The sequence below is a fragment of the Aeromonas australiensis genome, assembly GCF_000819725.1.
Classification (GTDB): Bacteria; Pseudomonadota; Gammaproteobacteria; order Enterobacterales; family Aeromonadaceae; genus Aeromonas; species Aeromonas australiensis.
Map to the genome: position 1 here is coordinate 1 of NZ_CDDH01000112.1, position 56,247 is coordinate 56,247.

The window sequence follows — 56,247 nt, forward strand, 5'->3', positions numbered from 1 at the left end:
CCGCCGAATTCCCCGGCAGATGGTCTTGTTAGGGCGATAGCATGGTCTTTGATGCCTTTTTCATGGCGAAGATGGCCGATAGGCCGACTTGTCAGCCAGTGAGCAGCCCCATGGAGCCGAGCGAAAAAAGAACCCCCCTCTTTGAAAAAGTGGGGGGTTCTTCAGCAATCTGAGGCGGGTTACCCCGCCTTTGTGTTCTTTATAATTGCTAACCTTGCAGCATGCTATCAAGCGTCAGCTTCATCCGGCTGCGGCTGCTCTTTGAGCGCTGCGTTGGCACGACGGGCAATCGGCTTCTCGGTATGACGGTTGAGTTGGCGCTCCAGTTTTTGCCCCAGTTCGTTGATGGCGGCGTAGAGATCCTCATGCTCTGCCTGGGCAAACAGTTTGCCGTTGGGGATGCCAGCACTGGCTTCGACGGTGAACATCAGACGCTCTTTGGAAACAATCACATGGGGTGTGATGAGAGGCACCTGAAGACGTTCGAGCTTTTCAAAACGGGATTCGATGCGCTCGCGGATAGCCGGGGTGATGTCGATGATTTTGCTGGTAATTTCGATTTTCATATTGGCCCCCTTCGGGTCGTCTTGCTTGTGTCTTCACCCTCAGATTACCCATTGGTAAAGATTGGAATGTGATCTGTGTCACATATGTGCTCCTTGGCTATTCAGCAGTTTATAAATTGTGATCTTTTACGGTTTCGTGCCAAAAACAGCTTGAGCTCCATGAAACTGGCAGGCAGTATGACGGGAATAGGATCGTTTCTGTCCCTTCTTGGCAGCACTTCGTGTCGACCTCATGTCCGGTTTCCACTGCTTGATATCGCATGTTTGTACTCTTACCTCGCAATCTCTGATCTCATGAGCGGATGCTGGGGCCTTGCTATACCCGAAGGGACATCAAACGTGGTCGGTTGTTGTGTTGGAGTGGTAAATGAAGCAGCAAGCCACGCAAGTCATGTGGTTTTTCGATCGGCAACAGGGTCAGTGGAGCCTCTCTGATCAGGGGGCTTACCAGCAGTGGCAAGGAGAGGGCAATCACCCCTGGGCCGCTCGCCTGTTACCGGAAGATGAGGCAGGCTTTGCCGATTTTCTTGTCCGGCTTCATGAATCACAGCTGCCAGAGCAGTTCATCGGTCATCTGAGAGATGATCAGGGGCAGCTCAACCATGTGCTCTGGAGCGGCCAGTTTGTGCCCACCCAGCGGATCTGCTGTGGCTGGCTGGCACCTCTCGATAGCGCCAATAGTGCGCTCTCCTCCCTCAATATCTCGTTGCCCTTGTTGCAAACCACCCTGCTCACCCAGCTGGCACAGGCGCTCTCTGCCCGCACCGGGCTCGATTTCTTCAATACCCTGGTCAGCCAGCTGGCTCATATCCTCAAGGTGGATGCGGTCTGGGTGGGTGAGTTGTGCGGTGTAGATCGGGTCAGAGTGCTGGCCGCCGACGGGCTGGCGCAGAAGGATTACCCGCTGGCAGGCACCCCCTGTCAGGAGCTCTACAAGCAAGGGGCCATCTGTTTCGAGGTGATCGACGAGTCGCAGGAGTATCAATCCTGGCTGGCGGCCGGGCAGACTTATTATGGTCAGCCGCTGTTTGATGCCAGAGGTCAGTTGCTCGGCCATCTGGCGCTGCTCTATTCGGCCCCGGCAGATACCAGCAACCTCACCTCGGTGTTCAATACCTTCTCGGTAAGGATGGTGGCCGAGCTGGAGCGGCTGCAATCCGATGCCCAGATGCGCCTCTCTGCCGTTGCATTCGAGACCCACGAAGGGATCATCATCACCGATCCGGGGTTCAAGATCCTGCGGGTCAATAATGCCTTTAGCCAGATCACCGGTTTTGACAGCCAGTCGGTACTGGGCCTGCATCTGGAAGAGGGTCTCTGGCCCAATCACGGGGGGTTGGGTTACGAGCTCAACACCCTCAGCCGCTGGCAGGGGGAGACCCTGCGTCGTCACGCCGATGGCCGCACCTATCCCCAGTGGGAGATAGTGACGCCGGTACAGGATGAAACCGGGGTGATCAGCCACTTTGTCATCTGTTTTGAGGATATCTCCGAGCGCAAGGCTGCCGAGCGACGCATTCAGGCGCTTGCCTATTACGACGAGCTGACCGGCTTGCCCAATCGCCGCCAGCTCCACGAGACCCTGGCTCTGAGCTTCAACGAGGCGACCCGCGACGGCCTGATTGGCGCGCTGCTCTTTATCGATCTTGATCACTTCAAGACCATCAACGACTCCCTCGGCCACGCCACCGGTGACTGGCTGCTCAAAGAGGTTGCCACCCGTCTCAAACGGCTGGTGCGGCAAGGGGATTGTCTGGCGCGCCTCGGAGGCGACGAGTTTGTGTTGCTGCTGCCATCGCTCTCGGCCAGCCCGCCCCAGGCGGAGATGCAGGCCGACATCATTGCCGAGCGTCTTATCACCGAGATTGCCGCTCCTTATTCTTATGGAGGACAGGTGCTGCACATCGGTGCCAGCGTCGGCATCACCCTGTTTCCGGATCGGGAGCAGGGGGTTGATGATCTGCTCAAGCAGGCGGATACAGCCATGTATCAGGCCAAATCCGCTGGCCGCAAGACCCGCCGCTTCTTCGACGCCTCGATGCAGCAGCAGGCGGATCGTCGTCTGCTCATTCACAACGAACTGCGCAATGCCCTCAGTCAGCAAGAGTTGACCCTCTATTATCAGCCTCAACATATGGTTGATGGTGGCGATATCATTGGTGTCGAAGCGCTGATCCGCTGGCAGCCTGCGGGTCGCTTGCTGGTCTCACCGGCGGAGTTTATTCCCATCGCCGAGGAGACGGATCTGATTGTCGACATCGGTAACTGGGTGCTGCACGAGGCGTGTGCCCAGTATGTACTGTGGGAGGAGAACGGCATCCACATTCCGCAGATCTCGGTCAACGTCAGCGCCAAGCAGTTTCATGCCACCGATTTTGTCGAACGGATCCACGATGTGCTGGCGCAAACCGGCATGGATCCAGCCTGTCTCAATCTGGAGATCACCGAGTCCGTGGTGCTGGGTCATGCCGAGGATACCATTAGCAAGATGACCGAGCTCAAGGCGCTCGGCATCAGCTTTGCCATCGACGATTTTGGCGCCGGTTACTCCTCCTTGAGCTACCTCAAGCGACTGCCTGCCGATGAACTCAAGATCGACCGCTCCTTCATTCAGGACATTCCGAAAGATGGCGACAACATGGCCATCGTTGAGGCGGTGATCGCCATGGCCCGCCATATGGGCTTCAATGTCACGGCGGAGGGGGTGGAGTCCCGCCAGCAACTGGAGTTTCTCAAGGCGCAGGGGTGCAGTTTCTATCAGGGCTATCTTGCCTCCAAACCGCTGCCGGTGCCCTATCTGGAGAAATATGTACAACGGCTGAGCAGACCGGAACAAGTGCGCGAAGTGCAACTGAGCGAGGTAGAAAAATAGTCTCTTCTCCCCACTGTCGCGCTGCCCGGCAACGGGTAGAATGAGAAGCAGTAGACCTACCGCTAGTGGGCGGTGTATTGCCCTCAATGGAGATGTTCAGTGAAAACTGTATGGGGAATTGTTTTGTCGGCGCTATTCGTGCCGACCCTGATGGCGCAGACTGCGGATCAGACGCTTTACCGTCAGGCACATGAGGCAGTACGGGCCAATGATCAGGCCCGTTTCCAGCAAATTCGTGCCCGGTTGACCCATTACCCCCTGCTCCCTTACCTCGATTACTATCAGCTCGCCTTTCGTCCGGGGGCGGCGGATTACAACGATGTGACCCGCTTTATCCGCCAGCATGGAGATACCCCCCAATCCAACCGGCTGGAGCGCAGCTATCTGACTTATCTGGCCCAGAGCCAGCAGTGGTCACAGTTTTTGCGCTTCTATCCGGCCAAGCCGAGCTCTACCGATCTGCTCTGCATGCACTATCAGGCGCTCTATTACACCGGCAAGCCAAAAGAGGCGTTGCAGGGGGCTGATGAGCTCTGGATGAGTGGCCAATCACGACCAGATGCCTGCTCCCCGCTGTTTCAGCTGTGGCAGGCATCCGGTCAGCGTACCCAGGAGAAGATCTGGCAGCGCATGACGCTGGCCTTCGAGGCGGAAAACCCCAATTTGATCCGCCATCTTGGCGCGACCCTCGGCAGCGGCTTGCAGCGTTATGGTGATCAGATGGTGACCCTGTTCGAGCAACCGGCGAGGGCGATGAATCCAGCCTACTTCAGCAGCACCCCCTATTCCCGCAAACTGCTCTCCTTGGGCTTAACCCGCTACGCCAATCAGCAGCCTGAGTCGGTGCTGCGTCAGTTGGCCACGTTTCGCAGCCGCTTTGGTTTGACCGAGGCCGATGTCAAGCCGGTTGAGCGGGCGATAGCTCGCCGTCTGCTGCTGGATCGCTCGGTTGCCCAGCGCAACTGGGTCGACAGCACGGTGAAAAAGCTGGCGGACCCGGATATCACCGAGCTGCGGGCACGACTGGCCATCTGGGAGCAGGATTGGCCTGGCCTCTCCGGCTGGGTAAAAATGATGCCGATGGCCCGTCAGAAAGAGGATCGTTGGCGCTACTGGATGGCGCGTGCTCTTGAGGTGCAGGGGCAGCAAAAACCGGCTCACGATCTCTATCTGGAGACCGCCAACTTGCGTGGCTTCTACGGGTTTATGGCGGCCCAGCGTACCGGTGTGCCTTATCGTATTAAAGCGCAGCCAGTCAAGCATGTGCCGGACTGGCGAACTGCCAGCCAGCGCTGGCCTTTCCTGCTGCGGGTGCGCGAGTTGCTGTCGATGAACGAGATGGCGGCGGCCCGTGCGGAGTGGATCCACAACATGGATCGCAACCCGGTGGAGCAACGCATCGAGTTTGGTCATATTGCGCTGAATCAGGGGTGGCATGAACTGGCGATCCTTGCCAGCATTCGCGCCGAAGCGTGGGATGCCATCGAGTTGCGCTTTCCCAAACCCTACCGACAGACGTTCAGCCAGATGGCGCAAGAGCGAGCAGTCAATATGAGCCTGCTCTATGCCATCTCCCGCCAGGAGAGCGCCTTCTCTGCACGAGCCCAGTCGCCAGTGGGGGCGCGCGGCTTGATGCAACTGATGCCGGCTACCGCCAAAGAGACCGCTGGCAAGCTTGGAGTTCCTTATCGGAACGAGCAGCAACTCTTTGATCCGACGATGAATGTTCGCCTTGGAAGCGCCTATCTCAAGCGCTTGCTGGATGTCTATGACGGTAACCGGATCCTGGCGGCAGCGGCCTATAATGCCGGGCCGGGCAGAGTCAAACGGTGGCGCGAGCAGAGTATCAACAAGCCGATGGATGTGTGGGTTGAAAGTATCCCTTACCGGGAGACACGCAACTACGTACAGAACGTGTTGTCGTTCGATCTCATCTATCAGCACAAACTGCAGCAGCCGCTGCGCTTCATGTCAGAGCGGGAACTCAATCACGCCTATTGAGTCGGGGGCCGCCAGTCGGCCCCTGTTTTCACATCTCCCTGCCACCGGGTATCATCTGGTAAGGTTTTGTTACCAATGGAAACATGACCGGTGACCTGGCTCCGGGAATTACATCAGGGGGCAGGATATACTCGGGCGTCGGCACCGACAGGTTTCCCCACAATAAAGGAATGGATAGTGGCAACGATTAAAGACGTTTCTCAGCTGGCAAATGTGTCTATCTCCACCGTGTCGCGGGTTATCAACAACACGGCACAGGTAGCACCGGAAAAGCGTGAGGCCGTACTGGCGGCCATGAAGGAACTGAATTTTCGACCCAACAGTTTTGCCCAGGCTCTGGTCAGCAAGCGTTCCAACTGCATTGGCGTGCTGGTTGGCGACCTCTGCGGCGGCCCCTTCTTTGCCCAGATGATGCGTGGCATCGAGACCATGGTCGATCAGGCCAACAAGTTCACCATCGTCATGTCTGGCAACCACGATATCGCCCGCGAGCGTCATGCCATTCAGGCGCTGCTGCAGCGTCAGTGCGATGCGCTGATCCTCCATAGCAAGGCGCTCCCGGATGAGGAGCTGAGCGAGCTGGCGGCAGGCTCTACCCCCATCGTTTTCATCAACCGTCAGGTGCCGGGTGCCGAAGATCGCTGCGTCTGGCTCGATAACCAGGCGGGGATCACCACCGCGTGCCAGCACTTGCTGGATGCCGGTCATCGCAACATCGCCTTTATCACCTCCGATGATGAGGAGTTTGTCGATGGTCAGCAGCGGATGGCCGGTTACACCCAGACCCTGGCCAGAGCCGGGATCGCCTTTGATCCTGCTCTCGTCAGCCGCGCCTTTGCCGACGAAAATGGCGGCTATGTGGCGATGAGTGAACTGCTGGCCCGTGGCGTCGAGTTCACTGCCGTGCTCGGTTTCAACGACGGCATGGTGGCGGGGGCGATTTCGTGCCTGCTGGAGCGGGGGTACAAGATCCCGCAGCAGGTGTCGGTGGTGGGGTTTGACGATATCCCCTACGCCCGCTACATCTATCCCAAGCTCACCACAGTGCGCTACCCCATCGAAGAGATGGGCAGTCGTGCTGCCGAGCTGGCGCTGCGTCTGCTCGATCACAAGCCGGTGGATGGCCTGGCGCTCAAGTTTGAAGCCCAGCTGGTGGAGCGTGAGTCAGTCGCCTGACGTGCGTCAAACCGTGAACAACAAGGTGGCCCCATCGGGGCCACACTGTTTTCTGCGTGATCTGACGAGTCTTCCATTTACCCCGCCAGGGCGATCCGCTGTTGGCGGCGCGCCTCTACCCCTTCTGCCACCATATCGAGCAGCACCCTTGTCTGTTCCCAGCCGATGCAACTATCGGTGATCGACTGGCCGTAGCGCAGCGGTTTGCGGCTTATCTCCTGACGCCCTTCACAGATAAAACTTTCCACCATGATGGCGGCGATGGCGTGGCTACCAGCACCCAGCTGGTCGGCAATGTCACGGGCAACCAGCAGCTGGCGGGCATGTTGTTTCTGGCTGTTGCCGTGGCTGCAATCGATCATCAGCCGGGGTGACAGGTGATGCTGACGCAGCAATTCGCCCGCTGCGGCAACTGCACTGTTCTGGTAATTGGGTTGGCGGCCACCGCGCAGGATCAGGTGGCAGTCGGGGTTGCCATGACTGCGCACCAGTGCCAGCTGACCATCCCCGGAAGGCTGGGTATAGAGGTGAGCCGCTCGGCTGGCGAGGATCGCCTCCACTGCGATCCGGACGTTGCCGTCGGTACCGTTTTTAAAACCGATGGGGCAGGGGAGGGCGGAGGCCAGCTGGCGGTGGAGCTGGGATTCGGTGGTGCGGGCGCCGATGGCACCCCAGCTGATGAGATCCCCCAGATAGAGCATGCTGGTGAGATCGAGAAATTCGGTGGCACAGGCGAGCCCTTCCTGTCCAAGGGCCAGCAGTAACTCCCGGGCTTGGGATAGTCCCTTTTCCAGTTGATCGCTGCCGTCCAGACCCGGGTCGAAGATAAATCCTTTCCAGCCGAGCGTCGTGCGCGGCTTTTCGAAGTAGGTGCGCATCACCAGTTGCAGCTGCTCCCCGTATTGGCCCTGCAGTTCAGCCAGTCGGCCACCATAGTCGCGGGCGGCTGCCGGATCGTGAATGGAGCAGGGGCCGATCACCAGCAGCAGGCGATCATCCTCGCCCTGCAGAATATGGCGGGCTTGCTGTCGGCTGCGTGCGATCTGGCGAGTGAGCCGTGCCGGACAGGGTCTGTCCTTTAACATCTCGTCAGGGGTGGGCAGGGTGGCAAGGGGTGAAGCATTCAGAAGTGAGGTGAACATGAGCGATCCTGATGACAAATGGAAATCTGCATGCTCTTTGCTGTCCAGTGGGGATCTTCCCCTTATTCTCTTGGTTAACAGAGCGCGGGCATGGGCCCGCACTCTGTTATATCGGTCTTGGCTACCTTAGAAGCGGGCTGAGCCGCTGACGTAGTAGCTGCGACCCGGTTCGACGTTCTGGAAGAGGGTATCTTTCTCTTGCAGGCGCACGTCGGTCAGGTTGTTGATCCCCAGTCGCAGGTCGAAATTCTCGGTGACCTTGAAGCCGGTGCCGAGATCGAAGGTCTGATAGCTGGGCAGCTTGTGCTGCACGACAACCTTGTTGACGGTCTGCTCGGCAAATTGAGTGCCGGTGTAGGTGGTGCCGACAAAGGCATTGACCCGCTCGGTGGCCTGCCAGGTGAGCTTGGCGTTGGCCTTGTGCTCCGGTCGCTCGGGCAGGGCCTGACCCTGATCGCCTTCGGCCTTGAGGTAGGTGTAGTTGGCGCCGAGGTTGATATCGTCGGTCAGATCAAGCTTGCCAGTCAGTTCCAACCCTTTGGTGGTGGCCTTCTCCAGGTTGTACCAGGTGCGGTCAGTGGAGTTAGGCAGCGGCTTGAAGGTGAGCATGTCATCGATATCTGAGTAGAACAGGGTGGCGCTGGTTTCCCAGATCCCTTCGCCTGCGATGACACCCAGCTCGTAGTTGGTGCTGGTCTCGGGTTTGACCTTGTCGCTGCCATAGATGCGGCAGCTGCCGCCGCAGCTCTCGATGCTGTAGCCGTTGGAGTACTGGTGTGGTGCCGGCGCCTTGAAGGCCTGGCTGACACCGCCCTTGACAGTTACTACCTCGCTGAGCTCATAGACCAGATAGCCGCGCGGGGTGAAGTGGCTGCCGTAGATCTCGTGGTGATCGTAACGGCCGCCCAGAGTCAGGGTCAGGCTGTCGGTCAGGCCAATTTCATCCTGAGCGAACAGCGCCTCCTGAGAGTGACTCTCCTTACCGCCGATATCCTTGTAGCTCACCGCATCCACCAGCTCCCGATCCAGATATTCACCACCCAGGGTCAGATAGTGGTTGGCCAGCGCCAGGTTGGTATAGCCCTTGAGAGTCAAGGTGTTCTCTTCCAGCTCCCGCTGCTGCGGGGCTGAGTAGCTGGTGTTGAAGTCGTCGATCTGGGAGGTCTCGTAGTTGGCCATGACGGTGGTGTCACCCCAGCTCCAGTTCCCCTTGTGGGTCAGACCAAACAGGTTGCGATCGTTTTGCTGCTGGCGACTGTACACCTTGTTGCCGGTTTTGCGGAAGATATCGAGGGGTCGCTCATCCTGGTTGTAGAGGTAATCCAGCTCGAAGCGCTGCTGCTCATCCACCAGCCAGCTCAGGGTCGAGGCGAAGTTGCGGGTCTGCTTGGCTTCAATAAGGGGGATGCCGTTGGCTGCTTCGGTGGGGGTCCAGGCTTGACGGTCATACACCTCGCCGTTCATCCGGATCAGCAGGTTGTCGGTCAGCGGACCGGTAAAGCCCAGATTGGTTCTGTGCTGATCGCCGCCATCCTTGCCCTCGATGGCCTTGAAGTCGGCATCGGCCGCCCCTTGCCAGGTTTTGCCCGGCTGCTTGGTGATGATGTTGATGACACCCCCGATGGCATCGGAGCCGTAAAGTGCCGACATGGGGCCACGGATCACTTCGACCCGCTGGATCATGCCAAGGGGCACCGGGGTGTTGTCGAAGTTGCCGCCGCGCCACAGGGCATTGGAGGAGGAGAGGCGTTTGCCATCCACCAGCACTAGTGTGTACTTGCCGGACATGCCGCGAATACCGATTTCGCTGCGACCATTGGTGTTAGCTTCTGCCTGAATGCCTACTTCGTGGCGCAGCAGATCGGCAAGATCATTGACCGGTGCGGCGGCGATCTGTTCTGCGGTGATGACAGAGATGGAGGCCGGTGCCGAGCGGGTATTGTGCGCCGTGGTGGTGACGGTGATCACCTCATCGGCTTGAGGTGCATTGTTGGCGGCGATCGCTTGCTGGCTCAGCAGGGTGACGATGGTGGTGGCCAGCAGGCTGGGAGCAATAAAACGGGAGGTTGAGGATTTCATTATTTACATCTTCCATAACATTCAAATGATAAGCATTATCATTATCAAGTTGAATCCGCTTCGATCGCAACTCTTTTTTATCGACAATGCCAGTTTCGTTCGTCACCCTCTTTTGACTAAAAAGAAGTTAATGAAATTAATTCTCATTTGCATTGATCGGTTTTTTACTCCTTGTTAGGATGCCGCTCACCCTGATATCTGGTGAGTCAAATGACTCACCTTAAGTCGTGTCAGGCAGTGATTCATTCCAAGGAGTAGCACCGTCATGTGTGACCATGCACTGGAAGGAGAGTGGCCCGCCACAGCGGTCGGGTTGGATAACGTGTGCTGTTTTGCCAGCGGTGACAGGGTACTGGTCGCTTCCGGCATCCACGACAGTTTTACCGGCATCCCAGCGGAGAAGCTGCTCGCCCATCTGCGTCAGTTGCGCCAGCAGGGGATGGTCAATCCCATTGCCATCGGCGCCATCCCGTTTGATACCCAATCTCCCTGGCATCTGGTGATCCCGGCGCAATCGCAGTGGATCGCAAGGGATGCGCTGTTGCCCGCCCGCTGTTGCCAGCTCCATGGCGAGGTGAGCGAAGTGACCAGCGTCGCCCAGTATCAGGGGGCAGTGCGGGCAGCGCTGCAGCAGTTCAGCGAGGGTCAGCTTGAGAAGGTGGTGCTGTCGCGCGCCATCGATGTGCAGAGTGCTGAGCAGACCTCCCCTGCACACGCCTATGGCTCTCTGCTGGCCCAGAATCCGGGGGCCTATGTGTTCCAGATCCCGCTGCCGGAGGGGGAGACCCTGCTTGGTGCGAGCCCCGAGCTGCTGGTATCGCGCAGCGAGATGGCGGTGGTGAGCAATCCGCTGGCGGGCTCCCGTCCGCGCCACGCTTTTCCTGATCAAGCTGCGGCCAGTGCCGAACTGTTGGGGGCCCAGAAGGACCGTTATGAACATGCGCTGGTGGCCGATGCGGTCGCTGAGGCCCTCGCTCCCTTCTGCCGCGAGCTGGATGTCCCTCTGGAGCCGCAGGTGATCGCGACCCCTACCATGTGGCACCTCTCGAGCCGCATCGCCGGGCGGCTCCATGAGCCCTCTCCCGTACTGGCTCTGGCGCTGGCGTTGCACCCGACGCCAGCGGTGTGCGGCACACCGCTCTCGGCTGCGCGTCAGGCCATCGCCCGGCTTGAGGGGTACGATCGCCGCTTCTACTGCGGCGCCGTCGGCTGGATGGATGCCGATGGCAATGGCGAGTGGGTGGTCACCATCCGCTGTGGTGTGCTGGCTGGCAAGCAGCTGCGGCTCTATGCCGGCGCCGGGGTGGTGATGGGCTCTTCGCCGGAAGCGGAGTGGCAGGAGACCGCCGCCAAGCTCGGCACCATGCTGCGGGCGTTTGGCCTCGAGAGCCGTGAGCCGGAGGTAACCGCATGAAGCCGCTGGTGCCCTTTACCCCCTGGCCTGCCGAGCTGGCGACCCACTACCGGGCGCAAGGGTGGTGGCGCGGGCAACCGCTCACCGCCCTGCTCGATGACTCCGCCGAACGATATCCCGAGCGCACGGCCCTGATCTGCGGCGAGCGCACCCTCAGTTATGGCCAGTTAAAGCGTGAGGTCGATGCGTTGGCGGCGCGGCTGGCCGCGCGCGGGCTGGGCCATGGTGATACCGCGCTGGTGCAGTTGCCCAATTGTGCCGAGTTCTATATCTGCTGGTTTGCCCTGATCCGCTGCGGCGTGGTGGCGGTGCATGCCCTCTACAACCATCAGCGGCGCGAGCTGGTGGCCTTTGCCCGCCAGATTGAGCCCGCCTTGCTGGTACTCAGCCCCTCCCATCCCGGCTTTGCCGGTGAAGCGGGGAGCCTCGTGGCCCTTGATGAGCTGATATCTCCCTCCTGCCAGACATTGCTGTTCGAGCAGGTAGAAGGCTCCGATCTTCAGTCAGGATTTGCATGGTGTCAGCCTGACCCCATAGCCCGTGCTGATGGTTCGCCGCTGGCGGCCACTGCGCCAACCCCTACACCGACTCCAGCCGATCAGGTGGCCTTTTTCCAGCTCTCCGGCGGCAGCACCGGCACCCCCAAACTGATCCCCCGTACCCACGACGACTATGGCTACAGCGTGCGTCAGAGCGTGGCGGTGTGCGGTTGGGATGAGCGAGTGATCTATCTCTGCGCCCTGCCGGCGCCCCACAACTTTCCCCTGAGCTCCCCCGGCGCACTCGGAGTGTTTTATGCCGGTGGCTGCGTGGTGCTGGCAAAGGATCCCTCTGCAGCAACCTGTCTGCCGCTGGTGCAGCGCCATCAGATCAACTGGGCGGCGCTGGTGCCACCGGCCCTGGCGCTCTGGCTGGAGGCGGCCAGCCACTATCCACAGACCTCTCTGGAGTGTGTGCAGGTGGGCGGTGCGCGCCTCAGCCCGGCTCATGCCGAGTCGGTAGCGAGCCGCCTTGGTTGCCGCTTGCAGCAGGTGTTTGGCATGGCCGAGGGGCTGGTCAACTACACCCGCACCGAGGATGACCAGTGGCACATCGTCAATACCCAGGGCCGCCCGATGAGCCCGGGCGACGAGGTCGAGGTGCGGGATAGCGACGGACGCCCCTTGCCAGATGGCGAGTGCGGCGAGCTCTGGACGCGTGGCCCCTACACCTTTCGCGGCTACTTCAAGGCCGATGCCCACAATCAGCGCGCCTTCGACCGGGACGGTTTCTACTGCACCGGCGATCTGGTCTGCCGCTTGCCCGGCGGCCATCTGATGGTGGTGGGACGCAACAAGGATCAGATCAACCGGGGCGGGGAGAAGATCGACGCCCTCGAAATTGAAGAGCTGTTGCTGACCCACCCGGAGGTACGGCAGGCGGCGCTGGTCGCCATGCCCGATCCCATGCTCGGGGAGCGCAGCTGCGCCTTTTTGATGTGCCGCGAGCCCCTCAATCTGCCCCGTTTGCGCCGTTTCCTGCGCGAGCAGGGGGTAGCAGATTACAAACTGCCCGATCGCCTGGTGCTGGTGGAGCAACTGCCCCACACCCCGGTCGGCAAGATAGACAAACAGACGCTGCGCGAGAAGCTCGCCAAGGAGTGTGCATGACCATTCAATCCCTCGCTGCCTACCCGCTGCCCACCGCTGAGGAGCTGCCCAGCGGGCGGGTGAACTGGCCCTTCGAACCGGGCCGCGCCGCCTTGCTGGTCCACGATATGCAGCACTATTTCGTCGACTTCTATGGGCCGGACAATCCGCTGATCAATCGGGTCATCGACCATATCGCCACCCTGATCCGTCAGGCGCGAGCTCTTGGCATGCCGGTGGTCTATACCGCCCAGCCCGCCGAGCAGAGCCAGGCCGATCGGGCGCTGCTCAACGACATGTGGGGGCCCGGATTGACCCGGGCGCCGGAGCGTCAACCAATCGTTCCGGCGCTGGCCCCCGAGCCGCAGGATACGGTGCTGACCAAGTGGCGCTACAGCGCTTTTTGCCGTTCACCACTGGCCGAGCTGATGGCCCAATGGGGGCGGGATCAGCTGGTGATCTGCGGCATCTACGGCCATATCGGGGTGATGCAGACGGCGGTCGATGCCTTTATGCGCGATATTCGCCCCTTCCTGGTGGCTGATGCCATCGCCGACTTCTCCCGCGAAGATCATCTGCTGGCGCTCTCCTACGTCAGCCGCAATGCCGGTCGGGTGATTACCGTGGCCGAGGTGATGGCGGCCAGCAAACGCCCCCTGACTCGAGAGTCACTGCGTGATCTGGTGTTGGCGCGGCTGCCCGCCGAGATGCAGCAGGAGCAGCCCACCGAGGATGACAACCTGCTCGACTACGGTCTCGATTCGCTGGCGGTGATGGGGCTGGTGGAGGAGTGGCGTCAGCAGGGACTGGTGGTGGAGCTGGCCGAGCTGGCCCGCACGCCGACCCTGGCTCACTGGTGGGTGCTCCTCTCCCGTCAGCTTCACGTCAGCCAGCCCAATGTCAGTCAGGACACGGCTTATCCGGCCAACGAAGTGCACGTCAGCGAACCGGAGTGCACCCCATGAGCGAGTGGCAAGGCAGAACCATCTGGGTGACCGGCGCGGCGCAGGGAATTGGCCATGCGGTGGCACGCACCTTTGCCGAGGCGGGGGCCAGCGTGGTGGCGTTCGATCTGCAACTGGCCGAGGCACTGCCCGGCAACGTGAAGGGAGTGGTGATCGATGTCAGCGACAGCGAGGCCGTGACCCGCTGCTGCGAACAGCTGCTCGACGAGGGGCTGGGGCCCGATGTGCTGGTCAATGTCGCGGGCGTACTGGCAACCGGCAGGATCGATGAGGTGGATGACGCCCTCTTGCAGCACACCTTCGCCATCAACACATTCGCCCCCTTCTACCTGATGCGGGCCCTGACCCCCTGGTTTCAGGGACGGCGCAGGGGCGCCATCGTCAATGTCTCCTCCAATGCCGGTCGGGTGCCGCGAGTGGGGATGGGCATCTATGGCGCCTCCAAGGCGGCGCTGACCAGCCTCACCCAAACGGCGGGGTTGGAGCTTGCTCCCTACGGCGTGCGCTGCAATCTGGTGTCGCCGGGCTCGACCCGAACCCCGATGCTGTACGGCATGTGGCAGGAGGGGGAGGCTGAGCAGCGGGAGGGAGAGCAGCGCACCATCGCGGGTCTGCCCGGGCAGTTCAAGCTGGGGATCCCCCTTGGCAAACTTGGGACCCCCGACGAGGTGGCTGCCTGCGTGCTGTTTCTCGCCTCCGATGCGGCCAGCCATATCACCCTGCAGGATCTGGTGGTCGATGGCGGTGCCACCCTGGGGGTTTAGCCCGCGCGCTGCCGATCTGGCAGGCGTGACACTCTCTTTATGGAGGAGGCCAGGCCTCCTCGCTTTTCAGCCATGCGGGCAGGAGCAAGCCGCTGCCCGCTCGATGTTTGCGCAAGGACATTCCCATGGAACAGACAATGGCGATGCGCGCCACCCACCAGCGTGGTGAGCACCCGCGCTGGCCACTTACCATCGCTCAGGCGGGCATCTGGTTTGCCCAGCAAAAATACCCGCAGAGCCCCGCCTGCAATACCGGCGAGTACTGGCTGCTGGAGGGGGCGCTGGCACCCCATCACTTCACCCGTGCGGTGCGCCAGACCATCGACGAGATCCCCGGTCTGCACTGCGCTTTTGTTGCCACTGCCGATGGCCCGCAGATGGTGGCCAACCCCGCCTGCTGGCAGCTGAGCGAGCGGGATCTGCGCAGCGAAGCTGACCCGCTCGCCGCCGCGCAGGTCGAGATGCGTGCGCAGCTGGCCGTCCCCTTCAATCTGGCCGGGGGGCCGCTGTTTGCCACCACCCTCTATCGCCTTGGCGAGGGGCGGTGGGCCTGGTTTATCGCCGTGCACCATATCGCCATCGACGGCTTTGGCCTGAGCCTGCTCTGCCAGCGGGTGGCGAGCTGGTATGAGGCGCTCTGCGTCGGCGAGCAGCCAGCATCCTGCCGCTATGCGACCCAGCAAGAGCTGCTGGCCGAGGAGGCGGCCTATCAGGATTCGCCGCGCGCCGCGCGGGATCGCGATTTCTTCGTGCAGCAGCTGGCCGGGGGGGAGAGCCCTGCGTCGCTCTCCCGCCGTCCGGCGCAAGGGCCGGGCCCCACATATCGTCTTGAGCAGCGGCTGGCTGGCCGCCAGTGGCAGGCACTGGTAGAGCGGGCGAGTCGCTCGGCCTGTCACCCCTATAGCCTGCTGCTGGCGGCGGTGGCCAGCTATGTGCAGCGGATGAGCGGCGCTGGCGAGGTGGTGCTGGGTATTCCGCTGATGGGGCGGCTGGGCTCAGCGGCGGCCGATACCCCCTGCATGAAGGTCAATGTGGTGCCCCTGCGCATCGAGCTAAGCGGCACCAGCCGGGTGGGAGAGTTGCTGGTACAGGTCGAGCGGCAATTTGCCGCCCTGCGCCGCCATCAGGGCTGCCGTCAGGAGTGGCTGCAGCAGCGTCAGCCGGGCCAGCCGCTGTTTGGCCCTCAGGTCAATTTGATGCCCTTTGCCCGCACCCTCAGCGTTGGTGAAGGATACAACCAGGTTCGTGGCGAGGTGCAGGTGCTGGCGGCAGGGCCGGTGGAGGAGTGCGCTTTCTACTTTGCCGAGGAGGCAGGCGCGATGACCCTGACCCTCGAAACCCGTCAGGGGCGCTTCAGCCAACAGGAGAGTGAACGTCATCTGGCCCGGCTGCTGGCCTATCTGGCCGCCTGGAGTGAGGCGGATGATGAGGCCCTGGCGGTGCACTTGCCGCTGCTGCTGCCCTGCGAGCAGGCTGAGCTGGCGCGCTGGAACCAGACCGACCATCCGTTGCCGACCACCACCCTGAGCGCACTGCTGGCCGAGGGGCTGGCGGCGGCAGATCAGAGCGCCATCGCGCTGGAGTGTGGCGCCGAGCGCTGGCGTGTTGCCGAGCTGCGCCAGCGTACCCGTCAGTTGGCCAGCTATCTGGCGGGGAGGGGCGTGGGCCCCGGTTGCCGGGTGGCGGTGGTGATCCCGCGCGCTCCCGAGCTTATTCTCGCCCAGCAGGCCATCATGGCGGTGGGAGCGGTCTACGTGCCCGTTGATCCGGACTATCCGGCGGAGCGGATCGGCTACATTCTCGCCAGCAGCGATCCTGCGCTGGTGTTGACCAGTCGCACCTTGCGGATGCCGCTCGACGTGGCGGCGCCACTTGTCTGCCTCGATGCCCCCGCTGTGGCAGAGCAACTGGCGGCGGTAGAGTTGGCAATGACAGCACCTTGTGAGCTGCCAGCCCCCAAGCCGGAAGATGCGGCCTACATCATCTACACCTCCGGCTCGACCGGTCGGCCCAAAGGGGTGGTGGTGAGCCATGGCGCCATCGTCAACCGGCTGTTCTGGATGCAGCATATGTATCCCATCGGCCCGGCTGATCGGGTGCTGCAAAAGACCCCGGCCGGTTTCGATGTCTCCATCTGGGAGTTTTTCTGGCCCTTTATGACAGGGGCGCGGCTGGTGCTCGCCAAACCGGGCGGCCACAAGGATCCCGCCTACCTTGCCGAGCTGATTGAGCAGGCCGGGATCACCACCTTGCACTTTGTCCCCTCCATGCTGCAGATCTTCGTTGCACAAGCCGAGCCTGCCCGTTGCCGCGCCCTGCGGCAGGTATTTTGCTCCGGCGAGGCGCTGCCCGCGGATCTGGTGCAGCGCTGGTATGGGACATTTTCAGCCCCCCTGCACAACCTCTATGGCCCGACCGAGGCGGCGGTGGATGTCACCTGGTATCCCTGCCGGGCAGACGAGGCGGTGACCAGCGTGCCCATCGGCTATCCGGTCTGGAATACCTTCATCCACATTCTCGACCCCTGGTTGCAGCCGGTGCCCCCCGGTGTGGCAGGCGAGCTCTGGATCGGCGGTGTGCAGGTAGCAGAGGGATATTTTGGCCAGCCCGAGCTCACCGCCGAGCGCTTTATTGCCAACCCCTTCGGGGCGGGGCGGCTCTATCGCAGCGGCGATCTGGCCGCCTGGCGCGAGGATGGCGCCATCGAGTATCTGGGACGACTCGATTTTCAGGTGAAGATCCGTGGCCAGCGCATCGAGCTGGAGGAGATCGAACAGGTGCTGCTGCGCCATCCCCGGGTGGCGCAGGCGGTGGTGCTGGCCTCCGAATTTGCCCCCGGCGATCGCCGTCTGGTGGCCTACGTGGTGGCTGCAGATAGCAGCGAGTTGACGCTGGCCGAGCTGGCACCCGTCCTTGGCGCTGCCTTGCCCGACTACATGGTGCCGGGGCTCCTGGTAAACCTGGCCGAACTGCCGCTTACCCCCAATGGCAAGCTGGATCGCAAGGGGTTGCCGCTGCCTGATATGGCGTCGGCGGTCGGTCAGTCACTGCCGAAAACCCTGCTGGAGGAGCGGCTCTGTCGCCTCTTCGCCGAGATACTGGGGCTGGCGCGAGTCGGCGCAGACGATAACTTCTTTGCCCTCGGTGGCCACTCCCTGCTGGCGGCGCAGTTGGTGGTGCGCATTGAAGAGTCGACCGGACAGGCGCTCACTTTGGCCAGTCTGTTCGAAGCGCCGAGCCCCGCCCTGCTGGCGCGCCGTCTTGGTGGCGAGCGGGAGGCAATGCCCATGCTGTTGCCCCTGCGGGCGTATGGTGCGCAGGCGGGTACATCGGGCCCCACCCTCTTTTGCGTCCATCCCGCCGGGGGGCTCGGCTGGTGTTATGCGCCGCTGGTGCCCCATCTGCCGACCGACATGGCGGTCTATGCCCTGCAGGCGCGGGCGCTCTGTCAGCCGGATGCACCGCTGCCCGCCAGCTTTGACGAGTTGGCCCTCGATTATGTGACCGAGCTACGTCGTCAGCAGAGCGAGGGGCCCTACTGGCTGCTCGGCTGGTCCCTCGGGGGCATGCTGGTTCACCGGATGGCCGCCATGTTGCAGGAGCAGGGACAGGAGGTGGCCATGGTGCTGCTGCTTGACGCCTACCCCTGTCAGCAGTGGCAGACCCAGCCGTTGCCCGATGAGCAGCGGATGCTCGATGCGTTGCTGCGGATGGGGGGCATTGCGGTTGCGGACGAGGCGCTCGACTCCCTCACTCGCGACGAGGTAGTGGCCCGACTGGGGACAGAGGGGAGTGCGCTGGCCATGCTCGACGAGCAGGTTGTGAGCGCCATGATTGAGCTGGTTGGCCACAACAACCGACTGATCCGCCAGCCGGTCGACTACTGCTACCACGGGGAGGTGATCTTTATCGAGGCGTCAGCCTCTCGCCAGCCCTGGCTGGATGGACGTGGCTGGGAGCCGCTGACAAAAGGGGACATCCGCTATGAGCGCTTCCCCTGTCTGCATCAGGAGATGGTGCATCCCGACTGGTTGGCGAAGATAGGCGCCCTTCTTTGTGAGCGGGTCTATGGGGTTGGGCAACAACCGTACATCCGGCAGGAGGGGGACGTATGACCCCGGTTGCCGCCATCCGGGAAGCCTTGCAGGCGGGCAAGCTGGTGGGGCTGGGGGAGCCGCATTGGCACCCGGATTTTATCCGGCGCCAGCACGCCTGGCTCTGTGATCCGGCGCTCTGGGGAGTCATGACCGATCTGGTGCTGGAGTGCGGCAACCGCCGCCATCAGGGCTTGCTCGATGCCTGGCTGACGGGGCAGGAGAGCTGGCAGGGTGAGCCGCTGACGCTGGCGCGGCTCTATCCGGTCTGGCTCGACTCCTGCGCCTTTCCCGCCTGGATGGCCCCCGAGTTTCCGGCCCTCTTTGCCGCCCTGCGCCAGAGCAATCTGGCGCGCCCTGAACATATGCGGCTGCGGGTGCATCTCTGCGAGCCCTCATTCGAGTGGCAGGCGATGAGCCCGGAGCGCTGGCAGCAACACAACAGAGGACGGGATCAGGGGCTGGCCGACTATCTTCTTGCACTTTTTCTTGCACTTCCCGCCCACGGCGTGGTGGTGCTGGCGGGGGCGCGTCATCTGCTCAAAGCCGCAGGGGATCCCCATTTTGCGCAGACGACCCTGGGTCAGTTGCTGGAGGCAGCTCGGCCGGGCTGGCTGCAGGTGCTTCACCCTTGGCCAATGGTTGCTGGGAAGGGAGACGGGGAAGAGGAGCGGGTGTGCGATCTGGCCGGGATTGCGACCGCCGATCTCTACCCTCACTGGCCCGCGCATCCGCCGCTGGAGACCCTCATCGACAGGCTGGTGCGCGTGGCTGACCGGGGACGGGAGATGCGAATTTGCCCCACCTTGCTGGCAGAACCCTGGCGCAGCCGCTTGCTAAGCCGCGCTCACTTGCTGCCAGCTGGCATGGCCCATCAACTGCAAAACTGGCTGGCGTAACTGTTGGTTGGAGTCACCCCTGGCAGAAGTAACAATTAACTGAAGTAACAGGAGGGGGGAGCAAGGCTCCCCTTTTTCACATTTCGCATCCTGCGTTCAGCGCTGCAAAGTTGCACCATTTACGGCATACCTTGCCGTTCATCGCCGAAAATTCAGCTCCTTCGCTACTTTAAAGAAGTTTCTACTGGTCTTACCTGAATAAATCCCTTTGCTTTTTATTTAACAAGGTATTTACATCTAGGTGTCACCAGCATCGGTGACGCTCACAACGGCAAGGAGCCAGTTATGACCCATGTCGACATCCCTTTCCTTCGTTACCTCGATGCGGAAGGGTGCCCGGTCGCCACCTTACCGACCTGGCTGGACAAGGCGATACTGCACACCTTCTACCGCAATATGGTGATGGTGCGCAGCTATGACAAAAAAGCGATTGCGCTGCAACGAACCGGCAAGCTCGGTACTTTTCCCTCCCATCTCGGCGCAGAGGCCGTGGGGGTTGGTATTGGTCTGGCCATGCAGCCGCAGGATGTCTACGTTCCCTACTATCGGGACATGCCCACCCTCTATGTGCGGGGCGTTCCGATGGAGAAAAACCTGCAATATTGGGGTGGGGACGAGCGGGGCAGTTATTTTCTCAAACCCGATGGGACTCCCTCTGAAGATCTCCCCATCTGCGTCCCCATCGCCACCCAGATCACCCATGCCTGCGGCATTGCCTCGGCCTTCAAACTGCGTAATCAACCGCGGGTTGCCGTAGTCACCATCGGCGACGGCGGCACCTCCAAGGGGGATTTTTTGGAGGGACTCAACTGCGCTGGGGTATGGCACCTGCCGATGGTCATCATCGTCAACAACAACCAGTGGGCCATCTCGGTGCCACGCAAGCTGCAATCGAGCGCTCCTACGCTGGCCCAAAAGGGGATTGGCGCCGGGGTTCGCAGCCTGCAAGTGGATGGCAACGATGTGGTCGCGGTCTACGATGCTGCCCGCAGTGCCGTCGAACGTGCCCGCAGCGGCAAGGGGCCGACCCTGATAGAAGCGGTCAGTTATCGTCTCGGCGATCACACCACGGCCGACGACGCCACTCGTTACCGCGATGGGGCCGAGGTCGAGGCCGCCTGGGCCAAGGAGCCGGTCAAGCGGCTGCGCCAGTTTATGCACAGCCAGGGCTGGTGGGATGAAGAGCAGGAGCAGAGTCTGCTGGCGGAGGCCGCTCGAGAGGTGGAGCAGGCGGTCGCCCGCTATGAGGCTATGGCGCCCCAGCCGCCGGAGGCGATGCTCGATTATCACTACGCCAGCCTGACCGCCGAACTCTTGCCCCAGCGCGAGCGAGTGATTGCCAAGGGGATGCAACAGGAGGCCGGCCATGAGTGAGATCAGTTTGCTGGAAGCGGTCAACATGGCCCTTCACTACGAGATGGAACACGACCCGGATGTGGTGGTGCTGGGCGAGGATGTCGGGGTCAACGGCGGGGTGTTTCGCGCTACCGTGGGCCTGCGTGACAAGTTCGGTTTCAAGCGGGTGATCGACACGCCGCTGGCCGAGGGATTGATCGCCGGGGTGGCGGTGGGTATGGCGACCCAGGGGCTCAAGCCGGTGGCTGAGTTCCAGTTTCAGGGTTTCATCTTCCCCGGGATGGAGCAGATCATCTGTCAGGCGGCGCGGATGCGAAACCGTACCCGTGGCCGTCTCTCCTGTCCCCTTGTCTATCGTTCCCCGTATGGCGCTGGTATTCACTCGCCGGAACACCACAGCGAGAGTGTCGAGGCGCTGTTTGCCCATATTCCGGGGCTGCGGGTGGTGATCCCCTCCAGCCCGAGGCGCGCCTATGGCCTGCTGCTCTCGGCCATCCGCGACCCGGATCCCGTGATGTTTTTCGAACCTGATCGCATCTATCGCTCGATGAAATCCGAGGTGGTGGATGATGGTGTCGGCTTGCCGCTGGATGTCTGTTTCACCCTGCGCCCGGGCCGGGATATCACGGTAGTAGCCTGGGGAGCCTGCATTCAGGAGGTGATGCGGGCGGCGAACCTGCTGGCCGAGCAGGATATCCAGTGCGAGGTGCTGGATCTGGCCACTATCAAGCCGCTGGATATGGATACCATCCTCACCTCGGTGCGTAAGACCGGCCGCTTGCTGGTGGTGCATGAGGCGTGCGGCAGCTTCGGGGTCGGGGCCGAAATTGTCGCGCGGGTGACCGAGCAGGCACTTCCCTGCCTCAAGGCGCCGCCCAAACGGCTGACCGGCGTGGATGCCGCCGTTCCCTACTATCGCAATGAAGCGTATTACCTCATCACCGGGCAGGATATTACCGATGCCGCTTACCAGTTGATGGAGAACCCGTGGCTATGAAATTTTTCAAATTACCGGATCTGGGTGAAGGGTTGGCCGAAGCCGAGATCGTCGAATGGAAGGTGAGTGCTGGTGATACCGTCGCGGTTGATCAGGTGCTCTTATCGGTGGAAACCGCCAAGGCGCTGGTTGATGTGCCCTCTCCGGTGGCCGGGGTGATTGCTCGTCTTTGCGGTGCCGAGGGGGATATCCTCCACATCGGTGCGCCATTGGTGGAGTTCGAAGGGGGTGAGGATGATGGCACTGTGGTGGGCAAGGTCAGCGCCCATCAGCAACATATCGAGGATCACTTCGTAGTGGGAGCCATTGCCCCGGGTGGTTCGTTGGTACAAGCCATGCCAGCGGTGCGGCTGCTGGCGCAGAAGTTGGGTCTGGATATCGAGCGGATCAAGGGAAGTGGTAGCGGCGGCATGGTGACCGAACTGGATGTGCAGCAGGCATTCGAGGCACAACAGAGCAGTGGTAACGAGTTCCTCAAAGGGTCACGGCGGGCCATGGCCAAGGCGATGGCGCTATCTCATCAGACTGTAGTGCCAGTCAGCATCACCGACGAGGTGGATTTGCGCCACTGGCGCTCTGATGAGGATGTGACGGTGCGCCTTATCAAGGCCATTGGCGTGGCGTGCCGTGCCGAGCCCTCGATGAATGCCTGGTTTGATGGTGAAACCCTGTCACGGCGGCTGTTCAAAGAGGTCAATGTAGCCATCGCGGTGGATTCAAAGCATGGCCTTTATGTGCCGGTGATGGAGAACGTGGCTGAGCGGGAGGGGGCCGATATTCGGCAGGGGCTGGATCGGATGATCGCCGATGTGAAGGCGCGCGCCGTGCCCCGCGAGATGTTGCAGGGGGCGACCATTACGCTCACTAACTTCGGCGCCATCGCTGGCCGCTATGCCAGCCCTATAGTGACGCCGCCGCAGGTAGCCATCATAGGAGCGGGCAAACTGTTCGAAAAAGTGGTGTTCATCCATGGTGAAGCACGTCCCGTCAGGGCATTGCCGCTGTCGATGACATTTGACCACAGAGCCTGTACTGGCGGGGAGGCGGCTCGTTTCCTCAGTGCTCTGGTTCAGGCGTTGGAAGCACCGTCATCATAAATCTTTTATATCGGTCACGGCCCTGCCATGCAGGGCATAAATTTGTTTGCGTAATCGACAAAGCCACGTATAATCTAAACCAGCTTGAAAGGGCGATAGTTATGTCAATGAATACGATGTTTTACATCTTGTCCTGTTGTTCATAAGTTAATCCCGTTTTTTGAGCTTTACCCGCTGAAAAGCATAAGTAATTATTTTGAATACAGGTTTAAAAGATATGTCTAACATGATCACCGGTACCGTTAAGTTTTTCAACGAAACCAAAGGTTTTGGCTTCATCCAGCAAGAAAACGGCCCGGACGTTTTCGTTCACTTCAGCGCTATTCAAGGTGCCGGTTTCCGCACCCTGGCTGAAGGTCAGCGCGTACAGTTCTCTGTGACCCAAGGTCAGAAAGGCCCGCAGGCTGAGAACGTAACTGCTCTGTAATTCTTACAGAATTTAAGAAAGCCGTGGTACCTCTGGTGCCACGGCTTTTTGTTTTTTGGGTTCCCGTCATTGACCCTGATGTGTATGAATCATGTTGATCTCGCTTCTGCTTGTTACCACCCTGACACCCATCTCTGATGCCTCGGTACCGGTTCAATCCTCGATGGAGGCTCAGCTGATCTGCCAGCAATTTGTCCAGGTGCGAATTGGTGCTGCCCTGCAACCCGATGAGGTGAATGTGCGACCTGTGTCTGAAAGGGAGGGGGAGTGGCTGGTGGATGGCAAAGTAAAAGGACCCGAAGGTCCTTTGCTGTTTGCCTGTCATCTTCATGAGGGCGCGCGTTGGGAGTTGCTCAACTTTTCGTTGTGGGCGCCTCAGCGGGTCACAGAGGCTTGAGAGCGACCAGCAGATGTTGCAGGTGCTCAACCATGGTCATGCCAAATGGAGTGAGATAGCCACCATCTTCTGCGCTGATCAAACCTTGTTGGTGGAGACGAGCGGCCGCTTCACACAACGCTTGTGACATGTCGCTGCGTAACTTGATCCCTTGGCTCAGGTTGGCCGGATCAAAACAGGCCAATATCTTCAACTGGTTAATTACGTCATCAGAAATCTGATCCATACCAATCATTGATCTACTCCTTACGCTAAAGATGTATGCAAACTAGCACTCCCGGATCCACTTTAGTGGGCGCTGGCTCAAATTATTGATCTTTGGCTGGATATCGCGTTTCAGATGCTGTTTTTTTCGGCGTAATCAGATGGTTTGCTGACAGTTTTGCCAAGGGGAGAGTCGGGTCAAACGTGATAGGATAAGGAACTTCTTTATATCGGACGGTCCATTGGCGGCTGTTCGCCCAGTCCAAGGTATTGCTCATGGTCAAGATCACGCTGGTATCCCTGCTGCATTCACACTCCGCCATTTTTCCGGTTTATCCTGTTTCGTTGCTGATCTCCTTGTTGGAGAGCCATGAGGGAGAGGTATGGTTGCCTGCCCGCAAGGGAAGTGACATTGCCCAGCTTCGCCAACATGCCAAAGGGGCCCAGGTTCGTGAGCTGGCAAATCTCGATGCGGGTTGGTGCGACTTTATCGCTGGTCAGGAAGGGGTGACCGCGGAGCTGGATGCGCTGGCCAACTACGATACAGAGATGATGGATAACCTGCGGATGTATTGGCACAGCGCCGCCAAGATCAACAGTCCGATCACCGATAACCTGTTCGAGCTGCGCCGCGAGGTGGTGGATGAGGCCCACGGGGCCAAACTTGCTGCCGCCTGGGAGCAGCAGCAACAGCTGCGTTTTGAACAGCTGATGGCGACGGCGGTCAATGGCCGGGATCAGCTCTGTTTTGTCGAGGTTGAATCTGCTTACTGGTTGCGGCAAAAGCTGAGCGAGCAAACAGATATCAATCTCTGTGTACCTTCTATTGCGTGAGGATGAGAGTGGCTCGGTACGCTGATGAAGAGGCTGTTCAACCATAGATAGTCACGCTGCAGGACGGTTGAGCAGACGCACAAGAAGGGGGTTGGCGAGGCTCAGCTCGCCTATGCTGTATGTGTAGTCAGTCAGGGGCACAACGGATGGCCCGTGATGGGCCATCCTGGTTAAGCAACAGATTCGTGGATCAGAAGGTAATATTGGTCGAGATCCAGAAGCGGCGCCCTTCTTGATTGTTGTTGTATTCGTTGGCGTATGCAGTTTTACCACCATCGTCATAGGCCTGGTATTGCAAGAAGTCCTCATCCAGCAAGTTGTAGACGGTACCGTTGACCGTCACGTTGTCGCTGATCCGGTAGGATGCTCCCAGATGGAACAGGGTAAAGGCGCTGTAATCCCCAAACGCATCTTGTTCAGCGCCCACTCCGCGCCAACGCTTACCGCGATACTCCCCTTGCAGCCAGGTGTTGAGTTGGGAGGTTGCTTGCCAGTTCAGCTTCATGTTGACCATGTGCTTGGGGGTATCGGTCAGTGGCATACCCGCTTGTTTCCCTGATTTCTGCTCGCTGTCGGTGAAGGTGTAGTTGGCCTTGAGATCCCAGTATTCAGCCAACGGAATGTATGAGCCCACCTCTACGCCACGGGTAATGGCTTCATCGATATTGACCGTCTGGCCAAACTCCTTGATGTCATTCCAGCTGGTACCGATGTCGATACAGCCTGGCTGATTGGGGGCCTTGCTGTAGTGGCAGTTGGCCACCGGCGTGCCGCTGGCAATTTTGTCGTGGAAGTCGTTGTTAAACAGGGTGATATTGGCATTAAAGCCGTTATCTGCCTGATAATAAGCTGCTATTTCAGAGCTGGTGGTGGTTTCTGGTGTCAAGCTGGGAGTGCCAATCAGCGGCAAGGCCCCCTGGCGACCAAATCCGACGATCCCGCTGGTCAATTGATCCAGGCGTGGGGTCTTGTAACCCTGGCTGATACCGCCTTTAAAGGTCCAGTTGCTGCTGGCATTCCACACCAGATAACCACGGGGGCTGAGCTGGCTGCCAAACACGCTGTGATCATCGTGTCGGGCACCGATGGTCAGTGCCCAGTCGGGCAGGAAACGCCATTCATCTTCGGCAAATAGCGCCCATTGGGTATGTTCAAATGGTGAGCTAGCGACGCCATCGTTCATCTCGGCTTTCCACCACTGGCCTCCTACCGAGAGGGTGTTATCTCCCAGTACGGTGACCAACTTGCTGTCGACTATCGTGTTCTCCAGCTCCAGCGTGCGCGGTGCGCCTGCTGTTTTGCCCGGTACGCCCTTGGGTAGGGTACGTCCTTCTGTGTCGGTTTCACTGCGAGTGATACTGCTGGAGAGGTTGCCGAAATTGAAACGACCGTCGTGAGCCAGCACATACTGTTCGCGGATATAGCGTTGCTGTTTTTCATAACCCCCGATCTTGGTCGGCGTATCCAGGGTGCCCAGCTGGCCTTCACTGTTATCATACTCCTGGGTGCCGCGGTCAATATCCAACCAGATGTCCTGGTTGTCGATAGGGCTGAAAGTCAACCGTCCTCCCAGATTACGGATATCCGATTTCACCGGATTTGCTCCCATGATCGGGGTTTTTTCAACACCATTTGCATCCTGGTAGCGAATATCTGAGGCGCTGCGATCAAACAGGCTACCACGCAGGGTCAGCCCCAGCTTATCTTCAATGACGGCGCCGCTGGTATAGAAACTGACGCCGGCGCTGTCGCCAAATTCACTGTGTTGTTGCTGGGTATTTTCCAAGGTCAGGGCCCCCATCCATGCTTTGGCGGGCTTGCGGGTGATAATGTTGACCACCCCCCCCATGGCATCTGAGCCGTAGAGGGTCGACATGGGACCACGGATCACTTCGATACGTTCAATGGCTGCGACGGGTGGCATAAAGCTGTTAGACGTTTCACCGAAGCCATTGGGGGTGACGTTACCGACATTATTCTGGCGACGCCCATCTATCAGAACCAGGGTGTAGTCGCTGGGCATACCCCGCATGCTGATGTTCAGGCCACCTGTCTTGCCGACAGTGCCTCCAACATCCACCCCTTCAACATCATTGAGTGCTTCTGCAATGCTGGATACCCGTTTTTGTTCCAGATCTGCACGGGTGATGACTGTGATGCTGGCCGGGGCATCTGTTACCTTCTGCTCAAAGCCGGATGCGGTGACCACCATGGTTTCAGTGCTGGTTTGGGCCACCACGGTTGCCGCAGGCAACAGCGCGAGCGCAACGGCGTAGCCGATACGGGATGGTTGAGGAATGGGCATCTTAAAACTCTCCTGTTTTATGTTCCATATACTGCTGAGTCACTATCAATCTTATTGATAATCATTATCATTTTTTGGCGGCAGTATTTTATGCAAAGTCAGGTCAAGTTGAGAGCAATGTTTTTGGAATCTATTGTTCCAAAAAGTGGAACTGGCGGGGTGAGGCGGTACGCTGGGTGCGTTGCGTTAATCTGCGTTTAATTTACTTGCTTTTAATCAGTCACTTATCGTTTTCAGAACAGAGGGTGAGGTGAGTGCCCTTTCTCTGTAAGGGGCCTACTGTCAAGGAGGTAAATTAACCACTATTGACAATAATTCGTATTTGCATTACTTTCCGGCCGTTTATAGAGTCCCTGCGGAAACGCCCTTTTATCATGCCGAGCAAGTCAGTCCGTTCCTACCAAGTGCCGCGTTGGGTTCGCCCGTTGCATACCTATAGCTCCATGCTGATGCTGCTGGTCATGCTCTTTTTTACTCTGACCGGTTTGACCCTCAATAACCGTCAATGGCTACCGGCCGCCGCTCCTGTGACTCATCAACAAATGGTATTGCCGCCCCAGTGGGCCGAAACCGGTTTATGGCAACAGGATCCGCTGCTGGCGGGTGGCCAGGTGTTTCACTGGTTACGCCAGCAGCACGGGTTGGCAGGGGGCGAGATGGAGATGGAGTGGAATAGCGAAGAGCAACTGCTCACCCTTGATATCAAACGTCCAGGTGGATACAGCCTGGTCGAGATTGAGCCCGGGTTGGCAGAGGTGCGGATCGAGACCCAACCCTCCGCGTTGCTGGCGCTGCTCAATGATCTGCACATGGGCCGTTACAGCGGTGAGTTATGGCGATGGTTTATCGATATCAGCTCGCTGGTAATGCTGCTCTTTACCCTGACCGGTTTTTGGCTGGTGTTATCCCAGCGCAAACGTCGCCTCAGCCTGTTTGGTCTGAGTGTGGCGGGGGCTGCCCTGATGGGGGCGCTCTATTTCGTGATCCTCTACAACTGATCGGAGTCCTGGATGCTCAAATCCACAATGCTGGTGCTATCGCTGGCAAGTATGTCTGCGGCTGCCGAAGTGACACTGTCGCTAGAGCTGCCACGCCACGAGGGCGGTCAATACCGTCCCTATGTGGCAGTCTGGGTTGAAAACCCTCAGCAAGAGGCGGTTGCCACGCTTGCTGTCTGGCGCAAGGAGGCGGACTGGCTCAAGGACATGCGACGCTGGTGGCGCAAGAGTGGCCGTTATGCCAACGCGTTACCTGATGGTGTCTCCGGGGCGACCCGCAAGCCTGGTGCTTATCAGCTGGCCTGGGATGGTCGTGACCATCAGGGCAACCTGTTGCCCCCCGGGCGCTACACCCTGCATATCGAAGCGGTACGCGAACATGGCAGCCGCTCCCTGGTCAGTCAATCTATCGAACTTGGCCAAACGGCCAGCTATCAACTGCAACCGGTCGCCGAACTGGGCCCGATCACCATCCATACCGGAGTGAAGTCATGACAAAATTTTCTGCTGGTTGGGCTCTGCTGGCCCTGCTGACCACCACTGCAACGGCGCATCCGGTCTGGATGCTGCCGAGCGAGTTCAATGTCTCCAGTGACAAACTTCACTGGGTTACTGTGGATGGTACCGCCTCCCACGGGGTCTTCAGTTTTGACAAGCCCATAGGGCTGGATAACGTCACCGTTTATGATCCTGCTGGCAATCCGGGTGGTACCGGACCCTATTACAAGGGGCAGCGCCGCAGTGTGTTCGATCTGGCATTAAGTGAAGCTGGCACCTACAAGGTGGAACTGCGTAATCCGCCACGCTATGTCACCACCTATACCATCGGCAAGCGCAAGACTGAACGACGGGTCATGGCCAACAAGCAGGAGGCTGCAGCTCAGGTTCCCGTCAAGGCTGAGGGGGTGACCACCTATGCTGTCCAGAATATCAGCGCCTTCTACGTCACACGCAATACGCCAAGCGATACCGTGCTCAAGAGCACAGGACAAGGGCTCGAGCTGCAACCCCTGACCCATCCCAGTGACGTGGTGGTGGGCGAGACAGCCCGTTTTCGTCTGACGTTCGAGGGGCAGCCGCTGGCGGGTCGCAAGGCAGAAGTGGTCGGCCATGGTACCCAGTGGCGTGATAGTCGCCAGCAGCAGGACCTGGTCAGTGACAAGGAGGGGATCATCACAGTGATCCCGGCTAAAACGGGCCCGCATCTGCTGTCAGTCAATATCGAGCAAGATAGCAAGACACTGATGGCCGATAAGGTGGCCGTCAATTACCTGCTGACGTTTGAGGTGCTGCCGCAATGATCCTGTTTCGCACCGGGCTATTTGCTCTGTTTTTGTTGTTACCTATGGTCGCATCCGCCCACTATCCGGTGATGGATTGTGGTCGTGAGGGGACTGAGCTGGTCTGCAAAGTAGGTTACAGCGACGGCACCCTGGCCAGTGGGGCTGAGGTCATTATGTATAGCTATGACGATGAGGTGCTGGCGACTGTCAAGGCAGATGGCCATTCTCATGCGCACTTCATCGAACCGGAGGGGGAGTTTTACATCCGCTTCGATGCTGGCCATGAAGATCCAGCCGAGTTCGACTATGCCGAGTTGCCGTGATATGCCCGGTTGCCGAGAGCGTGTTGTGCCAGATGACGGTCGCACGGAGAACCGTTGGGTAGCCCTGTTTTGTATGATGGTGTTGCTGTTTGGTGTCGTTGGGGTTTGGTTGCGTCAGACGCCAGTGGTGGCATCTGGGCAAACTCCGGATCTGGCGCCGGCTGCCCGTCAGCAACTGACCGAGTTGACCATTGCCCTCGATGAAGCCCGCTTTATGGTGAAGGAGGGGCATTGGCCCCCCCTGACCGCCATGGTGCAGGCGCAGATCCCCCCTTTTAGCGAAGGGGGCTGGCAAGAGCTGGCCCATGGTTGCTGGCTGGGGCCGCGAGTGGGTGAGCCCGATGGCCATTGGCTCATTTCGCTACCGGACAACGCGATTTTTCTCGATGGTGAGGGGGCCGCCACGCCTCCTGATTGCGCCACACCTCTTCACTGGATTTTGATGACACCATGATGCGTATTTTTCTGGCCCTGAGCCTGCTGCTGTCCCCTCTTGTTGCATGGAGCAAGCCGCTCACAGTGGGGATCACTCTGCACCCTTATTACAGCTATGTGCACCATATCGTGGGGGACCGTGCCAAGGTAGTGCCGCTGATCGAAAGTGGCTTCAACCCTCACAGCTATGAGCTGCAACCCAGTGACATTAAACGGTTGAGTAGCATGGATGCCCTGGTACTTAACGGGATTGGTCATGACGAATTCGCAGTTCATGCCCTTGAGGGACTGAGCCTGCCTAATCTGACCCGGATCTATGCCAATGCCGATTTGCCTCTGCTTGCTACCGGTAAAGGCAGCTACAACCCTCACACGTTTGTGGCGATTGATGCCGCCGTGCGTCAGGTTTATACCATCGCCCGTGAGCTGGGACGCCTTGACCCGGCCAACCGTGACTATTTTCAGCAAAATGCCCTGAACTATGCACGTTCTCTGCGTGCCATCAAGAATCGTTATCGGGCTGAGTTACTCAAACTGGACCTGACCAGGGTGCGCATTGCCAGCACCCATAATGCTTATGGTTATCTGCTGCAGGAGTTTGGCATTGGCATCGATACAGTGATTGAGCCTGCCCATGGGGTCGAGCCCAATGCGACCCAGCTGCAACAAACCATCGCCCGGATCAAGGCGGCCAATATTCAGGTGCTGTTTACTGAACTGGACATGGATAACCGCTACGTGGAACTGATCCAGCAGGCCACCGGGATCCGGATTTACCACTTCTCCCACATGACCTTTGGAGAGTATGACCCCGACCTGGTGAGTCGTGAGATGGACCACAACCTCAAGACCCTGGTCAAGGCGCTCTCTCTGGCGGCGCTAAGCTGATGGGGCCGTCAATCGTCTTGCAAGAACTTGCATTATCGCTTAATCGGGTCTGCATCCTTCAGCCCATCGACGGGGTGTTCGAGGCGGGTCAGCTTCATGCCATCGTGGGCCCCAACGGAGCGGGAAAATCCTCGCTGCTCAAATGCGTGCTGGGTCTGCGCCCCCACTGCGGTGAGGTTTACCGGCAGTGGCCGGGCACGCCCGGAACAGTGGCCTATGTGCCACAGCAGAGTCAGTTTGAGCCATCGCTACCCATTACCATCAACGAATTCTTGCTGACAACCTTTTCTCGCCGTCCCCTCTGGTTGCCGCTGCAATCCGCGTCGAAGAGGCGAATTGATCAGCGCTTGGCGCAAGTAGGGTTAACCGGGAAAGGGCATTTGCGCCTTGGCCAGCTGTCCGGCGGGGAGCGCCAGCGTCTGCTGTTGGCGCAGGGGCTGGATCAGCAGAGTCAGCTCTGGTGTCTGGATGAGCCCATGACCGGGCTGGATCAAGCGGGACAAGAGATGGTGACCCGCCTGTTGCTGGAATTGCGTCAGCAAGGAACCACCTTGCTGGTGGTGCATCACGATATGGCCTGGGTGAGACGCTATGCCGACAGGGTGTGGGTGATTAATGGTGGGCTGGCCGCGGTCGGTACCCCGGATGAAGTGTTTGCCCATAGCAAGCAGGAGGTAGCGTGATGGAGAGTCTGCGTCAATGGGTATTCTTCCTCTTTGAAAACGGCTATTTGCCCGAGATGTTCCAGTATGCCTTCCTGACCAATGCCCTGGTGGCGGCCCTCTTGATGGGGCCTCTGCTCGGGGCGCTCGGCCCACTGGTGGTGGTCAAACGGCTGGCATTTTTCTCAGAAGCGGTCGGCCACGGCGCTCTGACCGGCGTGGCCCTTGGTATCTTGCTGGGCGAACCCGCTACGGCCCCGCTGGTGGCCCTGTTCTGTTTTTGTACGCTTTTTGCCCTGCTGCTTCACTGGATAAAGAGCCGCACCCAGATCCCCTATGATGCATTGGTGGGGGTATTTCTCTCGTTTGCCATTGCGTTGGGGGCGGCCTTGCTGCTCTATGTGGCTAAGCGGGTCAATGTCCATATTCTGGAAAACGTGCTGTTTGGCTCGATCCTCACCGTCAGAGATCTCGACCTGTTAGTGCTGCTGGTTATTGCCATTCCTGCCCTGCTGATGTTGCTACGGGGAACCAATACCGCCCTGCTGGCGAGTCTGGCGCCAGAGCTGGCGCGCAGCCGCGGGGTTGCGGTACGTCTGTATGACTATCTGTTTGTATTACTGATTGCCCTGATGACAGTGGCATCGGTCAAGGTAATAGGGGCCATTTTGGTGGGAGCCCTGCTGCTTATCCCTGCTACTGCTGCCAGGCTGGTGAGCCGCAGTGGTGCCCAGTTTTTCTGGCTCTCGGTGCTCTTTTCCACCCTCAGCTGCCTGCTGGGTATTCTGGTGCCGATGGCGGGTGCCCTGCCGCTGCCATCCGGCGCGGCCATCGTGATGTTTGCCTCCCTCTTTTTCGTGCTTGCGCTCGGGTACCGTCGCTGGAGAACTATTGAATGAGATCTGTTGTCGTTATGCTGCTTGGTCTGCTGGCGTTGCCGCTGTGGGCCACCCCGACCGTGGTCAGCACAGTGCCAGTGCTGCATGCCCTCAACCTGTCACTGCTGGCTGATACCGGTATCGTGGCCCGTTATCTGCCACCGGCCAGGTTACCGCTGAACCGCATTCCCGGCTGGTTGAACAAAGTAGATGTGGCGACTCTGGGTCAGGCGGATGCGCTGCTGACCATGGAGTCGCTGCAGCCGGAACTGGCTATCTACCCCCTGCTTCGCCAGCGCCAGATCAGGATAGTGCCCATCGATGTGGCCAATGAATTGGCGCCAGCAGGGGCCAGGGTCACGTTGCGACCGGCTGGGGAGGGTGACTACTTTTGGCTCGATTTTGGCAACCTGACCCTGATGGGCAATGTGGCAGCACGGGATCTGGCACGGGTGTGGCCAGCTCAGAGCGAGCAAATTGAGCGCAATCGCCAGCGACTGTTGCGGGCCATTTCGCACACGGCCATGGCCTTTGATGAGGTACTGCTGGCACACGATGTGAGTAGTCTGGCCGTTGCCGACCATCGCCTGATGCCGTTGGCGCAGGCGTTGGGACTCCCGCTGGTGTCGGTGCAAGAGGCGGATCTGGTGCTGGCGAGTCGGCCGGTCAAGGGGCGTGATCGTGGGGTATGGCAGCCGGATCCCATGTTGCGTCAAGTGGAGCAGCCGCTCGAGGTCTGGTTGACACAATATCAACAGAGCCTGAGTAGTCAGCTTGCTCCGGTTGCAAAGTAAGCGGAGAGCTGGATGCTCGACCTGATCGAAATAAAAGTATTCTGCGCCGTGGTTGATTGCGGCAGCCTTACCGCTGCCGCTGATCAACTCGGTTGCCCGAAATCGACCATGAGCCGTCGTCTTACCCAACTGGAGCAGCGGGTTGGTCAGCCGTTACTGCGTCGTCAGAAGAATCGGCTGCAATTGACCGAAGCGGGTCGTGTATTTGAATCCTATGCCCGGCAAATGGCGAGACTCTCGCAGCAAGGGTTGCAGATGATGGAAGAGCTGCGGGAGGAGGTGAGTGGTGAATTGCAAGTCAGATGTCACCCTGCTTGTGCCGAGCCCTGGTTCGTTGAAGCAATGGAGTCGTTTCTGGTCCTTTATCCCGGTGCACGTATCAGGTTGAAGGTGGATGACGAACTGGCGGTTAACAGCGAGCATCAGGATGAGATTTGGTGCTGGTTTGGTGCAGATCCCGAGAGTGAACTGCGCTATGAGCCGCTAGTGCTCCTGCCAGCCTCACTCTATGCCAGTCCCTCTTATCTGGCAGCACAACCACCGCTCACCCACCCCAGGGATCTGTGCATCCATGAGTGGATGGGGGGAGGTGAAAGGATTGGCGATGGCGTGCTGTTACGGCACCCGAAAGAGGGGGAGTACCTCTGCCAGCCCAGACCCACCCGTTTGCAACTGGATGATGTGGGGATGCAGATTGGTTCGCTGCGTCGTGGCCGCGGCATCGGTATTTTGCCTGATATTCGAGTCAGGGCGTTGAATCAGGCTCACCCGAACAGTCTGGTGCCCTGTTTGCCGGGTTGGCAGGCCTCTCCCTGGCAGGTGGGTTTGCTCTATCCTTATGGGCGGCAACCGCGCAAGGTCAGTGCGTTACTGGCCCACATCCGCACTGCTATCCCCCCTTCCTGGCGCGGGTGCAAGCTGGACAAGCCGACCACAAGATGTGAACATGGCGCCCTTTATATAGAGAGAGACTTGGCCAATGAGCTATGAACTGAGCGACACCGAGCGCAATGCTGCGCTGCAACTGAATGCTGACTACCGTTACGATCACTTCATCAGCAAGCTGGTCGAGCATGAAGAGCTGTTCGTCCTGACCGATGAGCATGGCGTCATGATGCTGACCACCGACGATGAAGATTGCATCCCGGTATGGCCGCATCCCGAGTACGCCAAGGCATGGGCCGAAGGTGAGTGGGCCGAGTGCAAACCGCAATCTATCACCCTCAAGGTGTGGCTGGATCGCTGGATCGACGGCATGGAGCAGGATGAGCTGTGTGTTGCCGTGTTCCCGACCCCGGATCAGGAAGGTATCGTGCTGGAGCCGGCTGATATCGCCGATGCCATTGCCCAGAAACAGGCAAAGCGCGGCTGATCACCGCTCGATTAGCAGTACCGGTTGCCAACAAAGACCCCGCTATTTAGCGGGGTCTTTGCGTTAGGCGTATTTGCCAAAGGAGCCGCGCACTATCAGGGCTGGCGATAGGTGGTGTCGATGATGGGATCAGCCGGGAAGCGCTTGCCGCTCTTGATGGCCGCCCTGGTCTCTGCTTTCAGCGTTTCATCGATCCACAGCAGTCCGCCGTAGCTGTAACCGCTGTTGTCGCCACCTAGGGGCCAGTAGAGCAACTCGCTCTTGGGGGTGGCAGGCACCTTGGGCAGCTTGATCCAGCGCCAGGCCCCTTCCCGGGTGTAGGGCACCTGATAGGCGGGGACGAAGCTTGCCAGGTCATGGAGCCGCTGCTGGATCTGTCGTGACAGGGCCGCTTTTTTGGCAAAGTCGAACTCCTTGTCATACTGCTCCACCAGTGTCGTGATGGCATCGTCATCGATGTTCATGATGTTATTGGTCTGGGGCTTGTTGGCATTGACCTTGTGGAAGAACTCCCAGTAGGCGGGGTAGCGTCCACCGCTCCAGGCCATCCAGGCACTCTGGTGTTTTTTCTCCAGCATCGATTTGAAACCGGCCGAGGCATCCATCAGGTTGAGCTCGATATTAAGCCCCGCTTTTTTGGCCTCCTCACGCAACAATGTCAACCGCTGGGCATGTTCTGCAGTTGTGTAGGTAATGGCAAGAGTCAGTGACTGTCCCTTGTCGTTTTGCAAAATTCCCTGTGGTCCTACCTTGTTAAAGCCTGCCTTGGCGAAGTATTCCCGTGCCAGTTTGGGGTCAAACGGACGTGCGGTGAGCTCGTTGTTGGTAAATTCATCCTGCCCTGCGCCATAGCTGTCAAGACGTTGATAGTCGCCTCTGAGCAGGGTGACAAGCATTTTGTCGAGGTTGAGGGCATGCTGGATCCCGAGCCGCACATCGAGATTATTCAGCAGCGGGTCGGCGGTGTTGAGATAGAGCCCCATCGGCGATTGCGGGGTTTGGTTGTAGAACCAGGTACGCGCGATATAACCCTTTTCGAACTCGGCGGTGTTGGTCTTGTCGTGCCACCAGTTGGGCATCACCAGCGGGAAGGTGTCGAGATCGCCGCGCAGGAAGTGTTGCCAGGCGATGTTCTGGTCCCTGAGCACTTTGACCTCTATCCGCTCCGGGTTAAAGCGGTGCTTGAAGTAGCGTTCATCGTCACCCCACCAATCCTTGACCCGCAGGAAAGTGATGGATTTTCCCTTCTTCACGGCATCTATCTGATAAGGGCCACTGACAGGAAGTACTTTCCAGTTGTATTCCTTGACCCAGTTCTCGCTCAGCTTGATAGCATGGCTGGGGGTGGGGCTAAACGGCAGGGAAGCCAGCAGATCTTGCCGACTCTTTTCGCTGCTACTGGTGATGGCGAGCGTATGGTCATCGAACTTGGTTACTTCGCTTACCTGGGTACTGTAGTAGTTGTTGTACCAAGGGTCGTTTATCTCTTTGCTGCGTAGCATCTTGAGAGTAAAGAGCCAGTCATCGGCGGTGACCGGTTGGCCATCTGACCAGCGTGCCTTGGGGTTGATGCGAAAATAGAGGGTCTTGTGGTCGGCGCCGAAGGCCCATTCGCTCGCCAGCATTGGCATGGGATTACCGGTGATGGGATGAGTGCTTAGCAGCGGCAGATTGGTTTCTCTGAGATAGCCGGCAAAACTGCCGTTGGAATCGGGCCCGTAGACGCGGAGGGTCAGGGGAAAGCTGGTCATAAAGGTGCGAAAGGTGCCGCCGCGCTTGGCGGCCGGATCGGCGTAAACAGGATCCTGATTATTGCTCTCCCATACCAAGTCTGCAGGCAGGGTGGCACTCCAGCCAAACGTGCTCCAGCACAGGGTCAGGGTAATGGCAGTGGCGCGAATGAGAGGGAAGAGGTTGCCTCTCCCGGCAATGGTGATCGATAGCATATCCTTGCTCTCCTGAAGTCTGCTTCCAGCAGGTCATGTTCTGATGGTGTCAGTCCCGATGGGGACTGGCTCATCATGAAAATTTTATCCAGCCAGGTCAATGAAATAGCGAAAATTAAGGGACTATACCGTAACGCAGTGCAGGGTGATCCCCTGGGCCGCGATGGTCGCCCGCATGGGGGCGGGCAGGGCATCATCGGTGACCAGCACCTTGATCTGGCCCGGCGTGCCGAGTGGACTCGGGTGGATGGCGCCAAACTTGCTGCTGTCGGTGATCACCACATTGGTCACCCCCTTGGCCAGCACGCTGTTGACCACATCGGCCCGCATCATATCGCGGCCGGTAAAGCCCATCTCGGGATGAAAACCGTCGACCCCGATAAAGGCCTTGGAGAAGTGCACCTGCTCGATGCAGAGGCGCGTCAGTGGCCCTACCACGCTTTCACTCTGATGTTGGAACAGGCCGCCGAGCAGCACCACTTGAGCCTGAGTGTCGCGCAGCAGGTGGGCGATGTAGCTGCTGATGGTGATGATGGTAACCCGTTTGTGCAGGGCCAGATGGCGGGCCAGCAGGGCGTTGGCGCTGCCCCCTTCGATAAAAACCGTCTCGCCATCCTCCACCAGTTGGGCGGCCCGCTCGGCGAGACGCTCCTTGAGCAGATAGTTGATGTTCATCCTGGCATCCGGGTCGTCGCTCTCCAGCGCCATGGCCGAGCCGTGTACCCGTCTGAGTAGCCCCTGTTTCTCCAGCGCGGTGAGGTCGTTGCGCACCGTCACCTCAGACACACCTGTGTGTCGGGAGAGTTCGCTCACGCTCATCTTGCGAGCCTGATGGACCAGAGTGAGGATCAGTTGGTGGCGTGGATTCATGGTGCGCTCACATAGAAGGTGGTGGATAGCGGCAAGCCACCCGTGGGGGTAGCTTGCCAATCATATGACGTCACAGGTGCCATGAGGCGTGCTTCGTCAGAGAGTGTGCTCGGTGCGGGCGATGATATCATCTTGCGCATCCGGGGATAAGGCGGTGAAGAAGGCCGAGTAACCCGCCACCCGTACCACCAGATCCCGGTATTGATCCGGATTGGCTTTGGCCGCAAGCAGGGTCTCGCGCGAGACGATGTTGTACTGCACATGCCACCCCTTGTGCACCTCGAAGAAGGTGCGCAACAGGCTCATCAGCTTGGTTTTGTCCCGCTCGTTCTCAAGGCTCGCCGGACTCAGCTTCTGGTTGAGCAGCACCCCGCCGAGAATGGCTGCCGTGGGCAGCTTGCCGATGGAGTTGAACACCGCCGTCGGGCCGAGACGATCCGAACCCGACGAGGGGCTGGCCCCTTCCGCCAGCGGCGTGCGGGCGTGGCGACCATCCGGGGTGGCCATGGTGGCGGCACCGAAGGGCACGTTGGCGGAGATGGAGGAGGTACCGGCGTAGTAGGTGCCGCCGATGGGACCGCGGCCGAAGCGGGTGTTATGCAATCCTTTTAGCTCGTCGATGTAGCTCTGGTAAGCCTGCACCAACAGCAGGTCAACCTCGTCCAGATCGTTGCCATATTTGGGGGCGGCGTTGGTGAGGCGCTGGCGCAGCTGCTCCCCCGCCAATCCGGCAAAATCTTGCTCCAGCGCGGCAGCCAGCTCGTGCTGATCCACCACACCCTGCTCGAACACCAGTTTCTTCAGGGCTGCCAGACTGTTGCCGAGGTTGGCAATCCCCACCTGCAGACCGGAGACCCAGTCATAGACGGCGCCCCCCTCCTTGATGGTTTTGCCGCGTTCGATGCAGTCATCCACCAGGGTGCTGCAGAGGATGTCGTGGGCCTGAGCCTCCAGCACGCTGTCGACCACGCAGTCGATCTCGACGGACTTGCGGGTGAAGTAGCGCACCTGCTCATCCCAGCGGGCCATCACCTCGTCGAAGTGGCCGAACGTGCCGTCCCGCAGTGACTGGGGCTGGGGCAGGAATACCTTGCCGGTGGTGGCATCGCGGCCGCTATCGAGGGAGGCCAGCAGGATGCGGGCGAAGTTGATAAAGCTCATGCCGGTGCAGCGGTAGCCCCATTTGCCGGGCACTGCGGTCTCGATGCAGCCGATGGCGGCGTAATGGTGGGCATCCTCCACGCTTACTCCGAGCTTGATGAACTCGGGGATCACCACTTCGTCGTTGTTGAAGGCGGGCATGCCGAAGCCGCAGCGGATCACCTGAATGCAGGCGTCGAGGAAATCTTCGCTCATCCCGGCGTGGTAGCGCACCGAGAGGTTGGGCTGGGTCGAGCGCAACTGGCCGCAGGACTCCAGAATCGCGTAGGAGAGACCGTTGACCGCGTCATAGGCCTTGCCATCACGCCAGTTCTGGCCGCCGATGGTGACGTTCTGATAGAGCGGGCTGCCGGCGGAGGCTTTGGAGTGGGTGCCGGAGCGGATCTTGTTCACCTCCAGCAACTTGAGCCAGCACCCTTGCAGCAGCTCGATGGCGCGCGTCCGTGGCAGGGATCCCGACAATTCCACCTCGCGGTGATACCAGGGGTAGAGGTACTGATCCATCCGGCCGAAAGACACCGAGTGGCCATTGGATTCGATCTGCAGGATGAGCTGGATAAAGTAGCAGAGCTGCAGCGCCTGCCAGAAGGTCTCGGGGGGCTGGTGGGCGATGTGGGCGCAGTTGAGCGCTATGGTCTCAAGCTCGTTTCGGCGCTCGGGGCTCGGCTCTTGCGCGGCCATATCGCGGGCCATCTTGTTGGCAAGAGTGGCGTAGCGCGCGATGTGATCGCTGACTGCCTCCAGGGTGATGGCAACGGCGTGCAGGAACTGCTCGCGCTGCAGATCGGCCCAATCCGCCAGGTCCAGCCGACTGCGCCGCTCGGCCACCTTGGCCTTGAAGCCATCGAGCCCCAGCGCGAGCAGCTCTTCATAGTTGACCGCGAGATGGGCATCCCCCGAGGTCATGTTGCCCTCGGCCTTGATGATGCCGCTCTCCAGCAGTGCTTTCTGCTCATCGGTAAAGAGGCCGAAGCAGCGATCCTGCACCGTCTGACCGCGCCAGAAGGGAGTGAGGGCGTGGATGATCGCCTTGTCGGTTTCACTGACGGCAAACCCGGCTCCGGGGCGGTCTGCCAGCTCGTCGATCTCCTTCTCAATCCAGCTCACTGTGTATTCGGGAAACAGCGGCGCCGCCCGCACCTGACTGGCCTGATTGCCGACGATCAGCTCGTCGTGCTTGATCCAGATGGTGCGCTCCTTGAGGTGATGAGCCAGCGCCAGGGCGCGGCGCACCGGCAGCGGCCGGGCGAGGTGAGCCTGATAGGCCTCGGTGTAGTGGCGGGCACGCTCGGTGCAGACCGGCGGCTGAACGATGTGGATCAGGCGCTCTTTGTGGGCGCGGATCCGCGGGCTGAGGGTATTGAGGTCGAGCTGGGTCATGATCTTATCCTCTGGTCACAGGGGTCAGCCCCTGACGTTGGGCGTATGCGTGGGCAAAGCTGAGTAAATCGGGGTCGTCGAGTGGTGTCTCCGGCGCCTGATAGGGCAGATCCAGCAGGGCATATTTGCCCACGCCTAAGGTGTGGTAGGGGAGGAAGTGGATCTCCTGCACGGTGCCGAGGCTGGCGGCGGTGTCGGTGATGGCTTCGATCGATGCGCGGTCGGCATTGAAGCCGGGAATGAGCGGCACCCGGATCTGCATCGGCACGCCGCGCTCGGCGAGGCGTTTGAGGTTGGTGATGGGCAACTCCACTTTGCCGCGGGTCCAGTGGCAGAATCGTTCTTTATCCACGTGTTTGAGATCCGCCAGCAGCAGATCCAGTGAGGGGAGGCTTGGTTCAATCTGGTGCCAGGGCACATGGAGGCAGCTCTCGACCGCGGTGTGCAGTCCTTGTGCCTTGCAGCGGGCCAGCAGGGCTGCGGTAAAGTCGGGCTGCATAAACGGCTCGCCGCCGGAGAGGGTGACGCCACCGCCGCTGCGCTCGAAGAAGGGGCGATCCCGCAAGATGGTGTCCATCAGGGTGTCCAGGGTTTCATCGCGGCCGCACACCTGCAGCGCTTCGCTGGGGCAGAGGCCGCGCAGCCGTTCCATATCGTCAGCCTTGAGGGCAGAACGGCTGAGCTGGATGCCCTCGCTGTCACGCAAGATTGCCGGACAAGCCTGGCTGCAGAGCTGGCATCCCTCGATGCATTGGCGCCGGTCGAGTAGTATGTCTGGCTTGGGAGAGCGGCTTTCCGGGTTTTGACACCAGCGACAGGCCAGCGAGCATCCCTTGAGAAACACCAGGGTGCGAATGCCGGGGCCATCGTGAGTTGAATAGCGTTGCAGGTCGAAAATCATACCGCCTCCTTTTGTATTTGCATTCTATTTTCTTTCATTCGAAAGTTGATTTGATTTCGATCAAGCTATCTACAGATGTTTTATCGCTAGAATGGCGACAGATTGAACATCCCGTTAAGGAGTTAGAGATGGAGCTGTATCTCGATACCGCCGATGTGGCGGCAGTGCGTCGCTGGTCACGGATCCTGCCGTTGGCCGGTGTCACCACCAATCCTTCCATTACTGCCGCCGGGGGATTGCCGCTCTGTGAGCTGCTGCCCGCCCTGCGCGACGTACTGGGTCCCAAGGCGCGCCTGTTTGCCCAGGTGATGGCCAAAACCGAAACCGAGATGGTGCGCGAGGCATTTGCCCTGCGTGAGCTGGACCCGGATCTGGTGATCAAGATCCCGGTGTGCGCAGAGGGGCTGGCGGCCATCAAGAGCCTGACCGCCAACGGGGTACCGACCCTGGGTACCGCTGTCTATACCCCGCTGCAGGGCTGGCTGGCGGCAGTGGCGGGGGCGGAATATGTCGCGCCCTACGTTAACCGGCTGGATGCCCAGGGCGGTGATGGCATTGCCACCGTGCAGGAGCTGCAACAGCTGCTTGCGCTGCACGCCCCGAACAGCAAGGTGCTGGCGGCATCATTTCGCACTCCCCGTCAGGCCCTCGACTGCCTGCTGGCGGGTTGCCAATCGATTACCTTGCCGCTTGATGTGGCGGAGCAGCTGCTGAGCGTGCCGGCGGTGGATGCGGCGCTGCTGAAGTTTGATCAGGATTGGCAACGCGCTTTCGGTCATTGATTGCAGTGATAAGGGGGGATGTAAGAGACGCGTATTGTGGGGATTGACCGACTAGACTGGAGAGAGGTAGTCGCATGTGCAGGCTGCCTTGCACTCTACCGGAGGTATCCCATGAGCGACCATCTGCTACTCCCCCATGGTGAAGATTTACGACGTGCGGTGCGCTGGCTCAGCGAGCATCACTTGTATGATATTGCCGCCATTGAAGAGGCGAGCCAGCGTTTTGATCTCTCGCCGCTGGATGAGGAGTTTCTGATCCGGCATTGGCTCGATAACCAGCGCCAATCCTGAGGTACGAACGCAGGGTTAGACGAAGTTGACGAGGTTGATGCCAAACCCCTTGGGGTCGACCGTGCACTCGATGCTCTCCTGCACGCTCGCTTTGGCCAGATCCAGCCATTGCACCTCGAGGTAGTGACGCTGGGTGGCGTGATAGATCACCTTGACCACCGGCTTGAGCGGCTGCTGCTCGTTGCGCTGCATCACGATAGCCAGGCGCTGGTTCGAGAGCTGCACCAGCGTACCCACCGGATAGACCCCCATGCACTTGATGAACTTGGTGACCAGTTCGGCATCAAAGTGCTGATTAGCCCCCTTGAGCAAAATCCGGAAGGCCTGGGTCGGCTGCATGCCAGCCTTGTAGACTCTGTCGGCCGTCACAGCGTCATAGACATCGACGATGCCACTCATTCGGGTATAGAGGGAGAGCTGGTCGCCTTTGAGCCGCTGCGGGTAGCCGGAGCCATCGAGCCGCTCGTGGTGGTTGGCGGCCACCTCCAGCATGGTGGGGGTGATGCCCGGGGTATTGCTGAGGATCTCGTAACTGTGCACCACATGCTGACGCATGATGACAAACTCCTCATCGGTCAGCTTACCCGGTTTGTGGAGCACCTCGTCCGGTGTCATGATCTTGCCTACATCGTGCAGCAGGCCGCCCAGGGTCAACTCCTTGAGTACGCTACGCTCCAGCCCCAGATAGCGGCCGAAGTTGGCCAGCAGAATGGCCACGTTCATGGAGTGCTCCATCAGGTAGGCATCCTTGGCGCGAATACGGGCCAGACAGAGCATGGCATCGCCGTGGGTAAACATGGTGTCCACCATCTCTTCGGCGACTTCGGCCAGCGGGGTGATGTCGATGGGTTCACCCGCTTTGAGGTGGCGAATGAACTTGCCTTGCAGCTCGCGCGCTTCCTGATAGAGGCGGCGAATTTTAAGCTCCCGTCCTTCGCTGTTTGCACTAGCCCGGCGCCCTACCTGGGCGCTGTTGGCGTTGAGGTCGGGGGAGGTAACGGCGTCACTCTCGGCACTGCCCAGCTTGCTACGGGCCAGATCGATGCGTACCGTGAGTACCCCCTGGCGCACCAGATTGGCAATTTGCGCCACGCTGGTCACCAAGCCCATCTGGGCGATCTCCATCCCACCTGTCTGGCTGGCGATAGCAATGACATACATGCCGGGTTTGAGCTGGTTGACGGGAATGACGGGATAGGATGCTTGAGACTTCATGAGGGCTTCCTGACGCTTATTATTATGAGTATCGTTCGGATGGGTCACACCGGAGAAGTGTAACATCGGATAACCCGTTCGTCATAATTGGCAACCCCTTAACAGTGGCGTTGTCGCCCCCGCCCGATATAATAACCCCCCTTTACTTGTTGGACTCCGAGGTTGTGAATGCGGCTTGATAAATTTCTGTGCGATTGTTCCGATTTGACCCGCTCGCTGGCAGGCAAACTGATCCGTCAGGGCGAGGTCATGGTAGATGGCATTGTGGTCAAGCAGCCCGCTTTTCATATCAATGAGCAGAGCCAGATCGAGTTTGACGGTGTGCTGCTGACGCTGGCGCAGCGCAACCGCTATTTCATGCTGCACAAGCCGGAAGGGTATGTCTGCTCCAACGAGGATCCGGATCACCCGACCGTCTTCTTCCTGATGGATGAACCGGCGATGGGCAAGCTGCATGTAGTGGGTCGCCTCGACCTCGATACCACGGGTCTGGTGCTAGTGACCGACGACGGTCAATGGTCCCACCGTATCACCTCGCCGCGTCGCGAATGTGCCAAGACTTATCATGTCTGGTTGGCCGAACCGGTGAGCCCGGATGCAATCGCACTGTTCGCCGACGGGGTCTACCTGCGTAACGAGACTGATAAAACCCGTCCTGCCCAGCTGGAAATTCTTGGCGAGTGCGAGGCCCGCCTGACCATTCACGAAGGCAAGTACCATCAGGTCAAGCGGATGTTTGCCTCCATCGGTAACAAGGTAGTGGGACTGCATCGCGAGCAGATTGGTGGCCTGATGCTGGATGAGGCGCTGGCCCCTGGTGAATATCGCGAGCTGACCGCTGAGGAGATTGCCCTGTTCTGAGCAAGGGTGGTGCCGGGTGTCAGTGAGTGCTGAAACCCAGCACCAGCGCCGTGCCCAGGGTGGCAATCAGTGCACCCGCCCAGGCGGCAACGGATGGCCGCTCCCCCGAGTGCCACCACAACAGCGGCAGCAGCAGTACCGGCGTGGTGGAGGAGAGAATGGCCACCATGCCCACCTCGCCCTGCCGCAGTGCCATCAGGATCAGCGTCATCCCCAGCCCCATCGCCAGAAAGCCGTTGGTGGCAATCATGGCGAGGATCTGGCGATTGACCGGTTTTAGCGGCATGGCCAGCGGCAAGCGCCCCAGCCGCAGGACGCAGTGGGCCAGCAGGGCACTGCCCATCCGGATACCCGATGCACTCACCGCATCCACCTCACCACTCATCATCACCGGCTTGGCGATGATGGCTCCCACGCTTTGACACAGTGCCGCCGTCAGGCCAAGGCCAATTCCCAGCGCCAGATTGCCACGGATCTGCTCCCACTCGTTGCTGCTACTGCGTCTGCCAAACAGGATCGCCAGCATCACGCCGGCAAAGACCAGCACGGCCCCCAGCAGTCGCCAGCCCGTCAGCTGTTCATTAAATAGCCACAGCCCAAGCAGGGCGGAGAACAGCGCATGGCAGGAGAAGAGCAGGGCACTGCGTCTTGGCCCCAGCCGGTTCATGCAGGCAAACAACGCTGTATCGCCCACGAAGATGCCGACCAGCCCCGAGATGGCGAGCAGGGGCAGGGCGCTTGCGGTGAGGGTTTGCCAGCCACCGGTGAGCAGACTCATGGTGCCGAGCATCAGGCTGACCAGAAACATGCGCCAGCGGCTGTAGGCAAATGCGCCGAGATGACGGGCCGGTTTGACCGAAATTAGCGCTGCAACTGCCCATAAACTGGCCGACGCGAGGGCAAGCCACTCATAACCCATAAAAACTCCTGAAAAAATTAACCCGAAAGACTCCATCTCCCGGGCAAGCCCGATACAATACGGGCCGTTTTCGGGGATAACAAGCGCGGTATCAGGCATTCATCAGGCGCGCCGTCGGCCTTCCCCTCCTGCAGTGGTTTTATTCGAGGTTTTGTCATGAGGTATGGTTTCTTCCCCAAGCTGGCGCAACGCTGGCTCTCCCCGCTATTGCTTGCCGTGCTGGCTGGGCCCCTGGCCCATGCCACCACCGTTGAGCAGCAGCCTTTGCTTGCCGATCGGCAAACCCTGGTCAAGGGCAACGGCGGTGAGCCGGAGTCGCTGGATCCGGCACTGGTGCGCTCCGGTTTTCCGGGGGAGGCGGTACTGGTCGATCTGTTTGAAGGGCTGGTCAGCGAAGATGGTCAGGGGCATATCGTCCCTGCTCAGGCACAGCGCTGGGAGGTGAGTGAAGATGGGCAGGAGTGGCGATTCTTCCTGCGCCCCCAACTGAAGTGGTCCAATGGCGAGCCGCTGGTGGCCGCTGATTTCGTCTATGGCTGGCGCCGTCTGCTCGATCCGGCCATCAACTCCCCTTCAGCGGGATTGCTGCTGGCGACGGGGATCAACAATGCGCAATCCATCTATGCCGGTGCGCTGGAGCTCGGCAATCTGGGCATTGAAGCGCAAAGCGATCAAATCCTGAAAATCACCCTGGAGCGACCGGTTCCCTATTTCCTGCAGCTCATCAGTCAGCGCCCCTTTGTGCCGGTCAATCAGAAGGCGATAGCCAAGTTTGGCAAGCAGTGGACCGAGCCCGGCAAGCTGGTGAGCAATGGTGCTTATCGGCTGGCAAGCTGGACGCCGAACGAGCAGATCGAAGCCGAGCGCAATATCCACTACTGGGATGACCTTCACACCCGTATCGGACGGGTCACCTATCTGCCTATCACTTCGCAACATGCCGAACGGCTGCGCTATGAGGCTGGTGAAATACAGCTCACCAACAAGGTCTCCCTCGGCTATTACCAGAAGATGAAGCGCGAGTCTCCGGAGCGGCTCTGGGGCTTGCCGCTGTTTGGCACCTATCTCTATACGTTCAATTTGAAACGCCCCGAACTGCAGGATGTGCGGGTGCGTCAGGCGCTCTCCATGGTGGTTGATCGACAGCAGCTCATTGGATCGGTGAGCGGGCAGGATGAACAGGCGGCATGGTCACTGTTGCCGGAGATGCCGGGTTACCCCCGGGTGGTATTGCCTGTGGCGCTTGAGGATATGCCGACCCGCCAGGCCAAAGCGGCATCCTTGTTGTCAGCGGCTGGCTATCACAGTGCCAATCCACTCAAGCTGAGCATTACCTACAACAGCGCCGACACCCACAAGCAGATGGCGATGGCCATTGCTGCCATGTGGCAGAAGCTGGGGGTACAGGTCACCCTCAACAGTCTGGAGTGGGGCACCTATCAGGTGGCCAAGGATAGCGGTGATTTCCAGGTGGCCAGAAGTTTCCTGTTTGGCGATTACGTGGAGCCGTCAGCCATGCTGGGCAGCTTCCGTTGTCAGGATCTGCGCAACGAGAGCGGCTACTGCAATCCCGATTTTGATCTGCTGCTGGAGCAGGCGGCCAATACGCTGGATAGCGCGAGCCGGGTTGAACTCTACCGGCATGCCGAGCAGTTACTGCTTGAGGAGGCGCCGATCCTCCCCGTGTATCATTACAATCAGACGAGACTGGTCGATCCCGCGCTGCGAGGGCTGCCCAGCCAGAATTTGAAAGGGACGATTGCCACCAAGGATCTCTATTTCAGCCTGCAGTGAGGAGCATTTCATGAAACTTGCCATCATTTCCGACATCCACGGCAGCATCATTGCGCTGGAACGAGTACTGACCCAACTTGAGCCCTGGCAGCCGGATCACTATCTGCTGCTCGGCGATCTGCTCAATCATGGCCCGCGCAATCCTCTGCCGGAGGGATATAGCCCGGCGGCGGTAGCTAATCGCCTTAACGAGCTTGCACCGCAAATCATCGCGGTGCGGGGTAATTGCGACTCCGAAGTGGATCAGATGCTGTTGCACTTTCCCATTACCGCCCCCTACAACCAGTTGCTGATCGATGAACGGCGCTGGTTTGTCAGCCACGGTCATCTTTATCGCCCGGATGAAGTACAACTGCCGGCGGGCAGTCTCTTCCTGAGCGGTCACACCCATGTACCTGTGCTGGAGTGGCAGGGGGAGCGGATATTGATGAACCCGGGGTCAATCTGTTTCCCGCGCGGTGAGCTGCCGGCGAGTTACGGGTGCTATGAGGACGGAGTGTTGCGTGTCAATGGGTGTGAGGATGGGCGGGAGTTGCTGCGACTGGTGCTTTAAAACGGAGATAAAAAATGCAAGGCCTGATAAGCGATGTCAGGCCTTGATACCGTAGGAGCGGGTGCCAGAGCGAGTATTGCCTTTGGCGTCATAGGTCAGGCTGCTGCGATCGCGCAGCTGACTCAGAAAGGTTGCCAGACGACGGTTGGAGACCATGCTCAATTCAAGCAAGCGGCCATTAAGATCATTTTGGGCTTGGCAGGCATCCAGTTTTACACGAAGCTGCGCCATCTCATCGGGATAGGCGGCTAGTTGCTGTGCCAGTTCTGGCATCTCTGCCAGCGTCTTGTCCAGCGTTTCTATCGCAGCAAGCAACTGCTGTTTGCGCTCGGTCAGTGCAGGCAGGGCCAGTGCCTGATGCTGTTCGAGCAAGCTGAACTCCTCTTCCAGAATGCCTTGCATCTGGCTGAGATAAGCATCTTGAGTATGCAGTAACGAAGGTAAGTCCATCATCCCAGAACTTTGTCCAGATTGGTCTCGAAACCGAACATCTTCTTGGCAACCGCTTCGCTGTTGACCTGATATTCGCCACTGGCAACGGCTTGTTTCAGCCGTTCGACCTTGCTCTCATTGCCGGTCGAGGCGGTATTGAGGTTTTGTTGCATTTTTTGCAATTGTTGCGCCTCACTGGTCAAGGAGACGGAGTCCGGCTTGACAGTAGCCGCTTTGTTTTCGGGCGAGTAGGTGACTGACTTGCTGCCTGCCCCCTGGCTAGTAGCGGTATTTTGCAACCGATTATTCGCCAAGTTGTTGATATTGTTGATGGCCATTTTAGTTACCTTCGTCTGCTTTAAGGTTTGCTTACCTGTTTATCGGTGCGGCAGGTCAAAACTTTAGAAAAAAGTTGTCAAGGATCCGGATTTAAAAAGTGACCGATACGGCACCTACAGCACTGACTTTACCCTCAACGGTTTTGCCGGAGCGAATATTGACGAGTTTGATGATCTCTCCGAAGCTACCATCTTGCAAGGCTCGGGCCATGGTTTTGATCTGGAAGTTGTTGTTTTCTGCCGTCAGAGTGACCTGATCCCCTTTGCAGACCACACAAACCTGGCTCAAACGGATGGGTTGCCCCGGTTTTAGCTCCCGCTTGCTGCGTACTCCGATAAGAGGGGCCGTGTCAGTCAGGTAGTCGCCGCGGATCAGGGTCTGATCCTGATAGGCGAGGACCAGCTGGTTTTCACTCAGCAGGTCCCCTTTGGCGATAGGGTTGGCCACAGTGACATAGGGTTTTTGAATGCTGACCCGTACTGGTAGATAGATGTCCCAGGGTCTATCTTCCTCACATTTCAGGTAAACTGTTGTATTACGGCGAATTTCCATTTTTGCTGGTAAGCTAATAGTGAGCTGGTCATCACAGCGGGTCAGTGGGAGCCGTGTATCCAGCGTGGCAGAGGTCACCTCAACTCTGGCATCCAACGGAGCATCTATCTGGCTGTAAACGAACTCTTGCGCCTTTTCTTGCAGATAAGTCGTGACGTCCGAGCCGTAGCTAGGAGCGATGCTGCCAAAAAAGAGGCTGATAAGTAAAAGTCGGTTAATCATTTTCGCTCGTTGGTCGATAAGTTGTTCACGCATATCACCATATTTAACTATGATTGCTTCAGAATCTGTTCGTTGTCACATCGATAGTCTGACGCAATCCATCACGCATGCATGATTAATGCCAAGCGTTTTTAGGGAGTGTTTATGGCCAGTATCCTGGACTCGGTCAACCAACGTACCCAGCTAGTGGGACAAAACCGGCTGGAGTTGTTGTTGTTTCGTCTCAATGGACGTCAAAGATTTGGCATCAACGTATTCAAAGTGCGTGAAGTGTTGCAGTGCCCCCCCTTGACTGTGATGCCCAAACTAAACTCTTGCATTCGTGGGGTTGCCCATATTCGTGGCCAGACGATTTCGGTTATCGATCTCAGTATGGCGGTGGGCAAGCGCCCGATTGAAGACTTGAGTAAGTGTTTCATCATCATTTCTGAATACAATCGCTCCATTCAGGGTTTTCTGGTGCACTCGGTTGAACGCATCATCAATATGAACTGGGAATCGATCCTGCCTCCGCCTAAAGGTGCGGGTCGCATCAACTACATGACTGCTGTCACTGAAGTCGATGGTGAGTTGGTCGAGATCCTCGACGTTGAGCGAATTTTGAACGAAATTTCTCCGGTAGCAACAGATGTGAGCGAGGAGTTGGTTCAAGCCAGTGCTGATCACCCGACCTTGGGGCGTCCTGTTCTTGTGGCGGATGACTCCTCAGTGGCCCGCAAACAGGTGCAACGTGCGCTTGAGGCCATCGGCGTCGAGTGCGTGTTGGCAAAAGATGGTCGTGAAGCATTGAATATGTTGCTGGAAATGACCAAAAATGGCCCAATCAAGGATCAGGTTGCGCTGGTTATTTCGGATATCGAAATGCCAGAAATGGATGGTTACACCTTCACTGCCGAAATCCGGAATAATCCCAATCTCAAGGATTTGCATGTTATTCTGCATACCTCCCTCAGTGGGGTATTCAACCAGGCAATGGTGCAGAAAGTGGGGGCCAACAATTTCATCGCCAAGTTCCAGCCTGATGAATTGGCCAAGGCCGTACAAAACGCACTCTAATAAAGAAGAACAGCTGCATGAAGACACTTTCGGACGACTTATACAAACAGTTCAGCAACTTTCTGGCGGTTCAGAGCGGGATTGTGCTGGGTGATAACAAACAGTATCTGGTGAAGAGCCGTCTTTCACCTTTGATGGCTCAGTTTGGCATCGATAGTCTGTCTGACCTGGTTACCCGTGCAATGAGTGTACGAGAGCGTGACCTGAAAATGGCCGTTGTTGATGCCATGACCACTAATGAGACCCTCTGGTTTCGTGATACCTATCCGTTTCAACTGCTTACTGACAAGATTTTCCCCGAATTGGGAAAAAGCGGTCGCCCCATCAAGATCTGGTCGGCTGCATCATCTTCAGGGCAGGAGCCCTATTCCATTGCGATAACGGCACTGGAGCAGCAGATGAAAAAGCCGGGTACCTTGCCAGGTGGCGTGCAGATTGTCGGGACGGATATATCGACGACCATGCTTAATCAGTGCAAGGAAGGTATTTATGACAGTCTTGCGCTGGCGCGCGGGTTGTCACCTGAGCGCAAGAAGATGTTTTTTGAGCCCTATGGTGACAACAAGATGCGGGTGGTGGAGCGAGTCAGAAAATTGACCACCTTCCGGCCGATCAATTTGCTGGAGAGTTATAGTCTGCTTGGCAAGTTTGACATTATTTTTTGCCGCAATGTGCTTATCTATTTTGCGCCGGAAGTGAAGTCGAAGATCCTCAACCAGTTTGCTGCCAGCCTCAATCCCGGTGGATATCTGATGTTGGGGGCCTCGGAGTCGCTGGCAGGATTGACCGATCGGTTCGAGATGATCCGCTGCAATCCGGGAATCGTCTACAAGGTCAAATAAGGCCTGCTGGCCTTGATATTCGGGGTTCTACCGGAGATATCCAGTCCATGCCAAGAGGGAAGCGGCCAGCTTCCCTCTTTCTTTATCTACAGCTCACTCTTTCTATTTACCTGCCATATCTCGCCACTGCAAAAGTGGTTGCAATCTTAAGTTTGCCAAATGATGCCGTCTGACCTCGGGCTCGAGATGACCCTGTCGTTTTTGGTCTGAAATGTGCTCATACCCAAACCATCGATTTGAGCGATTTGCTTATGGCACATCTCTTGCTAACAAAATAAATCAAGCAGGAGGTGTGCTATGGCTCTTTCATTTGACAAGGCATTCGGTGTGCATCAACACACCATCAGCGTTCGCGCCAAGCGTGCTGAAGTGCTGTCCAGCAATATTGCCAATGCGGATACTCCGGGCTTTAAAGCCAGGGATATCAACTTTGCCCAAGCGTTACAGGATGCCCAACAGCGTCAGGGTTTTGGTCTGGTGACCACCAGTGAAAAGCACTTTGCCTTGCATATAGACGCCCCGGGTACTGTGCAATTTCGCAATCCGCTGCAACCGGATACCGGTGATGGCAATACGGTCGATGTGCAGCAGGAGCGTAGCGAGTTTCTGCGCAATAGCCTCGAGTATCAAACCTCCCTTGAGTTTATGAATAGCAAGATCAGTGGCCTGCTCAAGGCCCTGAAAGGAGAGCAGTGATGAGTTTGTTCAAGGTCTTTGACATAGCAGGCTCGGCTATGAGCGCGCAGTCGGTGCGTCTCAACACAGTTGCCAGCAACATGGCCAATGCGGATAGCGTCAGCTCAAGTGTGGAAAAAACTTACCACGCCAGGCGGCCAGTTTTTGCCGCTCAGCTTGATCAAGCAATGTCTGACAAGCAGAGCGCTGTCGGGGTTGAAGTTAAGGGAATTGTCGAGAGCAAGGCACCACTGCTCAAGGAGTACCACCCTAACCACCCGATGGCAGACAAAGATGGTTATATCTTCAAACCGAACGTCAATATGGTTGAAGAGATGGCTGATATGATCAATGCCTCGCGCAGCTACCAGACCAACGTACAGGTTGCAGATTCGGCCAAGAAGATGCTGCAGCAGACGCTTCAGTTGGGTAAGTCCTGATAGGAGGGACGTAGCATGGTTGATACAACCAACAATGTGAACGGTATAAGCCGTACCACGACCCAGACGACAGGCACCACAACGGCACCGAAGAAAGAGCTGGATCAGGCTTCATTCATGAAGCTGTTGACGATGCAATTGTCGTATCAGGACCCGTTCAAACCGGTGGACAATGCCCAAATGCTCTCCCAGATGGCATCCATGTCCACTTCGGAGGGGATCAGCAGTCTCTCCGCCCAGATGGGAAAGCTCAATGAGCAGATGATCTCCAGCCAGGCTCTGCAAGCCTCTTCGCTGGTAGGGCAGAATGTGCTGTTGCCTAGCAATATCGGGTATCTGGACAAAGAAGGGTCACTCCCCGGTGTCATTCAGGTTGGCACTGCCAATAAATATGCAGGCGTCAAAATTACCATCGAAGATGAAACGGGTCAGGTGATCAAGGAATTTAGTCTGGAAGGAGAACAGAAAGGCAACGTTGAAGTGGCTTGGGATGGCACCGACAAGGCGGGGAATCGGGTCAAGCCAGGCAAATATGTGCTTAAAGCGAGTGGTACCGTGGATGGTAAGTCTGAAGCCATTCCAACTTATACCTATGGCAAGGTTGATAGTGTGGCATTGGGGAATGCAAGCAACCCGACCATGCTTAATTTGAAAGGACTGGGCAGCACGCTGCTGAGTTCTATCCTGCAGATTTCAGGCACGAACGCAAACCAGACGACCACACCGTTGCCAACCAACGGGTCTGTCAATACCTCCACAGCATCGATCTAAGGAGCTGGATATGTCATTTAACAATGCCTTGAGCGGTGTCAACGCGGCACAAAAAGACTTGAACGTGACCGCCAACAACATTGCCAACGTCAACACCATGGGCTTTAAAGAGTCCCGTGCCGAGTTTGCGGATGTCTACGCCAACTCCATCTTTGTCAATGCCAAGACCCAGGTTGGTAACGGTGTGGCTACTGCAGCGGTCGCCCAGCAGTTCCATCAGGGGGCGCTGCAATTTACCAATAACGCGCTGGACTTGGCCATTCAGGGGAACGGCTTCTTTGTGACCTCTGATGGTCTGACCAACCTGGATCGCACCTATACCCGTGCCGGTGCCTTCAAACTCAATGAAAACAGCTATATGGTCAACAATCAGGGCCATTATCTGCAAGGGTATGAAATCAACGCTGATGGCACGCCTAAGGCGGTTAGTATCAATGCAACCAAGCCGATCCAGATACCGGATCGGGCTGGCGAACCGATCAAGACCAGCAAGGTTGAGGCGAGCTTCAATTTACCGTCTAAAGCGACACCTTTGGTATCGGGAGCTCTACCTGATCCCCTGGCAGTACCTCCTGTAATCGGTAGCCTATCCAGCTTTGATCCAAAAGATTCGAAAACCTACTCGTCCTCTACCTCTGTTGTCGTATACGACTCTTTAGGTGAGCCCCACACAATCACCAAATATTTTGTCAAAGAAGCCAGTGATGCCGACCCGACCCAATCGGCAGACCCGACAGCATGGCGTATGTATTTATATGAAGGTGATAAGCCGATTGATATCAACGGCGGGGTTCAAACTCAGATGGCAGCAGGTGTGGCCCAGGCACCGTTAGCAGCGCGTCTTACCTTTGGTGCCGATGGCAAAATGGTCACCCCAACTACTCCTGCCACAATCGAAACTGTGGCGCTGGGGGCTGGTGGTGCTGGCATCATCACCAATGGTGCCGACCCCACTCAGACGTTTGAGATTACCCTGGGGACGATCACCCAGTATGCCTCTCCTTTTGAAGTCAACAAACTGTCACAGGATGGTTCCACTGTCGGTCGTTTGACCAAGGTGGAGATCACGCCGGATGGTATTGTCTCTGCCACTTACAGCAACGCGACCACCATCAAGGTGGCCATGGTGGCGATGGCCAAATTTGCCAACTCGCAAGGGCTGACCCAGATAGGGGATACCTCCTGGCGCCAGTCACTGCTCTCCGGCGATGCGTTGCCCGGCACCCCTAACTCAGGCACGTTTGGCAGTATCAAATCTTCGGCACTGGAGCAATCTAACGTGGATTTGACCTCCGAACTGGTAGACTTGATCACTGCACAACGTAACTTCCAGGCCAACTCCCGTTCGCTGGAGGTCAACAGTTCGCTGCAGCAGACCATCTTGCAAATCCGTTAATGGCTCGTTGAGTCATGATGAGAGAGGGGGCTTGGCCCCCTCTCTGTTTTTGTCCCATTTCTGCTCTCCATATCCTCCATATTTCTGCTGTTGGCACCCTAATTGCATTTCTCCGGTCAGAGTCATCTGTTTGACGGAGAGTTCCATGGATAACCTGCTTTACATCGCCATGTCCGGGGCCAAAGAGACCATGAACAGCCTGGCTGTTCGCGGCAACAACCTCGCCAATGCCAATACAACCGGTTTCAAATCCGATTTCGAGCAGGCCAGAAGCATGCAGGCCTTTGGCGAGGGGTTACCAAGCCGGGTGTTTGCCATGGCTGAGCGCCCGGGGCAGAACCTGCAGCATGGCATGCTGATGACCACCGGGCGGGATCTGGACGTGGCCGTAGATGGACCGGGCTGGATTGCAGTGCAGGATCCCAAGGGCGGAGAAGCTTACACCCGTATGGGAAATTTGCTGGTCAGTGCGACCGGTAACTTGCAAACCTCCACCGGCCTGAATGTGGTGGATGACGGTGGCCAGCCTATCGTATTGCCGATGCCGATGGAGAAACTCGAGATCAATCGCGATGGCACCATCAGTGGTCGCCCGGAGGGGGCTGCCGCCAACTTGCCGGAAGATTTCCAGCGGATCAAGTTGGTCAACCCGGCAGCCGATGCGGTGGAGAAGGGGCAAGATGGTCTGTTTCGCCGCAAAGATGGTCAAAATGAACCTGCTTCGGCCAATGTCGGTCTGATTGCCGGCTCCCTTGAGGGGAGTAACGTCAATGTGGTGGATGAGATGACCAACCTGATCCGGTTGCAACGTCAGTTCGAAACCCAGGTAAAGATGATGAAGACGGCCCAGGAAAATGACGAGGCCCAAAACCAGTTGCTGCGTATCAGCTAATCAAGGAGTTACACCATGAACCCTGCTCTCTGGATCAGCAAGACCGGCTTGGATGCTCAGCAGACCAATATCTCGGTCACCTCGAACAATCTGGCGAACGCCAGCACCGTGGGCTTCAAGAAATCGCGGGCTATCTTCGAGGATCTGCTTTATCAAAATATCAATCAGCCAGGTGGCCGCTCATCGGCGGATACCGAGCTCCCCTCTGGCTTGATGCTGGGGGCGGGGGCCAAGGTGGTGGCGACCCAGAAAAATCACAGCCAGGGCAACGTGCAAACCACCGACAACTCGCTGGATTTGATGATCAGTGGCCGTGGCTACTTTGAAATTCAACTGCCAGATGGTAGTGCAGCCTATACCCGTAACGGTCAGTTCACCCTTAATGATGAAGGGACCATAGTGACTCCGGGTAATGGTTACCCCCTGCAACCTGAAATCCAGATCCCGGAAAATGCCCAGAGCGTAACGGTGAGTACAGATGGGCAGGTATCGGTGCAGTTCAAGGGCGATGGCGCTTCTCAGGTTGTCGGCCAGATCAATATTTCCGATTTTGTCAACGCCAGCGGTTTGCAACCCATGGGTGAGAACATGTTTGTCGAAACCCAGTCGAGTGGCGCCGCCATTCAGGGAGTCGCCGGTGCAGATGGCCTGGGGGTGATCAAACAGGGCATGTTGGAGAGTTCCAACGTCAATGTGACCGAAGAGCTGGTGAACCTCATTCAGGCTCAGCGGGTCTATGAGATGAACTCCAAGGTACTCTCCGCCGTGGATGGCATGATGTCCTTCCTGATCCAGCGTACCTGATTAGGAGGTGCATGATGAAAGCCATATGGATATTGGGATTGCTGGTGCTGGGAGGGTGTAGCAGTACGCCCAATACGCCCAGGCCTGATGACCCCGAATTTGCCCCTGTTTATGGTGAATCGGAGCCCGTCTCGATGCGGCCGACAGGCGCTATTTTCCAGCCGGATCAAGTTAATAGCATCTATTCGGATATCAAGGCACACAAAGTTGGTGACATCATCACCATCGAGTTGGCGGAGTCGACCTCTGCCTCGAAAAAGGCCAATACCCAGAGTGGCAAGGACAATAAATTCAATCTGGATC

The 56,247-nt window shown here is 58.5% G+C and carries 54 protein-coding genes (1 of these 54 only partly in view); 40 read left to right on the forward strand and 14 right to left on the reverse strand.

The features are described from left to right. Positions 1-227 precede the first annotated feature (227 nt). Positions 228-566 (reverse strand): ribosome hibernation-promoting factor, HPF/YfiA family, encoded by a 339-nt coding sequence (gene hpf, locus BN1117_RS18105; protein WP_005334257.1) that lies wholly within the window; start codon positions 564-566, stop codon positions 228-230. Between the two features lie 367 nt (positions 567-933). On the opposite strand from hpf, the gene BN1117_RS18110 reads away from it, so the two are divergent. The 3 genes from BN1117_RS18110 (at position 934) to BN1117_RS18120 (ending at position 6,615) form a co-directional block, all read left to right on the forward strand. Further along, a complete protein-coding gene (locus BN1117_RS18110; RefSeq protein ID WP_040099658.1) occupies positions 934-3,438 on the forward strand; it encodes a putative bifunctional diguanylate cyclase/phosphodiesterase in 2,505 nt (834 codons plus the stop codon). Between the two features lie 99 nt (positions 3,439-3,537). Next, positions 3,538-5,439: a transglycosylase SLT domain-containing protein gene (locus BN1117_RS18115; protein WP_040099659.1), complete on the forward strand. Its 1,902-nt coding sequence runs from the start codon at positions 3,538-3,540 to the stop codon at positions 5,437-5,439. A 177-nt stretch (positions 5,440-5,616) separates the two neighbouring features. Next, positions 5,617-6,615 (forward strand): LacI family DNA-binding transcriptional regulator, encoded by a 999-nt coding sequence (locus BN1117_RS18120; RefSeq protein ID WP_040099661.1) that lies wholly within the window; start codon positions 5,617-5,619, stop codon positions 6,613-6,615. Between the two features lie 77 nt (positions 6,616-6,692). Here the strand turns inward: BN1117_RS18120 and BN1117_RS18125 are convergent, their stop codons facing one another. Together BN1117_RS18125 and BN1117_RS18130 are read right to left on the reverse strand one after the other, a co-directional pair. Beyond that, positions 6,693-7,757, reverse strand: coding sequence for a 3-deoxy-7-phosphoheptulonate synthase (locus BN1117_RS18125; RefSeq protein ID WP_040099663.1), 1,065 nt, complete (start codon positions 7,755-7,757; stop codon positions 6,693-6,695). 126 nt (positions 7,758-7,883) lie between these two features. Next, positions 7,884-9,836 (reverse strand): TonB-dependent receptor domain-containing protein, encoded by a 1,953-nt coding sequence (locus BN1117_RS18130; protein ID WP_040099665.1) that lies wholly within the window; start codon positions 9,834-9,836, stop codon positions 7,884-7,886. Between the two features lie 265 nt (positions 9,837-10,101). Here BN1117_RS18130 and BN1117_RS18135 point away from each other — a divergent pair, with 265 nt between their 5' ends. From BN1117_RS18135 to BN1117_RS18185, 11 genes are all read left to right on the forward strand, one after another. Next, complete coding sequence (locus BN1117_RS18135; RefSeq protein ID WP_040099666.1) at positions 10,102-11,250, forward strand: isochorismate synthase; 1,149 nt, start codon at positions 10,102-10,104, stop codon at positions 11,248-11,250. Beyond that, positions 11,247-12,899, forward strand: a complete 1,653-nt coding sequence (locus BN1117_RS18140; RefSeq protein WP_040099668.1) for a (2,3-dihydroxybenzoyl)adenylate synthase — start codon at positions 11,247-11,249, stop codon at positions 12,897-12,899. Before BN1117_RS18135 ends, BN1117_RS18140 begins: the two co-directional genes overlap by 4 nt. After that, entirely contained in the window at positions 12,896-13,843 is a 948-nt protein-coding gene (locus tag BN1117_RS18145) for an isochorismatase family protein (RefSeq protein ID WP_040099670.1), read from the forward strand. The genes BN1117_RS18140 and BN1117_RS18145 overlap by 4 nt, the downstream gene beginning before the upstream one ends. After that, positions 13,840-14,607, forward strand: a complete 768-nt coding sequence (gene dhbA, locus BN1117_RS18150; RefSeq protein ID WP_040099672.1) for a 2,3-dihydro-2,3-dihydroxybenzoate dehydrogenase — start codon at positions 13,840-13,842, stop codon at positions 14,605-14,607. Before BN1117_RS18145 ends, dhbA begins: the two co-directional genes overlap by 4 nt. A 125-nt stretch (positions 14,608-14,732) precedes the next feature. Next, the gene (locus BN1117_RS18155) at positions 14,733-18,722 is read left to right on the forward strand and encodes a non-ribosomal peptide synthetase (protein ID WP_040099673.1); all 3,990 of its coding nucleotides are present in this window, start codon (positions 14,733-14,735) and stop codon (positions 18,720-18,722) included. Continuing rightward, complete coding sequence (locus tag BN1117_RS18160; RefSeq protein ID WP_040099675.1) at positions 18,719-19,600, forward strand: hypothetical protein; 882 nt, start codon at positions 18,719-18,721, stop codon at positions 19,598-19,600. Before BN1117_RS18155 ends, BN1117_RS18160 begins: the two co-directional genes overlap by 4 nt. A 285-nt stretch (positions 19,601-19,885) precedes the next feature. Continuing rightward, positions 19,886-20,974, forward strand: a complete 1,089-nt coding sequence (gene pdhA, locus BN1117_RS18165; RefSeq protein WP_040099677.1) for a pyruvate dehydrogenase (acetyl-transferring) E1 component subunit alpha — start codon at positions 19,886-19,888, stop codon at positions 20,972-20,974. Next, positions 20,967-21,953: an alpha-ketoacid dehydrogenase subunit beta gene (locus BN1117_RS18170; protein WP_040099679.1), complete on the forward strand. Its 987-nt coding sequence runs from the start codon at positions 20,967-20,969 to the stop codon at positions 21,951-21,953. The genes pdhA and BN1117_RS18170 overlap by 8 nt, the downstream gene beginning before the upstream one ends. Next, positions 21,950-23,050: a dihydrolipoamide acetyltransferase family protein gene (locus BN1117_RS18175; RefSeq protein WP_040099681.1), complete on the forward strand. Its 1,101-nt coding sequence runs from the start codon at positions 21,950-21,952 to the stop codon at positions 23,048-23,050. The genes BN1117_RS18170 and BN1117_RS18175 overlap by 4 nt, the downstream gene beginning before the upstream one ends. Positions 23,051-23,267: 217 nt before the next feature. Further along, positions 23,268-23,477, forward strand: a complete 210-nt coding sequence (locus BN1117_RS18180) for a cold-shock protein (protein WP_075112094.1) — start codon at positions 23,268-23,270, stop codon at positions 23,475-23,477. A gap of 91 nt (positions 23,478-23,568) precedes the next feature. Continuing rightward, positions 23,569-23,874 (forward strand): hypothetical protein, encoded by a 306-nt coding sequence (locus tag BN1117_RS18185; protein WP_040099682.1) that lies wholly within the window; start codon positions 23,569-23,571, stop codon positions 23,872-23,874. On the opposite strand, the gene BN1117_RS18190 is transcribed toward BN1117_RS18185, so the two are convergent. Then, positions 23,861-24,109 (reverse strand): TIGR02647 family protein, encoded by a 249-nt coding sequence (locus BN1117_RS18190; RefSeq protein ID WP_040099683.1) that lies wholly within the window; start codon positions 24,107-24,109, stop codon positions 23,861-23,863. The two genes, BN1117_RS18185 and BN1117_RS18190, sit on opposite strands and share 14 nt — an antisense overlap. A 245-nt stretch (positions 24,110-24,354) precedes the next feature. Here BN1117_RS18190 and BN1117_RS18195 point away from each other — a divergent pair, with 245 nt between their 5' ends. Next, positions 24,355-24,912 (forward strand): hypothetical protein, encoded by a 558-nt coding sequence (locus tag BN1117_RS18195; RefSeq protein WP_040099685.1) that lies wholly within the window; start codon positions 24,355-24,357, stop codon positions 24,910-24,912. A gap of 190 nt (positions 24,913-25,102) precedes the next feature. Here the strand turns inward: BN1117_RS18195 and BN1117_RS18200 are convergent, their stop codons facing one another. Beyond that, positions 25,103-27,217, reverse strand: a complete 2,115-nt coding sequence (locus tag BN1117_RS18200) for a TonB-dependent receptor domain-containing protein (protein WP_209435254.1) — start codon at positions 27,215-27,217, stop codon at positions 25,103-25,105. A gap of 374 nt (positions 27,218-27,591) precedes the next feature. On the opposite strand from BN1117_RS18200, the gene BN1117_RS18205 reads away from it, so the two are divergent. The 11 genes from BN1117_RS18205 (at position 27,592) to BN1117_RS18255 (ending at position 34,850) form a co-directional block, all read left to right on the forward strand. Then, positions 27,592-28,215 carry a PepSY-associated TM helix domain-containing protein gene (locus BN1117_RS18205; protein ID WP_040099687.1) on the forward strand — a complete coding sequence of 208 codons (624 nt, stop codon included), beginning with the start codon at positions 27,592-27,594 and terminating at the stop codon, positions 28,213-28,215. Positions 28,216-28,227: 12 nt separating this feature from the next. Continuing rightward, positions 28,228-28,710, forward strand: coding sequence for a DUF2271 domain-containing protein (locus BN1117_RS18210; RefSeq protein ID WP_040099689.1), 483 nt, complete (start codon positions 28,228-28,230; stop codon positions 28,708-28,710). Then, on the forward strand, positions 28,707-29,516 hold the full coding sequence (locus BN1117_RS18215; RefSeq protein ID WP_040099691.1) for a DUF4198 domain-containing protein: 810 nt from the start codon (positions 28,707-28,709) through the stop codon (positions 29,514-29,516). Before BN1117_RS18210 ends, BN1117_RS18215 begins: the two co-directional genes overlap by 4 nt. After that, positions 29,513-29,821, forward strand: coding sequence for a hypothetical protein (locus BN1117_RS18220; RefSeq protein WP_040099692.1), 309 nt, complete (start codon positions 29,513-29,515; stop codon positions 29,819-29,821). The genes BN1117_RS18215 and BN1117_RS18220 overlap by 4 nt, the downstream gene beginning before the upstream one ends. A gap of 127 nt (positions 29,822-29,948) precedes the next feature. Continuing rightward, on the forward strand, positions 29,949-30,275 hold the full coding sequence (locus BN1117_RS18225) for a DUF6162 family protein (RefSeq protein WP_156130053.1): 327 nt from the start codon (positions 29,949-29,951) through the stop codon (positions 30,273-30,275). After that, a complete protein-coding gene (locus BN1117_RS18230) occupies positions 30,272-31,144 on the forward strand; it encodes a metal ABC transporter solute-binding protein, Zn/Mn family (protein ID WP_040099696.1) in 873 nt (290 codons plus the stop codon). Before BN1117_RS18225 ends, BN1117_RS18230 begins: the two co-directional genes overlap by 4 nt. A 17-nt stretch (positions 31,145-31,161) precedes the next feature. Continuing rightward, entirely contained in the window at positions 31,162-31,827 is a 666-nt protein-coding gene (locus BN1117_RS19260; protein ID WP_167334833.1) for a metal ABC transporter ATP-binding protein, read from the forward strand. Further along, complete coding sequence (locus BN1117_RS18240) at positions 31,827-32,705, forward strand: metal ABC transporter permease (protein ID WP_040099698.1); 879 nt, start codon at positions 31,827-31,829, stop codon at positions 32,703-32,705. Before BN1117_RS19260 ends, BN1117_RS18240 begins: the two co-directional genes overlap by 1 nt. Continuing rightward, on the forward strand, positions 32,702-33,478 hold the full coding sequence (locus BN1117_RS18245; protein ID WP_156130054.1) for a hypothetical protein: 777 nt from the start codon (positions 32,702-32,704) through the stop codon (positions 33,476-33,478). The genes BN1117_RS18240 and BN1117_RS18245 overlap by 4 nt, the downstream gene beginning before the upstream one ends. Positions 33,479-33,490: 12 nt before the next feature. Next, entirely contained in the window at positions 33,491-34,468 is a 978-nt protein-coding gene (locus BN1117_RS18250) for a LysR family transcriptional regulator (RefSeq protein ID WP_082032630.1), read from the forward strand. Beyond that, on the forward strand, positions 34,458-34,850 hold the full coding sequence (locus tag BN1117_RS18255; protein ID WP_033113422.1) for a DUF2750 domain-containing protein: 393 nt from the start codon (positions 34,458-34,460) through the stop codon (positions 34,848-34,850). The genes BN1117_RS18250 and BN1117_RS18255 overlap by 11 nt, the downstream gene beginning before the upstream one ends. 95 nt (positions 34,851-34,945) lie before the next feature. Here BN1117_RS18255 and BN1117_RS18260 read toward each other — a convergent pair whose 3' ends face one another. The 4 genes from BN1117_RS18260 to BN1117_RS18275 all read right to left on the reverse strand — a co-directional run bounded on the left by BN1117_RS18260 (position 34,946) and on the right by BN1117_RS18275 (position 41,108). After that, positions 34,946-36,796, reverse strand: coding sequence for an extracellular solute-binding protein (locus tag BN1117_RS18260; RefSeq protein ID WP_040099701.1), 1,851 nt, complete (start codon positions 36,794-36,796; stop codon positions 34,946-34,948). Positions 36,797-36,919: 123 nt separating this feature from the next. Then, on the reverse strand, positions 36,920-37,666 hold the full coding sequence (locus BN1117_RS18265; RefSeq protein WP_040099702.1) for a DeoR/GlpR family DNA-binding transcription regulator: 747 nt from the start codon (positions 37,664-37,666) through the stop codon (positions 36,920-36,922). Between the two features lie 96 nt (positions 37,667-37,762). Beyond that, complete coding sequence (locus BN1117_RS18270) at positions 37,763-40,207, reverse strand: formate C-acetyltransferase/glycerol dehydratase family glycyl radical enzyme (RefSeq protein ID WP_040099704.1); 2,445 nt, start codon at positions 40,205-40,207, stop codon at positions 37,763-37,765. A gap of 4 nt (positions 40,208-40,211) precedes the next feature. After that, entirely contained in the window at positions 40,212-41,108 is an 897-nt protein-coding gene (locus BN1117_RS18275) for a glycyl-radical enzyme activating protein (protein ID WP_040099706.1), read from the reverse strand. A gap of 128 nt (positions 41,109-41,236) precedes the next feature. Here BN1117_RS18275 and fsa point away from each other — a divergent pair, with 128 nt between their 5' ends. After that, positions 41,237-41,890: a fructose-6-phosphate aldolase gene (gene fsa / locus BN1117_RS18280; RefSeq protein ID WP_040099708.1), complete on the forward strand. Its 654-nt coding sequence runs from the start codon at positions 41,237-41,239 to the stop codon at positions 41,888-41,890. A 111-nt stretch (positions 41,891-42,001) separates the two neighbouring features. After that, on the forward strand, positions 42,002-42,181 hold the full coding sequence (locus BN1117_RS18285) for a hypothetical protein (RefSeq protein WP_040099710.1): 180 nt from the start codon (positions 42,002-42,004) through the stop codon (positions 42,179-42,181). Positions 42,182-42,196: 15 nt separating this feature from the next. Here the strand turns inward: BN1117_RS18285 and BN1117_RS18290 are convergent, their stop codons facing one another. Beyond that, complete coding sequence (locus BN1117_RS18290; protein ID WP_040099712.1) at positions 42,197-43,396, reverse strand: HD-GYP domain-containing protein; 1,200 nt, start codon at positions 43,394-43,396, stop codon at positions 42,197-42,199. A gap of 168 nt (positions 43,397-43,564) precedes the next feature. On the opposite strand from BN1117_RS18290, the gene rsuA reads away from it, so the two are divergent. Then, positions 43,565-44,257 (forward strand): 16S rRNA pseudouridine(516) synthase RsuA, encoded by a 693-nt coding sequence (gene rsuA, locus BN1117_RS18295; RefSeq protein ID WP_040099713.1) that lies wholly within the window; start codon positions 43,565-43,567, stop codon positions 44,255-44,257. Positions 44,258-44,276: 19 nt separating this feature from the next. On the opposite strand, the gene BN1117_RS18300 is transcribed toward rsuA, so the two are convergent. Beyond that, positions 44,277-45,176 carry a DMT family transporter gene (locus BN1117_RS18300; protein ID WP_040099715.1) on the reverse strand — a complete coding sequence of 300 codons (900 nt, stop codon included), beginning with the start codon at positions 45,174-45,176 and terminating at the stop codon, positions 44,277-44,279. 156 nt (positions 45,177-45,332) lie between these two features. Here BN1117_RS18300 and BN1117_RS18305 point away from each other — a divergent pair, with 156 nt between their 5' ends. Continuing rightward, positions 45,333-46,970 carry a peptide ABC transporter substrate-binding protein gene (locus tag BN1117_RS18305; RefSeq protein WP_040099717.1) on the forward strand — a complete coding sequence of 546 codons (1,638 nt, stop codon included), beginning with the start codon at positions 45,333-45,335 and terminating at the stop codon, positions 46,968-46,970. A gap of 10 nt (positions 46,971-46,980) precedes the next feature. Continuing rightward, positions 46,981-47,523 (forward strand): phosphodiesterase, encoded by a 543-nt coding sequence (yfcE, locus tag BN1117_RS18310; protein ID WP_040099719.1) that lies wholly within the window; start codon positions 46,981-46,983, stop codon positions 47,521-47,523. A 36-nt stretch (positions 47,524-47,559) separates the two neighbouring features. On the opposite strand, the gene BN1117_RS18315 is transcribed toward yfcE, so the two are convergent. The 3 genes from BN1117_RS18315 to flgA all read right to left on the reverse strand — a co-directional run bounded on the left by BN1117_RS18315 (position 47,560) and on the right by flgA (position 49,068). After that, complete coding sequence (locus tag BN1117_RS18315) at positions 47,560-47,976, reverse strand: flagella synthesis protein FlgN (protein WP_040099721.1); 417 nt, start codon at positions 47,974-47,976, stop codon at positions 47,560-47,562. Continuing rightward, positions 47,973-48,293 carry a flagellar biosynthesis anti-sigma factor FlgM gene (gene flgM / locus BN1117_RS18320; protein ID WP_040099723.1) on the reverse strand — a complete coding sequence of 107 codons (321 nt, stop codon included), beginning with the start codon at positions 48,291-48,293 and terminating at the stop codon, positions 47,973-47,975. Before flgM ends, BN1117_RS18315 begins: the two co-directional genes overlap by 4 nt. A gap of 91 nt (positions 48,294-48,384) precedes the next feature. Continuing rightward, positions 48,385-49,068: a flagellar basal body P-ring formation chaperone FlgA gene (gene flgA / locus BN1117_RS18325; RefSeq protein ID WP_082032632.1), complete on the reverse strand. Its 684-nt coding sequence runs from the start codon at positions 49,066-49,068 to the stop codon at positions 48,385-48,387. A gap of 144 nt (positions 49,069-49,212) precedes the next feature. Here flgA and BN1117_RS18330 point away from each other — a divergent pair, with 144 nt between their 5' ends. The 9 genes from BN1117_RS18330 to flgH form a co-directional block, all read left to right on the forward strand. Next, positions 49,213-50,124: a chemotaxis protein CheV gene (locus BN1117_RS18330; RefSeq protein ID WP_040099725.1), complete on the forward strand. Its 912-nt coding sequence runs from the start codon at positions 49,213-49,215 to the stop codon at positions 50,122-50,124. 17 nt (positions 50,125-50,141) lie between these two features. After that, on the forward strand, positions 50,142-50,966 hold the full coding sequence (locus BN1117_RS18335; protein WP_040099727.1) for a CheR family methyltransferase: 825 nt from the start codon (positions 50,142-50,144) through the stop codon (positions 50,964-50,966). Positions 50,967-51,263: 297 nt separating this feature from the next. After that, on the forward strand, positions 51,264-51,662 hold the full coding sequence (gene flgB / locus BN1117_RS18340) for a flagellar basal body rod protein FlgB (protein WP_040099728.1): 399 nt from the start codon (positions 51,264-51,266) through the stop codon (positions 51,660-51,662). After that, on the forward strand, positions 51,662-52,081 hold the full coding sequence (gene flgC, locus BN1117_RS18345; protein WP_040099730.1) for a flagellar basal body rod protein FlgC: 420 nt from the start codon (positions 51,662-51,664) through the stop codon (positions 52,079-52,081). The genes flgB and flgC overlap by 1 nt, the downstream gene beginning before the upstream one ends. A 15-nt stretch (positions 52,082-52,096) precedes the next feature. After that, positions 52,097-52,852 carry a flagellar hook assembly protein FlgD gene (locus BN1117_RS18350; RefSeq protein ID WP_040099731.1) on the forward strand — a complete coding sequence of 252 codons (756 nt, stop codon included), beginning with the start codon at positions 52,097-52,099 and terminating at the stop codon, positions 52,850-52,852. 10 nt (positions 52,853-52,862) lie between these two features. Beyond that, on the forward strand, positions 52,863-54,248 hold the full coding sequence (gene flgE / locus BN1117_RS18355) for a flagellar hook protein FlgE (RefSeq protein ID WP_040099733.1): 1,386 nt from the start codon (positions 52,863-52,865) through the stop codon (positions 54,246-54,248). Positions 54,249-54,393: 145 nt separating this feature from the next. Beyond that, positions 54,394-55,140 carry a flagellar basal-body rod protein FlgF gene (gene flgF, locus BN1117_RS18360; RefSeq protein WP_040099734.1) on the forward strand — a complete coding sequence of 249 codons (747 nt, stop codon included), beginning with the start codon at positions 54,394-54,396 and terminating at the stop codon, positions 55,138-55,140. Between the two features lie 15 nt (positions 55,141-55,155). Then, the gene (gene flgG / locus BN1117_RS18365; RefSeq protein WP_040099736.1) at positions 55,156-55,944 is read left to right on the forward strand and encodes a flagellar basal-body rod protein FlgG; all 789 of its coding nucleotides are present in this window, start codon (positions 55,156-55,158) and stop codon (positions 55,942-55,944) included. 14 nt (positions 55,945-55,958) lie between these two features. Continuing rightward, positions 55,959-56,247, forward strand: the beginning of a protein-coding gene (flgH, locus tag BN1117_RS18370; RefSeq protein WP_040099738.1) for a flagellar basal body L-ring protein FlgH. The gene runs 383 nt beyond the window's last position; 289 of the gene's 672 nt are visible here — the first part of the coding sequence; the start codon lies at positions 55,959-55,961; the stop codon falls past the right edge of the window.

Bases quoted from the DNA above. Each gene is read 5' to 3' on its own strand.
- hpf (WP_005334257.1), bottom strand. From the start codon at position 566: ATGAAAATCGAAATTACCAGCAAAATCATCGACATCACCCCGGCTATC.
- BN1117_RS18110 (WP_040099658.1), top strand. From the start codon at position 934: ATGAAGCAGCAAGCCACGCAAGTCATGTGGTTTTTCGATCGGCAACAG.
- BN1117_RS18125 (WP_040099663.1), bottom strand. From the start codon at position 7,757: ATGTTCACCTCACTTCTGAATGCTTCACCCCTTGCCACCCTGCCCACC.
- BN1117_RS18130 (WP_040099665.1), bottom strand. From the start codon at position 9,836: ATGAAATCCTCAACCTCCCGTTTTATTGCTCCCAGCCTGCTGGCCACC.
- BN1117_RS18135 (WP_040099666.1), top strand. From the start codon at position 10,102: ATGTGTGACCATGCACTGGAAGGAGAGTGGCCCGCCACAGCGGTCGGG.
- BN1117_RS18140 (WP_040099668.1), top strand. From the start codon at position 11,247: ATGAAGCCGCTGGTGCCCTTTACCCCCTGGCCTGCCGAGCTGGCGACC.
- BN1117_RS18145 (WP_040099670.1), top strand. From the start codon at position 12,896: ATGACCATTCAATCCCTCGCTGCCTACCCGCTGCCCACCGCTGAGGAG.
- dhbA (WP_040099672.1), top strand. From the start codon at position 13,840: ATGAGCGAGTGGCAAGGCAGAACCATCTGGGTGACCGGCGCGGCGCAG.
- BN1117_RS18155 (WP_040099673.1), top strand. From the start codon at position 14,733: ATGGAACAGACAATGGCGATGCGCGCCACCCACCAGCGTGGTGAGCAC.
- BN1117_RS18160 (WP_040099675.1), top strand. From the start codon at position 18,719: ATGACCCCGGTTGCCGCCATCCGGGAAGCCTTGCAGGCGGGCAAGCTG.
- pdhA (WP_040099677.1), top strand. From the start codon at position 19,886: ATGACCCATGTCGACATCCCTTTCCTTCGTTACCTCGATGCGGAAGGG.
- BN1117_RS18170 (WP_040099679.1), top strand. From the start codon at position 20,967: ATGAGTGAGATCAGTTTGCTGGAAGCGGTCAACATGGCCCTTCACTAC.
- BN1117_RS18175 (WP_040099681.1), top strand. From the start codon at position 21,950: ATGAAATTTTTCAAATTACCGGATCTGGGTGAAGGGTTGGCCGAAGCC.
- BN1117_RS18180 (WP_075112094.1), top strand. From the start codon at position 23,268: ATGTCTAACATGATCACCGGTACCGTTAAGTTTTTCAACGAAACCAAA.
- BN1117_RS18185 (WP_040099682.1), top strand. From the start codon at position 23,569: ATGTTGATCTCGCTTCTGCTTGTTACCACCCTGACACCCATCTCTGAT.
- BN1117_RS18190 (WP_040099683.1), bottom strand. From the start codon at position 24,109: ATGATTGGTATGGATCAGATTTCTGATGACGTAATTAACCAGTTGAAG.
- BN1117_RS18195 (WP_040099685.1), top strand. From the start codon at position 24,355: ATGGTCAAGATCACGCTGGTATCCCTGCTGCATTCACACTCCGCCATT.
- BN1117_RS18200 (WP_209435254.1), bottom strand. From the start codon at position 27,217: ATGCCCATTCCTCAACCATCCCGTATCGGCTACGCCGTTGCGCTCGCG.
- BN1117_RS18205 (WP_040099687.1), top strand. From the start codon at position 27,592: ATGCCGAGCAAGTCAGTCCGTTCCTACCAAGTGCCGCGTTGGGTTCGC.
- BN1117_RS18210 (WP_040099689.1), top strand. From the start codon at position 28,228: ATGCTCAAATCCACAATGCTGGTGCTATCGCTGGCAAGTATGTCTGCG.
- BN1117_RS18215 (WP_040099691.1), top strand. From the start codon at position 28,707: ATGACAAAATTTTCTGCTGGTTGGGCTCTGCTGGCCCTGCTGACCACC.
- BN1117_RS18220 (WP_040099692.1), top strand. From the start codon at position 29,513: ATGATCCTGTTTCGCACCGGGCTATTTGCTCTGTTTTTGTTGTTACCT.
- BN1117_RS18230 (WP_040099696.1), top strand. From the start codon at position 30,272: ATGATGCGTATTTTTCTGGCCCTGAGCCTGCTGCTGTCCCCTCTTGTT.
- BN1117_RS18240 (WP_040099698.1), top strand. From the start codon at position 31,827: ATGGAGAGTCTGCGTCAATGGGTATTCTTCCTCTTTGAAAACGGCTAT.
- BN1117_RS18245 (WP_156130054.1), top strand. From the start codon at position 32,702: ATGAGATCTGTTGTCGTTATGCTGCTTGGTCTGCTGGCGTTGCCGCTG.
- BN1117_RS18250 (WP_082032630.1), top strand. From the start codon at position 33,491: ATGCTCGACCTGATCGAAATAAAAGTATTCTGCGCCGTGGTTGATTGC.
- BN1117_RS18255 (WP_033113422.1), top strand. From the start codon at position 34,458: ATGAGCTATGAACTGAGCGACACCGAGCGCAATGCTGCGCTGCAACTG.
- BN1117_RS18260 (WP_040099701.1), bottom strand. From the start codon at position 36,796: ATGCTATCGATCACCATTGCCGGGAGAGGCAACCTCTTCCCTCTCATT.
- BN1117_RS18265 (WP_040099702.1), bottom strand. From the start codon at position 37,666: ATGAATCCACGCCACCAACTGATCCTCACTCTGGTCCATCAGGCTCGC.
- BN1117_RS18270 (WP_040099704.1), bottom strand. From the start codon at position 40,207: ATGACCCAGCTCGACCTCAATACCCTCAGCCCGCGGATCCGCGCCCAC.
- BN1117_RS18275 (WP_040099706.1), bottom strand. From the start codon at position 41,108: ATGATTTTCGACCTGCAACGCTATTCAACTCACGATGGCCCCGGCATT.
- fsa (WP_040099708.1), top strand. From the start codon at position 41,237: ATGGAGCTGTATCTCGATACCGCCGATGTGGCGGCAGTGCGTCGCTGG.
- BN1117_RS18285 (WP_040099710.1), top strand. From the start codon at position 42,002: ATGAGCGACCATCTGCTACTCCCCCATGGTGAAGATTTACGACGTGCG.
- BN1117_RS18290 (WP_040099712.1), bottom strand. From the start codon at position 43,396: ATGAAGTCTCAAGCATCCTATCCCGTCATTCCCGTCAACCAGCTCAAA.
- rsuA (WP_040099713.1), top strand. From the start codon at position 43,565: ATGCGGCTTGATAAATTTCTGTGCGATTGTTCCGATTTGACCCGCTCG.
- BN1117_RS18300 (WP_040099715.1), bottom strand. From the start codon at position 45,176: ATGGGTTATGAGTGGCTTGCCCTCGCGTCGGCCAGTTTATGGGCAGTT.
- BN1117_RS18305 (WP_040099717.1), top strand. From the start codon at position 45,333: ATGAGGTATGGTTTCTTCCCCAAGCTGGCGCAACGCTGGCTCTCCCCG.
- yfcE (WP_040099719.1), top strand. From the start codon at position 46,981: ATGAAACTTGCCATCATTTCCGACATCCACGGCAGCATCATTGCGCTG.
- BN1117_RS18315 (WP_040099721.1), bottom strand. From the start codon at position 47,976: ATGATGGACTTACCTTCGTTACTGCATACTCAAGATGCTTATCTCAGC.
- flgM (WP_040099723.1), bottom strand. From the start codon at position 48,293: ATGGCCATCAACAATATCAACAACTTGGCGAATAATCGGTTGCAAAAT.
- flgA (WP_082032632.1), bottom strand. From the start codon at position 49,068: ATGATTAACCGACTTTTACTTATCAGCCTCTTTTTTGGCAGCATCGCT.
- BN1117_RS18330 (WP_040099725.1), top strand. From the start codon at position 49,213: ATGGCCAGTATCCTGGACTCGGTCAACCAACGTACCCAGCTAGTGGGA.
- BN1117_RS18335 (WP_040099727.1), top strand. From the start codon at position 50,142: ATGAAGACACTTTCGGACGACTTATACAAACAGTTCAGCAACTTTCTG.
- flgB (WP_040099728.1), top strand. From the start codon at position 51,264: ATGGCTCTTTCATTTGACAAGGCATTCGGTGTGCATCAACACACCATC.
- flgC (WP_040099730.1), top strand. From the start codon at position 51,662: ATGAGTTTGTTCAAGGTCTTTGACATAGCAGGCTCGGCTATGAGCGCG.
- BN1117_RS18350 (WP_040099731.1), top strand. From the start codon at position 52,097: ATGGTTGATACAACCAACAATGTGAACGGTATAAGCCGTACCACGACC.
- flgE (WP_040099733.1), top strand. From the start codon at position 52,863: ATGTCATTTAACAATGCCTTGAGCGGTGTCAACGCGGCACAAAAAGAC.
- flgF (WP_040099734.1), top strand. From the start codon at position 54,394: ATGGATAACCTGCTTTACATCGCCATGTCCGGGGCCAAAGAGACCATG.
- flgG (WP_040099736.1), top strand. From the start codon at position 55,156: ATGAACCCTGCTCTCTGGATCAGCAAGACCGGCTTGGATGCTCAGCAG.